The sequence below is a fragment of the Streptomyces sp. NPDC006997 genome (assembly GCF_040635175.1).
Lineage (GTDB): Bacteria > Actinomycetota > Actinomycetes > Streptomycetales > Streptomycetaceae > Streptomyces.
Genome location: NZ_JBEYHH010000045.1, coordinates 1 through 55,878 on the forward strand (window position 1 = coordinate 1; position 55,878 = coordinate 55,878).

The 55,878-nt window shown below is 72.0% G+C and carries 53 protein-coding genes and 3 pseudogenes (1 of these 56 only partly in view); 36 read left to right on the forward strand and 20 right to left on the reverse strand.

Annotated elements, in window-relative coordinates:
* Positions 1 to 198: 198 nt before the first annotated feature.
* A pseudogene (locus ABZ659_RS31385) lies at positions 199 to 894 on the reverse strand (NAD-dependent DNA ligase LigA); the annotation flags it as partial.
* A 69-nt stretch (positions 895 to 963) separates the two neighbouring features.
* Entirely contained in the window at positions 964 to 1,539 is a 576-nt protein-coding gene (locus ABZ659_RS31390) for a TetR family transcriptional regulator (RefSeq protein ID WP_360226755.1), read from the reverse strand.
* A 142-nt stretch (positions 1,540 to 1,681) separates the two neighbouring features.
* Here ABZ659_RS31390 and ABZ659_RS31395 point away from each other — a divergent pair, with 142 nt between their 5' ends.
* The 3 genes from ABZ659_RS31395 to ABZ659_RS31405 all read left to right on the forward strand — a co-directional run bounded on the left by ABZ659_RS31395 (position 1,682) and on the right by ABZ659_RS31405 (position 6,714).
* The gene (locus ABZ659_RS31395; RefSeq protein ID WP_360226758.1) at positions 1,682 to 3,382 is read left to right on the forward strand and encodes a carboxylesterase family protein; all 1,701 of its coding nucleotides are present in this window, start codon (positions 1,682 to 1,684) and stop codon (positions 3,380 to 3,382) included.
* Between the two features lie 252 nt (positions 3,383 to 3,634).
* Positions 3,635 to 5,764 carry a glucose PTS transporter subunit IIA gene (locus ABZ659_RS31400; protein WP_360226761.1) on the forward strand — a complete coding sequence of 710 codons (2,130 nt, stop codon included), beginning with the start codon at positions 3,635 to 3,637 and terminating at the stop codon, positions 5,762 to 5,764.
* Positions 5,765 to 5,862: 98 nt separating this feature from the next.
* A complete protein-coding gene (locus tag ABZ659_RS31405) occupies positions 5,863 to 6,714 on the forward strand; it encodes a PRD domain-containing protein (protein ID WP_360226764.1) in 852 nt (283 codons plus the stop codon).
* A 189-nt stretch (positions 6,715 to 6,903) separates the two neighbouring features.
* On the opposite strand, the gene ABZ659_RS31410 is transcribed toward ABZ659_RS31405, so the two are convergent.
* Positions 6,904 to 7,074 (reverse strand): hydrophobic protein, encoded by a 171-nt coding sequence (locus tag ABZ659_RS31410; protein WP_360226767.1) that lies wholly within the window; start codon positions 7,072 to 7,074, stop codon positions 6,904 to 6,906.
* Between the two features lie 416 nt (positions 7,075 to 7,490).
* Between ABZ659_RS31410 and ABZ659_RS31415 the strand changes: the two genes are divergently transcribed.
* Entirely contained in the window at positions 7,491 to 7,664 is a 174-nt protein-coding gene (locus ABZ659_RS31415; RefSeq protein ID WP_360226770.1) for a hypothetical protein, read from the forward strand.
* 370 nt (positions 7,665 to 8,034) lie between these two features.
* Here the strand turns inward: ABZ659_RS31415 and ABZ659_RS31420 are convergent, their stop codons facing one another.
* Positions 8,035 to 9,141 (reverse strand): transposase domain-containing protein, encoded by a 1,107-nt coding sequence (locus ABZ659_RS31420; RefSeq protein WP_360226773.1) that lies wholly within the window; start codon positions 9,139 to 9,141, stop codon positions 8,035 to 8,037.
* A 232-nt stretch (positions 9,142 to 9,373) separates the two neighbouring features.
* On the opposite strand from ABZ659_RS31420, the gene ABZ659_RS31425 reads away from it, so the two are divergent.
* From ABZ659_RS31425 to ABZ659_RS31445, 5 genes are all read left to right on the forward strand, one after another.
* The gene (locus tag ABZ659_RS31425; RefSeq protein WP_360226776.1) at positions 9,374 to 10,663 is read left to right on the forward strand and encodes a caspase family protein; all 1,290 of its coding nucleotides are present in this window, start codon (positions 9,374 to 9,376) and stop codon (positions 10,661 to 10,663) included.
* Positions 10,660 to 10,989: a hypothetical protein gene (locus ABZ659_RS31430; RefSeq protein ID WP_360226779.1), complete on the forward strand. Its 330-nt coding sequence runs from the start codon at positions 10,660 to 10,662 to the stop codon at positions 10,987 to 10,989. Before ABZ659_RS31425 ends, ABZ659_RS31430 begins: the two co-directional genes overlap by 4 nt.
* A gap of 63 nt (positions 10,990 to 11,052) precedes the next feature.
* The gene (locus ABZ659_RS31435) at positions 11,053 to 11,388 is read left to right on the forward strand and encodes a hypothetical protein (protein ID WP_360226782.1); all 336 of its coding nucleotides are present in this window, start codon (positions 11,053 to 11,055) and stop codon (positions 11,386 to 11,388) included.
* A gap of 48 nt (positions 11,389 to 11,436) precedes the next feature.
* The gene (locus ABZ659_RS31440) at positions 11,437 to 12,393 is read left to right on the forward strand and encodes a serine protease (RefSeq protein WP_360226785.1); all 957 of its coding nucleotides are present in this window, start codon (positions 11,437 to 11,439) and stop codon (positions 12,391 to 12,393) included.
* Positions 12,390 to 13,289 (forward strand): hypothetical protein, encoded by a 900-nt coding sequence (locus ABZ659_RS31445; RefSeq protein ID WP_360226788.1) that lies wholly within the window; start codon positions 12,390 to 12,392, stop codon positions 13,287 to 13,289. Before ABZ659_RS31440 ends, ABZ659_RS31445 begins: the two co-directional genes overlap by 4 nt.
* 336 nt (positions 13,290 to 13,625) lie before the next feature.
* Here ABZ659_RS31445 and ABZ659_RS31450 read toward each other — a convergent pair whose 3' ends face one another.
* Both ABZ659_RS31450 and ABZ659_RS31455 read right to left on the reverse strand, forming a co-directional pair.
* Positions 13,626 to 15,254: an FAD-dependent oxidoreductase gene (locus ABZ659_RS31450; RefSeq protein ID WP_360226791.1), complete on the reverse strand. Its 1,629-nt coding sequence runs from the start codon at positions 15,252 to 15,254 to the stop codon at positions 13,626 to 13,628.
* Between the two features lie 319 nt (positions 15,255 to 15,573).
* The gene (locus tag ABZ659_RS31455) at positions 15,574 to 16,320 is read right to left on the reverse strand and encodes a restriction endonuclease (RefSeq protein ID WP_360226794.1); all 747 of its coding nucleotides are present in this window, start codon (positions 16,318 to 16,320) and stop codon (positions 15,574 to 15,576) included.
* A gap of 196 nt (positions 16,321 to 16,516) precedes the next feature.
* Between ABZ659_RS31455 and ABZ659_RS31460 the strand changes: the two genes are divergently transcribed.
* Both ABZ659_RS31460 and ABZ659_RS31465 read left to right on the forward strand, forming a co-directional pair.
* Positions 16,517 to 17,428, forward strand: a complete 912-nt coding sequence (locus tag ABZ659_RS31460) for an amidohydrolase family protein (protein ID WP_360226797.1) — start codon at positions 16,517 to 16,519, stop codon at positions 17,426 to 17,428.
* Between the two features lie 324 nt (positions 17,429 to 17,752).
* On the forward strand, positions 17,753 to 18,100 hold the full coding sequence (locus ABZ659_RS31465; RefSeq protein WP_360226800.1) for a VOC family protein: 348 nt from the start codon (positions 17,753 to 17,755) through the stop codon (positions 18,098 to 18,100).
* Between the two features lie 267 nt (positions 18,101 to 18,367).
* Here ABZ659_RS31465 and ABZ659_RS31470 read toward each other — a convergent pair.
* Positions 18,368 to 18,511: pseudogene (locus ABZ659_RS31470) on the reverse strand (winged helix-turn-helix transcriptional regulator); the annotation flags it as partial.
* A gap of 93 nt (positions 18,512 to 18,604) precedes the next feature.
* Between ABZ659_RS31470 and ABZ659_RS31475 the strand changes: the two are divergent.
* Positions 18,605 to 19,087, forward strand: a complete 483-nt coding sequence (locus ABZ659_RS31475) for a hypothetical protein (protein WP_360226803.1) — start codon at positions 18,605 to 18,607, stop codon at positions 19,085 to 19,087.
* 107 nt (positions 19,088 to 19,194) lie between these two features.
* On the opposite strand, the gene ABZ659_RS31480 is transcribed toward ABZ659_RS31475, so the two are convergent.
* The 5 genes from ABZ659_RS31480 to ABZ659_RS31500 form a co-directional block, all read right to left on the reverse strand.
* Positions 19,195 to 19,776, reverse strand: coding sequence for a YdeI/OmpD-associated family protein (locus ABZ659_RS31480; protein ID WP_360226806.1), 582 nt, complete (start codon positions 19,774 to 19,776; stop codon positions 19,195 to 19,197).
* 176 nt (positions 19,777 to 19,952) lie between these two features.
* Positions 19,953 to 20,393, reverse strand: a complete 441-nt coding sequence (locus ABZ659_RS31485) for an SRPBCC domain-containing protein (RefSeq protein ID WP_360226809.1) — start codon at positions 20,391 to 20,393, stop codon at positions 19,953 to 19,955.
* A gap of 29 nt (positions 20,394 to 20,422) precedes the next feature.
* Positions 20,423 to 20,803 carry a metalloregulator ArsR/SmtB family transcription factor gene (locus tag ABZ659_RS31490; protein WP_360226812.1) on the reverse strand — a complete coding sequence of 127 codons (381 nt, stop codon included), beginning with the start codon at positions 20,801 to 20,803 and terminating at the stop codon, positions 20,423 to 20,425.
* A complete protein-coding gene (locus tag ABZ659_RS31495; RefSeq protein ID WP_360226815.1) occupies positions 20,800 to 21,270 on the reverse strand; it encodes an SRPBCC domain-containing protein in 471 nt (156 codons plus the stop codon). The genes ABZ659_RS31490 and ABZ659_RS31495 overlap by 4 nt, the downstream gene beginning before the upstream one ends.
* An 82-nt stretch (positions 21,271 to 21,352) precedes the next feature.
* Entirely contained in the window at positions 21,353 to 22,306 is a 954-nt protein-coding gene (locus tag ABZ659_RS31500; protein WP_360226818.1) for a helix-turn-helix domain-containing protein, read from the reverse strand.
* Positions 22,307 to 22,429: 123 nt separating this feature from the next.
* Here ABZ659_RS31500 and ABZ659_RS31505 point away from each other — a divergent pair, with 123 nt between their 5' ends.
* Entirely contained in the window at positions 22,430 to 23,467 is a 1,038-nt protein-coding gene (locus ABZ659_RS31505) for a saccharopine dehydrogenase NADP-binding domain-containing protein (protein ID WP_360226821.1), read from the forward strand.
* Between the two features lie 215 nt (positions 23,468 to 23,682).
* On the opposite strand, the gene ABZ659_RS31510 is transcribed toward ABZ659_RS31505, so the two are convergent.
* Positions 23,683 to 25,176, reverse strand: a complete 1,494-nt coding sequence (locus ABZ659_RS31510; RefSeq protein ID WP_360226824.1) for an FAD-dependent monooxygenase — start codon at positions 25,174 to 25,176, stop codon at positions 23,683 to 23,685.
* Between the two features lie 811 nt (positions 25,177 to 25,987).
* On the opposite strand from ABZ659_RS31510, the gene ABZ659_RS31515 reads away from it, so the two are divergent.
* From ABZ659_RS31515 to ABZ659_RS31575, 13 genes and pseudogenes are all read left to right on the forward strand, one after another.
* Positions 25,988 to 27,055 carry a type III polyketide synthase gene (locus ABZ659_RS31515; RefSeq protein WP_360226827.1) on the forward strand — a complete coding sequence of 356 codons (1,068 nt, stop codon included), beginning with the start codon at positions 25,988 to 25,990 and terminating at the stop codon, positions 27,053 to 27,055.
* A gap of 254 nt (positions 27,056 to 27,309) precedes the next feature.
* Positions 27,310 to 27,456 (forward strand): annotated as a pseudogene (locus ABZ659_RS31520) (DegT/DnrJ/EryC1/StrS family aminotransferase); the annotation flags it as partial.
* Positions 27,457 to 27,584: 128 nt separating this feature from the next.
* Positions 27,585 to 28,580 carry a class I SAM-dependent methyltransferase gene (locus ABZ659_RS31525; RefSeq protein ID WP_360226830.1) on the forward strand — a complete coding sequence of 332 codons (996 nt, stop codon included), beginning with the start codon at positions 27,585 to 27,587 and terminating at the stop codon, positions 28,578 to 28,580.
* Between the two features lie 90 nt (positions 28,581 to 28,670).
* The gene (gene wrbA, locus ABZ659_RS31530; protein ID WP_360226911.1) at positions 28,671 to 29,294 is read left to right on the forward strand and encodes an NAD(P)H:quinone oxidoreductase; all 624 of its coding nucleotides are present in this window, start codon (positions 28,671 to 28,673) and stop codon (positions 29,292 to 29,294) included.
* A gap of 154 nt (positions 29,295 to 29,448) precedes the next feature.
* On the forward strand, positions 29,449 to 29,823 hold the full coding sequence (locus ABZ659_RS31535) for a DoxX family protein (RefSeq protein ID WP_360226833.1): 375 nt from the start codon (positions 29,449 to 29,451) through the stop codon (positions 29,821 to 29,823).
* A gap of 270 nt (positions 29,824 to 30,093) precedes the next feature.
* A complete protein-coding gene (gene metK, locus ABZ659_RS31540; RefSeq protein ID WP_360226836.1) occupies positions 30,094 to 31,317 on the forward strand; it encodes a methionine adenosyltransferase in 1,224 nt (407 codons plus the stop codon).
* Between the two features lie 48 nt (positions 31,318 to 31,365).
* Positions 31,366 to 32,349 (forward strand): carbohydrate kinase family protein, encoded by a 984-nt coding sequence (locus ABZ659_RS31545; protein WP_360226839.1) that lies wholly within the window; start codon positions 31,366 to 31,368, stop codon positions 32,347 to 32,349.
* Positions 32,346 to 32,678 (forward strand): hypothetical protein, encoded by a 333-nt coding sequence (locus tag ABZ659_RS31550; protein WP_360226842.1) that lies wholly within the window; start codon positions 32,346 to 32,348, stop codon positions 32,676 to 32,678. The genes ABZ659_RS31545 and ABZ659_RS31550 overlap by 4 nt, the downstream gene beginning before the upstream one ends.
* On the forward strand, positions 32,675 to 33,676 hold the full coding sequence (gene metF, locus ABZ659_RS31555; RefSeq protein ID WP_360226845.1) for a methylenetetrahydrofolate reductase [NAD(P)H]: 1,002 nt from the start codon (positions 32,675 to 32,677) through the stop codon (positions 33,674 to 33,676). Before ABZ659_RS31550 ends, metF begins: the two co-directional genes overlap by 4 nt.
* Before the next feature lies 1 nt (position 33,677).
* Positions 33,678 to 34,748, forward strand: a complete 1,071-nt coding sequence (locus ABZ659_RS31560; protein WP_360226848.1) for a methyltransferase — start codon at positions 33,678 to 33,680, stop codon at positions 34,746 to 34,748.
* A gap of 181 nt (positions 34,749 to 34,929) precedes the next feature.
* A complete protein-coding gene (locus tag ABZ659_RS31565; RefSeq protein ID WP_360226851.1) occupies positions 34,930 to 35,859 on the forward strand; it encodes an aromatic prenyltransferase in 930 nt (309 codons plus the stop codon).
* Positions 35,860 to 35,894: 35 nt separating this feature from the next.
* Positions 35,895 to 36,359, forward strand: coding sequence for a hypothetical protein (locus ABZ659_RS31570; protein WP_360226854.1), 465 nt, complete (start codon positions 35,895 to 35,897; stop codon positions 36,357 to 36,359).
* A gap of 302 nt (positions 36,360 to 36,661) precedes the next feature.
* On the forward strand, positions 36,662 to 38,185 hold the full coding sequence (locus tag ABZ659_RS31575) for a DHA2 family efflux MFS transporter permease subunit (RefSeq protein ID WP_360226857.1): 1,524 nt from the start codon (positions 36,662 to 36,664) through the stop codon (positions 38,183 to 38,185).
* A gap of 210 nt (positions 38,186 to 38,395) precedes the next feature.
* Here the strand turns inward: ABZ659_RS31575 and ABZ659_RS31580 are convergent, their stop codons facing one another.
* Positions 38,396 to 39,283 (reverse strand): sigma-70 family RNA polymerase sigma factor, encoded by an 888-nt coding sequence (locus tag ABZ659_RS31580; RefSeq protein WP_360226860.1) that lies wholly within the window; start codon positions 39,281 to 39,283, stop codon positions 38,396 to 38,398.
* 540 nt (positions 39,284 to 39,823) lie between these two features.
* Between ABZ659_RS31580 and ABZ659_RS31585 the strand changes: the two genes are divergently transcribed.
* The 5 genes from ABZ659_RS31585 (at position 39,824) to ABZ659_RS31605 (ending at position 46,528) form a co-directional block, all read left to right on the forward strand.
* The gene (locus tag ABZ659_RS31585) at positions 39,824 to 41,056 is read left to right on the forward strand and encodes an acyltransferase (protein WP_360226863.1); all 1,233 of its coding nucleotides are present in this window, start codon (positions 39,824 to 39,826) and stop codon (positions 41,054 to 41,056) included.
* Positions 41,057 to 41,259: 203 nt separating this feature from the next.
* Entirely contained in the window at positions 41,260 to 42,057 is a 798-nt protein-coding gene (locus ABZ659_RS31590; RefSeq protein ID WP_360226866.1) for an SDR family NAD(P)-dependent oxidoreductase, read from the forward strand.
* A 233-nt stretch (positions 42,058 to 42,290) separates the two neighbouring features.
* Positions 42,291 to 43,058 (forward strand): SDR family oxidoreductase, encoded by a 768-nt coding sequence (locus tag ABZ659_RS31595; protein WP_360226869.1) that lies wholly within the window; start codon positions 42,291 to 42,293, stop codon positions 43,056 to 43,058.
* A gap of 331 nt (positions 43,059 to 43,389) precedes the next feature.
* Positions 43,390 to 45,063, forward strand: coding sequence for an FAD-binding oxidoreductase (locus ABZ659_RS31600; RefSeq protein WP_360226872.1), 1,674 nt, complete (start codon positions 43,390 to 43,392; stop codon positions 45,061 to 45,063).
* Between the two features lie 286 nt (positions 45,064 to 45,349).
* A complete protein-coding gene (locus ABZ659_RS31605; RefSeq protein ID WP_360226875.1) occupies positions 45,350 to 46,528 on the forward strand; it encodes an RCC1 repeat domain-containing protein in 1,179 nt (392 codons plus the stop codon).
* Positions 46,529 to 46,538: 10 nt separating this feature from the next.
* Here ABZ659_RS31605 and ABZ659_RS31610 read toward each other — a convergent pair whose 3' ends face one another.
* Together ABZ659_RS31610 and ABZ659_RS31615 are read right to left on the reverse strand one after the other, a co-directional pair.
* Entirely contained in the window at positions 46,539 to 48,206 is a 1,668-nt protein-coding gene (locus tag ABZ659_RS31610) for a serine/threonine-protein kinase (protein WP_360226878.1), read from the reverse strand.
* Positions 48,207 to 48,336: 130 nt separating this feature from the next.
* A complete protein-coding gene (locus tag ABZ659_RS31615; protein WP_360226881.1) occupies positions 48,337 to 48,840 on the reverse strand; it encodes a quercetin 2,3-dioxygenase in 504 nt (167 codons plus the stop codon).
* A gap of 59 nt (positions 48,841 to 48,899) precedes the next feature.
* Between ABZ659_RS31615 and ABZ659_RS31620 the strand changes: the two genes are divergently transcribed.
* Entirely contained in the window at positions 48,900 to 49,568 is a 669-nt protein-coding gene (locus tag ABZ659_RS31620; protein ID WP_360226884.1) for a TetR family transcriptional regulator, read from the forward strand.
* Positions 49,569 to 49,771: 203 nt separating this feature from the next.
* Positions 49,772 to 50,728, forward strand: coding sequence for a helix-turn-helix transcriptional regulator (locus ABZ659_RS31625; RefSeq protein ID WP_360226887.1), 957 nt, complete (start codon positions 49,772 to 49,774; stop codon positions 50,726 to 50,728).
* Between the two features lie 95 nt (positions 50,729 to 50,823).
* On the opposite strand, the gene ABZ659_RS31630 is transcribed toward ABZ659_RS31625, so the two are convergent.
* Complete coding sequence (locus ABZ659_RS31630; protein ID WP_360226890.1) at positions 50,824 to 51,174, reverse strand: ANTAR domain-containing protein; 351 nt, start codon at positions 51,172 to 51,174, stop codon at positions 50,824 to 50,826.
* A gap of 518 nt (positions 51,175 to 51,692) precedes the next feature.
* Here ABZ659_RS31630 and ABZ659_RS31635 point away from each other — a divergent pair.
* Complete coding sequence (locus ABZ659_RS31635) at positions 51,693 to 52,583, forward strand: YihY/virulence factor BrkB family protein (RefSeq protein ID WP_360226893.1); 891 nt, start codon at positions 51,693 to 51,695, stop codon at positions 52,581 to 52,583.
* A gap of 69 nt (positions 52,584 to 52,652) precedes the next feature.
* Here ABZ659_RS31635 and ABZ659_RS31640 read toward each other — a convergent pair whose 3' ends face one another.
* On the reverse strand, positions 52,653 to 52,994 hold the full coding sequence (locus ABZ659_RS31640; protein WP_360226896.1) for a winged helix-turn-helix domain-containing protein: 342 nt from the start codon (positions 52,992 to 52,994) through the stop codon (positions 52,653 to 52,655).
* Positions 52,995 to 53,154: 160 nt separating this feature from the next.
* Between ABZ659_RS31640 and ABZ659_RS31645 the strand changes: the two genes are divergently transcribed.
* Together ABZ659_RS31645 and ABZ659_RS31650 are read left to right on the forward strand one after the other, a co-directional pair.
* Positions 53,155 to 53,310 (forward strand): hypothetical protein, encoded by a 156-nt coding sequence (locus ABZ659_RS31645; RefSeq protein WP_360226899.1) that lies wholly within the window; start codon positions 53,155 to 53,157, stop codon positions 53,308 to 53,310.
* Positions 53,303 to 54,361, forward strand: a complete 1,059-nt coding sequence (locus tag ABZ659_RS31650) for a TerC family protein (protein ID WP_360226902.1) — start codon at positions 53,303 to 53,305, stop codon at positions 54,359 to 54,361. Before ABZ659_RS31645 ends, ABZ659_RS31650 begins: the two co-directional genes overlap by 8 nt.
* Positions 54,362 to 54,484: 123 nt before the next feature.
* On the opposite strand, the gene ABZ659_RS31655 is transcribed toward ABZ659_RS31650, so the two are convergent.
* On the reverse strand, positions 54,485 to 54,856 hold the full coding sequence (locus ABZ659_RS31655) for an STAS domain-containing protein (protein ID WP_360226905.1): 372 nt from the start codon (positions 54,854 to 54,856) through the stop codon (positions 54,485 to 54,487).
* A protein-coding gene (locus ABZ659_RS31660; protein WP_360226914.1) for a cobalamin B12-binding domain-containing protein crosses the window boundary here: on the reverse strand, positions 54,853 to 55,878 show its 3' portion. 54 nt of this gene lie beyond the right edge of the window; 1,026 of the gene's 1,080 nt are visible here — the last part of the coding sequence; the start codon falls outside the window, past its right edge; the stop codon is at positions 54,853 to 54,855. The genes ABZ659_RS31655 and ABZ659_RS31660 overlap by 4 nt, the downstream gene beginning before the upstream one ends.

A 55,878-nucleotide genomic window follows, 5' to 3' on the forward strand; every position in this document is an offset into this window, starting at 1 on the left:
CTCGTGGAGCCGACCAGAAGACCCGCGCCACCCGCCCCCGCCGCAAGGCGGAGGCGGGGCGGGCAGGTGGCGCAACCCCGCCGCACCAGCGGCAGACAGAAACGAGAGACCGTACTCAAGCCGAAGCCCTCACGCTTGGGTGACGAGACGGACCTTCCGGGCCGAAATGCCCGGGATGCTGAGACCTGACTACGGTCTCGGCAACGGCAGCAGGCCGTAGCCGAAGAACGTCATCGGCACCGTGTACGCGCGCTCCCTGGCGCGCAGGGTGCCCGCCGCGGCGCCGCGCGGGTTGGCGAACGGCTGCCCGCCGTGCGCGGTACGCACCTCACTCGCGTGCTCGAACTGGGCGCTGGTCATGAGGACTTCGCCCCGCACCTCCACGGTGACCGGCTCGGCGAGCACCTCGGGCAGGCCGTCGACGGTGCCGATCGTGTGCGAGACGTCCTCCCCGGCCGCCCCGTCCCCGCGCGTGATCAGCTGTCTCAGCCGGCCGTCGGTGTAACGGGCGGCGACCGCGAGCCCGTCCAGCTTCGGCTCCACGCTGAAGCGCTCGTCCTCATGGCCGACACGCCGGGCCAGGGACGCGGTCCAGGCGGTGAACTCCTCCGCCGAGAACACGTTGTCCAGACTCAGCATCGCCACCGTGTGCGGCACATCGCCCTGTACGGCGCCACCGGCGACCTTCCCCGTCGGGGAGCCGGGCAGCACCTGACCGGGATGGTCCGCCTCCCAGGCGGCGATGCCCCGCACCAGCCGGTCGTAGGCGTCGTCGTCCAGCGCCGACGTCCCGCCCCCGTAGTAGGCGGCCGACACCGTCACCGCGTCCTCCACCGCCTGCGCGTAGGCGGTGGCATCCCTGATCACAGCAGCAGGAGTGGTCATGCCCGCCATCCTGCCCGCCACCACTGACAACGCCCCGGGACCGCCGTCCGGCCCGCCCCGCAGCCCAGCCCCAGCCGGTCAGGCCCCGCCCTCCTGCGCGGGCAGATAGGCGGCCAGCGCCCGCAGTCCCGCCAGCACCTCGTCCGCGCTGGGCGCGGACTCCGGATCGGTCAGGTGCTGCATCATCAGACCGCTGACCAGGGCGAGCTGCACCGAGCCCAGGGTGCGGACGGTCGCCTCGGACAGGTCGGCCTCCGCGGCCCCGGTGACCTCGCGCGCCATACCGCTGCGCCCCTGCCGCATCCCGGCGGCCATCTGCTCCCGCAGCTCCGGGTCCCGCTGGGCCCGCAGGACCGTCTCCAGATTGGCGACCCAGAAGGTCTGGTGGGCCGAGAACGCCTCGATCAGCCGCCGCCACAGCGCGCCGAGATCGCCGTCGCCCTCCGACGGCCCGAAGGCCCTGCCCCCGGAGTCGAGCGCCTCGAAGAGCGCCTGGTTGAGCAGCGCCTCCTTCGAACCGAAGTGATAGCCGATCGCCGCCATGCTCACGCCCGCCGCGGAGGCGAGGTCGCGGACCGTCGTGCGCTCATAGCCCTTGTCGAACAGGCACTGACGCGCGGCTTCCAGCAGCTTTTCCCGGTTTCCCATGCCCATGCCCGGACCCTAGCAACAGCCTGCGCACCCGCGCGAGACAACCGCCTAAGGCATACGCGTCAGACGAACGCCTTGCGCATCTGCCCAAATCCTGGCTACGGTTCCGGACACCACCGAAGACCACACCCACCCCGGAGCCCGAATGCCCTCCAAGAAGCCGGAGCCGCACGTCCAGGGGCCGCCCTTCAAGAGGCCGCACGCCCTCGCCCTGGCCGCCGCCTTAGCGGCACTCACCGCCCCGCTGATCACCGCGGGGCCCGCCACCGGACAGACCCCCGCCCCACAGGCCCGCACCGCGCGGGTGATGACAGCCGAAGGTCCCGTCCAGGGCACGGCCACCACCGCGGTACGCACCTACCAGGGCATCCCCTACGCCGCCCCGCCGACCGGCGACCGCAGGTGGCAGGAACCCCGGCCGGTACACCCCTGGACCGCGCCGCTTGACGCCCGCACCCCCCGAAGCGCCTGCGCGCAGCCGACCGACCAGCCCATCTCCATCCCCGGCGGCGGCAGCGAGGACTGCCTCTATCTCAACGTCACCACCGCGGCCCGGCGCACGACGCACCCCCTGCCGGTCATCGTCTGGATCCACGGCGGCAGCTTCACCTACGGCGACGGCGCCACCTACCGCGCCGCCCGGCTGGCCGCCGCACAGCAGGGCGCGATGGTCGTGACGGTCAACTACCGGCTCGGCACGTTCGGCTTCCTCACCGCACCCGGCCTGCACGCCCCGGCCAACCTCGGCCTCCTCGACCAGCAGGCCGCCCTGCGCTGGGTCCAGCGCAACGCCAGCGCCTTCGGCGGCGACCCCCGCAACGTCACGATCATGGGACAGTCGGGCGGCGGCTACAGCGTCTGCGCCCACCTGGTCTCCCCGCACTCCCGCGGCCTGTTCGCCAAGGCCGTCGTGCAGAGCGCGGGCTGCGCCGCAGGGGACGGCTCCTTCACCCCCGCCCAGGCCGAGGCCACCGGCCGCGCCGTCGCCCGGGCCGCGGGCTGCGACGACCCGCGCACCGCCGACTCCTGCCTGCGCCACAAGTCCACCGCCGACCTGATCGAGGCGTCGGCCACCGGACACGACGGCTACCGCCCCGTGGTCGACGGCGAGATCCTGCCCGAGGCCCCGTCCCAGGCGATCGCCGCCGGACGCTTCACCCGCGTACCGGTCCTGCACGGCTCCACCCACGACGAGATGAGCGCCCTGGCCGGACTCGACGAGACCACGACCGGCACCCCCCTGACCGCCGCCGGATACACCCGGCGGATCACCGACCAGTTCGGCCAGGACGCCCCCGCCGTCCTAGCCGAATACCCCGTCACCGACTACCCGGCACCCGCGGCGGCCCTGTCCGCCGTCCTGACCGACTCCGCGTGGTCCACCCCCGCCCTCGACACCCAGCGCGCCCTGGCCCGCCACACCCCCGTCTACGCCTACGACTTCGCCGAAACCGACGCCCCCTACTTCCGGGGCATCCCCCGGCCGACGAGCTTCTCCCTCGGCACCGGCCACATGATCGACCTGGCCTACCTGTTCGACAACGACCTGTTCGAGCCCCTCGACCCCGCCCAGGCCGCACTGGCGGACACGGTGACCGCCTACTGGAGCCGGTTCGCCCGCACCGGCCAGGCCAACGGCCACGGCACCCCGCCCTGGCGGCCGTTCACCCCCCACCACCCCTACGTCCAGCGCCTCGCCTCCGGTCACACCGGACCGACCGACTTCGCCGCCGACCACCACTACACCTTCTGGAAGACACTCACCGCCGAGGACGGAAACGAAGGCCGAGCCGACGACCGAAGGCCGAGCCGAAGACTGAAGGCCGAGCCGACGACTGAAGGCTGAGACGAAGGCCACCTCCCGCCCGTCCCACCGGGTCCCCGGCCCGGTGCTACAGTGACAAACGATCGATCTCGATCGCAGGATTGTGACTCTCCGAGGACGTCACCGTCGTCGCCCCTCGCGACGCCACGGCGGCGGACCGCTTGAGGAGAGGCAAGGCCTGGGAAGCGCCCCGTGCGCGGCCCGGGCCTTTTTTGTTGCCTGAAATCCGGGCGGAAGAGATCGCGGACCTACGCAGGACGGCAGGAACCAGAGATGCAGGGACGCATCAGCAACACCCCCGTACCGGGGCTCGACGCACTGGCGGAGGCCATCCTCCGCGGCGTCGGCGGACCGGAGAACATCGAGAGCCTCACCCACTGCGCGACGCGGCTGCGTTTCCAGCTCCACGACGGCAGCAAGGTCGACCAGGCCGCCCTCGACGCCCTCGACGGCGTCATGGGCACGGTGCCCCAGTCCGGGGACCGCTTCCAGATCGTGATCGGCGGTGCCGTCGCGAACGTCCACTCCAAGATCATCAACCTGCCGTCGATGAGCCGCTCCGGCGCGGCCCGCCCGCAGTCCGACGCGGAGGTCAAGGCCGCGGCCCGCGCCAAGGGCCGGGGCCGCTTCGCCTGGCTCGACAGCTTCTTCGAGTACCTCTCCGACTCCTTCCGCCCCCTGCTGGGCGTCCTGCTCGGCGCCTCGCTGATCATCGCGATCGCCTCCGTCCTGGACGCCCTGGGCGTGGTCGACTTCCGCGCCGAGGACAAGTCGGCCACCTGGGTCTTCGTCGACGCGATGTGGCGCTCGGTGCTGTACTTCCTGCCGATCATGGTCGCCTACAACGCGGCCAGGAAGCTGAAGATCGACCCCTGGGTCGGCGCCACGGTGATGGCTGCGGTGATGACCCCGAACTTCACCGGGATGCTCAACGCGGGCTCCAAGATCCCCGGCGTCACCACCACCACCAACGACACCCTGGGCACCACGGAGTCCGTGGCGCACGTCTTCGGACTGCCGATGCAGCTGAACGACTACGGCGGCCAGGTCTTCGTACCGCTGCTGATGGTCGCCCTGCTCGCCCTGGTCTACAAGGCCCTGCAGCGCCTGTTCCCCGAGAACATCCAGCTGGTCTTCGTGCCGTTCTTCAGCATGTTGATCATGATCCCGGTGACCGCCTTCCTCATCGGCCCGCTGGGCATCTGGGCCGGCAACGGCATCGGCGAGGGCCTGTCCTGGCTGAACAACAACGCCCCGATCGTCTTCGCGATCGTCATCCCGCTGCTGTACCCGTTCCTGGTGCCGCTGGGCCTGCACTGGCCGCTGAACGCCCTGATGCTCCAGAACATCAACACCATCGGCTACGACTTCATCCAGGGCCCGATGGGTGCCTGGAACTTCGCCTGCTTCGGCGCCACCGCCGGTGTGCTGCTGCTGTCCATCCGCCACCGTGAGCCGCTCATGCGCCAGACCGCCACCGGCGCCCTGGCCGCGGGCCTGCTCGGCGGCATCTCCGAGCCGTCGCTGTACGGCATCCACCTGCGCTACAAGCGGATCTACCCGCGGATGCTGGTCGGCTGCCTGGTCGGCGGTGTGATCGTGGGCGTCCTGGGCGGCGTGGACACCGAGGCGTTCGCCTTCACCTCCGTGCTGACCATCCCGGTCTTCTCCCCGGTCGGCGCCTACCTCATCGCGATCACGGCGGCCTTCGTCACCGCGATGGTGCTCGTCTACGTCTCCGACTACCGCACCCCCGAGGAGCGCGCCCAGGCCAACGCCGAACGCGACGCCGCCGAGGCCACCGCCACCGCCACCGAGACCCCCGCTGAGACGGTGACGGCCGACGACCGCGAACTGGTCACCGTAGGCGCCACCACCGCACACACCACCACCAGCACCGCCACCACTACGACCGGTCCCGGCACCGGCGCATCCGGCGCCGCCGCGGGCGGCACCACCCTCGCCGCCCCGGTCGCGGGCCGCGTGCTCGACCTCGACCAGGTCGAGGACCCGGTCTTCTCCTCCCGCGCGCTCGGCGAGGGCGTGGGCATCGAACCGGCCGACGGCCGTGTCGTCGCCCCCGTCGACGGCGAACTGATCACCGTCGCGGACACCGGCCACGCCTTCGGCATCCGCACCGCGGACGGTGTCGAGGTCCTCATCCACATCGGCATCGACACCGTCCAGATGCGGGGCGAGGGCTTCGACGTCCACGTCACCCCCGGCCAGCGGGTCAGCACCGGCGACCTCCTGGCCGAGGCCGACCTCGACGCCATCCGCGCGGCGAACCACCCGACCGTCACCCTGATGACGGTCCTGAACACCGCCGAGCTGGCCGCGGTCGAGCCGCACACCGGCCAGGACGTGACCGCCGGCGCCCAGGTGGTGACCGTACGGCGGTGACGTCGCGCTACCGGTCCGGCGCGCCCACGCCCCTTAGCATGGGGGGCGCGCCGGACCGGGAGACGCAGGTCAGGGCACGGACAGAAGGGGGGACGGCGGTGAAGGTGCTGCGTGTCCTCAACAACAATGTGGTCCTCGCGCGTGACGAGAAGGGCCAGGAGGTCATCCTCACCGGACGCGGCATCGGCTTCAGCTCCGGCCAGGGCAAGCGCGTCGACCCCGCGCTGGTCACGAAGGTCTTCGTCCCGGCCGACGGCCGCGACCCCGACCACCTCGCCGAGGCCCTCGCCCTCATCAGCGAGGAGACCCTCCAGACGGTCATCACCGCGCTCCACGAGGTCGGCATCGAGGACCGCGCCTCCACCCGCCCCACCCTCGCCATCGCCGTCGCCGACCACATCGCCGGCGCACTGGAACGGGCCGCCCGCGGCATCGTCATCGAGTACCCGCTGCGCGCCGAGGTCCAGACCTTGTACGCCACCGAGTACGCCCAGGCCCAACGCCTGCTGCGCGCCATCAACACGCGCGTGAGCCCCCCACTGGACGCCTCCGAGGCGACCGCGCTCGCCCTGCACCTGGTCAACGCGGGCTTCGTCTCCGGCGACCTGTCCTTCACCTACACGATGACCGGCGTCATCCAGCAGATGCTCGCCGTGGTACGCGAGCGCTACGGCCTGGACGTCTCCGACGCCTCCATGAGCGCGGCACGGTTCATCACCCACGTGCGCTACCTCTTCGTACGCATCCAGCAGCACCGCCAGCTCAAGGGTCAGGAGTCCACGATCGGCAAGGGCATCCGCCAGCACTACCCGGAAGCCACCCGCACCGCCCAGCAGCTGGCGACCATCGTCGAACTGCGCCTGGGCCAGCAGCTGAGCGACGACGAGATCTCCTACCTGGCCCTGCACGTGGCCCGTATGACCATGGACGCCCACGGCACCGCCCTGTAGGACCGCGCCACACCGCGCACACCGGCCCGGCGTGACCGCGGCGTGGCGTACGCGGCACCGTCAGGACACCGGATCGCGCACGTCGCCCGCCCTCCTGGCCCGTGCGCGCGCGCAGCCGTCGGGGCAGGTTCACCGAACCTGCCCCGACGGCTGCGGCCGGTGAGGCGCGACCGCGCTCCTGCCGCCGCGCTACCAGCGGTACCAGCGGCCCCTCCGGCCGCCGCTGTCCGCGGAACGGACGACGAAGCCCAGCAGCCAGACCGCCAGAACGATCACCGCGATCCACCACAGTGCCTTCAGCGCGAAGCCCGCGCCGAACAGGATGAGAGCCAGCAGCAGAACGAGAAGCAGGGGAACCATAGTTATCAACCTCCGCCGCTTCACGTGCCCGCCACCGGAGGGAACACACAGTCGATTTCCCTGGTTTTCCCACCCTCCCAGCGGGCACGCGCGCGTCAGGCGTCGGCGAGGAGGGGGTCGTACGGGGTGCCCGTGCGGCGGCCCGCCACGGAAGGAAAGGGAGGTCACCCACGAAGGCGCTGCGGCCCAGGCGCCGACGGTGGTGCTCAGGTTCCTCGGTGCTGACGCGGCCGTCACCGACCGTGTCGAGGGCGCTCCGCAGTTCGCGCCAGTTGTCGGAGAACAGCAGGTGGTCCGCGAAGAGCCACTCGCTCACCTCCTCGGCGGGCGTCCCGCCGTAGATCAGTGACCGCGCGGCCTCGACGATGTCCCGGCGTCCGCCGTGGTCGAAGGCGACGGTCAGCGTCGTCCCACAGTTGCCTGCGGTCAGTGCCGCCACGTCGTGGAAGTCCTCGGCCGGACCGCGAGGGGAGGCACGGGTCGCCGGCCTCCAGGACACGGCGGCGGACGCCGCACGCGAGCAGCAGCGGCGCGTGCTCGCGCACCCCCCGGAGCACCAGACGCATCAGGAAGGCGACCTCGACGCCTGATCCGGCTGGCCGAGTTGGGCTGGCTGCGCAAGCCGGCGTCCGCCCCGAGGTCGCCTCCCCTCAGGCTCATGGCCGGAGGAGGAGTGTGGAGGGCAAACCAGTGACTTAGGGCGGATCATGCCGGAGACGCGGGGGCTGGCACGCGCGTCTGCCGCGTTGTCGTCACTCGCCGACTCTCACACGCTCGGCTGCGCTCGCGCGGGGGGACCTCCCTCGTGTCGACTCCCTCCTCCGCCTTGCAGTTGCACGCTCCCCCAAGTTCTCGGCTCCGCTTGGGCAGGGGCACCCCCATGACCCCGCTCACCTGCACTGACAAGGCGCCGCGTCATTTCTCCGACCTGATCCGCCGGACAGGCCCTGGGCGCCGTGCTCACGGGCCGTCGCCGCACAGCACCGACCGCACTGCGTGATGCACCAGCAGGTAGCCCCACAGCTCCTGCTCCACGCCCTCCGGCCAGCGCGACCGCAGCACTGTCGGTGGGGCCGCCTCGCACACGCGCGTCCTCCACTGCTGAAGACAGTGCTCCGATCCGCACCGTCGGTGGAAGAGCGCTGCCAGGACCGCCGCAGGCGCCGCTTGGTGGTCAAGCACCGTGGTCAGCAGTCGGCCCGGTCCCTCTCCGTCCCTCCCTCCTGCGACGATCACCCGGGCTGTGACCCGCTCCTCGGCCCCGCTCCGGCCGGTCCCCGAGATCTCGGTCAGACACGAACCGTCCGGCAGCGGCTCTCCCGTGACCGGCGCACCGGCCCCGTCCGGGGCGGCCCGCCACACGAGGTTGCCGCCTGTGGGGCACCCCGGCGGCCACGCCTGCGGCCTGGCGCCGCAGTCGTCGACGAGGACCAGGTCGTCCGCTGTGAGCACCCGCGGCAGCCAGCTCGCGGCAGCCGCCGGGAGGCTGCCCGCGGGAGCGAACTCAGCGTGGGTGAGCGTGCCGCTGTGCTGCTCGGCCAGAGTCACCACGCCGACCTGTGGATACGCCCGCCACGCGGGCCCGCTGGGCGAGGGAAAGCCGTACCGCTCCCGGTTCTCGGCGCTGTCGGGGACGCTGAACGTGGCGTGGCTCAGCCTCCGCACTCGCCAGGGCAGCCTGGCCTGTTCGGGCCGCCGGGCAGGCGCCCGCCGGGCAACGTCCGTGAAAAGCGCCTTCAGGGGGTCCGTGCCCAGCCGGTCCCGGGCCCGGGTGATCGCTGCCGTGGTGGGCACACGGGGCGCCGGTTCCTGCCCCGACCACGCCATGCCCTGGGTCAGCAGATGGGCGACCTCGCTGTAGCTGTGGGTCGAGAACAGGCATATGGCCAGGACGAAATACACCACCACGCGTGCGGGCAGCAGTCGGCTGCGCTGTTCCGTCCGGCCGCAGTCCGCCACCGCCCGGTCCACGAGCGCCGGGGGAAAGGCGCTGACCAGCAGTCCGACCGCGATCCGGTCCGGCAGCCTTCCGCACGGCGGTGTTTTTGTCTGGCCGGCCCGCGGCATATCCCGCCTCCCAGCATACGGATTCCTTAAGTCACCGGTACCTGTTCACCTTGAGTTGCCGCTGCCTGATGCCCGCTCAAGCATGAGAGTGAGAACGGTCCGTGGGCATCCTGCCAAATCCACAGGACCAGCAGCGCGGCCATCTCGTAAGACAACCCTGCTTGCCGGTGGTATCGAAATCCGCATGGACGGTCGATGGGGGCCTGGCAGCGTCCTGAAAGGATTTTGGAGAATGACTGATCGTGCCTTGCTGGTCGGCCTCGACGAGTATCCGAACCCGGCCAATCGTCTCAACAGCTGCGTGAACGACACCTACGCATTTCGCGATGTGCTCAGGGAGTACGATTTCACGGACTCCGACATCCGTATCCTGCACGACCGCGATGCCACACTGGACCGGGTCCGGGCGGAACTCGACTGGCTTCTCGACGGGGCGGAGCCCGGCGACCGGCGGGTCTTCTTCGAGTCCTCGCACGGCTACCGCTACCTCAAGGACGGCGTTCTGGTAGAGGTGCTGTGCCTGTACGACGAATTCCTCGAGGACGCGGAATTGAGTTCGCGTACCCAGAACATACCCGACGGTGTGCTCACCGTAGTGCTGGACGCCTGCCATTCCGGCGGAATGGACAAGATCTTCGTGGTCGGAAATGAGAGCCGGCTGCTGCGGATGAAGGTGTTTCAGCCGGGCCCTGAGGAACAGCGGGAAAAGGCATTCGCGGTCAATTCCTACGCAGCCTCGGCGACCCCGGTCAAGTTCTTCGGCCGGGCCGCCTCGGGGAATGCGGCGCAACTGTCGAAGAACTTCGCCACCCGGCTCGTGCCTTGGCCCGCCAAAGGTGTCTCCGCGCCCGACGTCGAACTCAACGCCGTCCTGCTCACCGCCTGCCGGGCGGACGAGACCGCGGCGGCCGGCAGCGAGCTGACGGACGGACTGTCCGCCTTCACGTACGCGCTGAAGGACCAGCTCGACCAGACCGTCACCGTCACCGCCCTGTGCGACCGGACCGTGAGCCGGCTCAAGGGCATCGGCATGGACCAGACCCCCAGCGTTTTCGCGCCCTCGGACCAGCAGTTCCTGCTCTCCGACACCTTCATCTCGGAGCAGCCGGTCACCGAACCCACCGACTGGTGGGCAGGGTTGTTCGGCAACGGCTCCGCGCAGGGCGGCGCGACGAAGTCCGGCGGCTTCGCGACGAGCGCTGGAGCCACCCCCACAAAAACGAAGGAGCACTCTTCCATGACCACCACGCTCACCCCGGACATCCACAGCACCATCGAGTCCGTCCTCGGCTCCATCGCCAAGAGTGCGGGCGCCGCCCCCACGGGTGGTGGCACCGGCACGGGTGCCAGCCAGAAGGATCTGTACATGGCCGACGTGGCGATGTGCGCCGCGAACCTCCTGCCAGCTTTCGTCGCGGCGTCCCAGACCCCGACCGCGTCCAAGCCCCCAAGCCGCCGCGCACCCTCGACGACCCCACGCGTCTGCACGACAAGGGCTTCTGGGACGACGTCTGGGACGTGACGCAGAGCGTGGTGGAGGTCGCAGGCCCGATCGTGTGGGATGCGCTTACCAAGGCGTACACGCCGCAGAAGGCCCCGCAGATGGGCCAGAGCCTCGCCGGCAAGATCGCGCCCGAGCGGCTGCGGGACAAGGACTTCTGGTCCAGCGCGTTCAGCGCCCTCGAGACCATCGTCCCCCACCTCATCGACGTGGCGGCCGGCAAGAAGTCCTTCAGCGACGGCGTCACGCTGGACATCCCGCCCCAGTACGCCCAGCAGAAGGGCTGGTTCGACGACGTCATGAGCGTCGTCCAGGTGGCGGCCCCGATCATCTTGGCGGCACTCTGACGCACCGGCCACGCCAGGGGTGGGCGAACCCCGCCCCTGGCCGTCCGGGCAGGGAGGAACGCGATGGAGGGCGAACTCGACCGGCGCATCTTCGACAAGACCGCCGCCGATCTGGCTGCCATGGCCGAGCCGGACCTGACCGGCTTCGACGACGACGACGTCGTCCGGGCCGTGGCCCGGACCACCGGCCGGGAGCCGGGCCAGCGCTGGTCGGACGAACTACGCCGCCGGGTCGCCCACGAGAGCCTCTACCAGGTTCGGCTTGAGGAGGCGGACCCGGAGGAGTTCCCCTTCCGGATCAAGCAGTTCGGCGCCACCTACCACCGGCTCATCGGTCCGTCCGGGACGCGCCTGGTCGTCATCGGCCCGTTCGCGCGACCGGTCCGCTTCGTGCTGTAGCCACGACGACCGCGTGCCGCACTTCGAGTTCGTCCCCGGGAGGCCGTCATGACAGCCGAGGGCAATGCGCCGACGGCGCAGATCGCGCAACGCTGGGCGAGCAACAAGGAAGACCTGCGCTCCGTGGCGACCGCTCTGCGTCAGGGCGACCTGGGGCTGGTGAACTCCGGCGACGAGGTCACACTGCGCCGGGTGCGGCTGGCCGCGCAGGCCATGGATCTGGAAGCGGTCATCGACGAGGACGACTCGCTGTGGCTCAGCTTCCTCAGCCGCGGGCTGACCGCGGCCCGTGCCGTGTGCCGAGTCGTGACCATGCTGCCGCGTCGGCCTGTCACCCCCGAGGGCACCGGGGTGCTGATCTCACCCCGGCTCCTGCTCACCAACCACCATGTGGTGCCTGAGCCGCAGCGGGCCGTCGGCATGGGCGCTCAGCTGGGCTACGAGCACGACGATGAAGGGCGCGAGCTGCCCTGTGAGGAAAGGCCGTTGGCCCCTGAAACCTTCTTCTTCACGGTTCCGACCTCGGATCTGGACTTCACCGTCGTCGCTCTCGGCGGAAATCCGCCGCGAAGCACCGTCTGCGTGCCGTTGATCGAGCAGGGCGGCAAGGTACTGAAAGGCGAGGCGCTGAATGTCGTCCACCACCCCGGTGGTGAACGCAAACGGGTCAGTATCCGGCAGAACCGGCTGGTCTCCGAGGACGAGTTCTGGCTGCGCTATACGAGCGATACCCGCCGTGGCTCCTCCGGTGCTCCGGTCTTCAACGACCAATGGGAGATGGTCGCCCTTCACCACGGAGGAGTACCGGCGCTGGACGAGGAAGGACACCGCATCACTCGCACGGGTGAACCCTGGAACCGCTCCATGGGCGAGGACGCCGCCCTGTACCGCTGGAACGAAGGCGCACGGGTGAGCCGTATCGTCCGCAGATTCCGTGAGGCCGACTTGCCGGACGGGCAGTGGGCGCTGCTGGCCGAGGCGTTGGACGAAGGAGCGCACGCATGAACGCGACGATGGTGTTCGTCCACGGACGCGGCCAGGAGTTCAAGGACCCCGAGAAGCTGCGTGCCACATGGCTGAAGGCCCTGGCCAGCGGACTGAACCGGACGGCAGCACCCGTCAGCACGCTTCAGGCGTCCCTGACGGTCCTGCCTTTCTACGGCAATGTCCTGTACCGCATCACCTCGGAACTGGCTCGCGACCCCCTGGAGCTGGAGTCGATGCCCGGCGACCCTGACGAACCGGGTCCTCTGCATCCGTATCTGCCCGAGGACGTGGGCGCGATGGAACAACAGCTCATGGCCGACATGGTCGACATGGCCGAGGGGCCGGAGAGTTCGGTGACGGACCTGGAGGGCCTGGGCGTCCTTGGACAAGCGGGCCGCAGCGCGCTGTCCTGGTCCGTCACCCGCCGCAGCCTGATCGCCCTGTCGCGGCACACCCGCCTGGACCAGGAGTTCATCACTGAGTACCTGCGTGACGTCGCCGTGTATCTCGCCCGCGCCCGCGACGAGGTCCTGGCGGTTGTCCGCGCCGCGCTCCCCTCCGGCGGCCCTCTCGTCGTCGTCTCCCACAGCCTTGGCACGGTCGTCGCCTGTGATCTGCTGGCCGACTCCGTCGCACGGGACCGCGTCAGCTTGTGGGTGACCGCCGGCTCTCCGCTGGGCCTGGAGGCCGTCCAGCGCAACCTTCGCCCCCGCGGGCCCCGCCCGATGCACCTGCCCTGGCTGACGGCGTACGACCCGCAGGATGTCGTCAGCCTGGGTCACCCTCTGGGGAAGGCATGGGGTGGAGTGGAGAACGTGCGGGTCGACAACTCCGGCCTCCCGCACGCCATCGACCGCTATCTCGCCCATCCTCCGGTCGCGCAACGCGTCGCGGCGGCCCTGACGGCGTCCTGAGTCAGGCCGACGGCCCAGCGCAGCGTGCCGCGCTCACGCTGTTCCCGCAGCCCCGCGACCGACGGCATCCGTGACCTCCAAGAGCGGTACGGCAGCCCTCAACTCCCCGACAGGCCGAACAGAGACGCATCCCGCACTCCGAGGAATCGCCTGAGGCAACCCACACGGCGGCGGTGTCGGTGCGGGCCGTGCCCTCTGGTGCCCTGCCCGCCTGCCCGGTCCCGTGCCCTCTGCCTTCCTTGGTCACCCGCAGACACGGCCGTGGACAGCGCAGGATCCGCGGTCGCGCTCAGGGGGACGCCACGCTCCAGCCGGGCCACGAGGACGCCCGGGCGGTCAGGGTATGCGGGTGGCGGTGTGCCAGGTGAGGTATCCGCCGTCGAGGTTGGTGACGGTGTGGCCGTACTGGGTGAGGAGGCGCGCCGCGGTGTGGCCGCGGAGTCCGGCGTGGCAGTAGACGACGATCCGCTGGCCGGCGGGGAGTTCGGTGTGGCGGTCGCGGAGGTCGTCGAGGGGGATGTGGCGGGCGCCGGGGATCGCTCCGGCCTGGTGCTCGGCGGCGGTGCGCACGTCCAGCAGGAGGGCCCCGGCTGCGGTGGCGGCGGGCAGTTCGTGCCACTGGAGGGTGCGCACGGTGTCGGTGGTGAGGTTGTCGGCGATGTATCCGGCCATGTTGACGGGGTCTTTGGCGGAGCTGTAGGGCGGTGCGTAGGCGAGTTCGAGGTCGGCGAGTTCAGGTGCGGTCAGACCGGCGGTGATGGCGGTGGCGAGGACGTCGATGCGTTTGTCGACCCCTTCCGCGCCGACGGCCTGGGCGCCGAGGACGGCGTCGGTGGCGGGGTCGATGAGGAGTTTGAGGGCGAGGGGGGCGGCACCGGGGTAGTACCCGGCGTGGTGGGCGGGGTGCAGGTGCAGGACGCGGTGGGGGCGGCTGGCGGCGCGTAGACGTTTTTCGTTCCAGCCGGTGGCGGCGGCGGTGAGGGTGAAGACCTGGACGATGGCGGTGCCGACGGCGGGGCGGCCGCGCACGGAGCGGCCGGTGAGGGCGTCGGCGACGAGGCGGCCGTGCCGGTTGGCCAGGTTGGCCAGCGGGATCAGCGTGGGCTCGCCGGTGAGGTGGTCGGTCTTCTCGGCGGCGTCGCCGACGGCGTGGATGTGGGGGTCGCTGGTGCGCTGGCGTCCGTCGACGGCGATGCCGCCGCATGGGCCGATGGCGAGGCCGGCTTCGCGGGCGAGGCGGGTCTCGGGGCGTACGCCGATCGCGAAGACGACGAGGTCGGCGGGGAGGGTGGTGCCGTCGGCGAGTTCGACGGTGTCGGGCAGGATCTTGGCGGCCGACGTGCCGAGGTGTAGGCCGATGCCGTGGGCGGTGAGTTCGTCGGCGAGGGGGCGGGCCATCTCGGGGTCGAGGGGGGTCAGGACCTGGTCGGCGAGTTCGACGAGGGTGACGGCCAGGCCGCGGCGGCGGAGGTTCTCGGCGACCTCGACCCCGACGAAGCCGCCGCCGATCACGGTGGCGGTCCGCGCGCCGCCGTCCAGGGCGGCCTGGAGGGTGTCGGTATCGGTGACGTCGCGCAGGGTCAGGCCGCGTTCGGCCCCGGGCAGCGGCGGCACGATCGGGTGGGCGCCGGGGCTGAGGACCAGGTGGTCGTAGTGCTCGGTGGTCTCGGCGCCGGTCTCCAGGTCACGGACGGTGACGGTGCGGGCCGCCGGGCTGATGGCGAGGGCCTCGTGGCGGGTGCGGACGTCGATGCGGAAGCGGTCGTGGAGGGACTGCGGGGTGTGCAGGAGGAGGGCGTCGCGCTCGGGGATGACCCCGCCGAGGTGGTAAGGCAGGCCGCAGTTGGCGTAGGAGACGTGGGGTCCACGTTCCAGAACGACGATGTCGGCGTGCTCGTCCAGGCGGCGCAGCCGGGTCGCGGCCGACATTCCGCCCGCGACGCCTCCGATGATGATGACCTTCACAGCAGTGCTCCTCACATCCATTAATACCCCCGAGGGTATTTTCCTGGCGAGGTGGACGCGCAGAGCCGAACGGCCCCACCACCGGGGCCGGGTGTCCTCGGCTCGGGCGGGCTAGGCGGGTGCCGCGGGGCGGTGCCGTAGCGGGCAGGCGCGTCAGCGGGCCGACCGGGCAGAGGCCGGAGGCTGGGCACGCCCGCGGCGAGTGGCACCGGCCCCGCCGAGGAGGTCCACCCCGGGGCGGACGCCAGGGGAGCGCACCTGGCTCCAGGGAGCCCCTGCCCTCCCTGCCCCGCTGGCCCGGGGCGCCGCGTCGGGGCGTTCAGCCAGCGGCGGGTACCTCCTGCCAGGGGGACGGCGCCGTGCCCGCCGCCCAGGCGCGCAGCGCCTCCTCGTCGACGCACACGATGCCGCACTGCTCCGCGTACTCCACCGCGGGCAGGGTGAAGCCGCTGGTCGTGACGACGAGGGCGAGGTCGGCCCCGTGGACGGCGAAGCAGGTACCGCCGAAGCGCTGCAGGTCCTGGGAGCCGACCTTGTTCTCCTCGCCGTACCACTTGCACTGGATCACCAGCCGACGTCCGTCGGGCGCGCGGGCCACCACGTCGGCCCCCAGGTCCCCGGCCCCGCCCACGACGTCGACGTCCGAGCAGCCGTCGCGCTGGCACAGGGCGGCTATCTCCGCCTCGAACTCCACGGCGCCCTCGGCCGGATACGGCTCCTCTTCCTCCACTCCGGCCGGACCGGGCTCCTCAGCGGCACCCGGCCCCGTTCCCTCCCGCGCACCCGGCGCGTCGAGGGCGGCCACGGCCGTCCGCGCCGCCTGCTCCAGCGTCTCGGTGGCATGCCGGGCGAGACGGGCGGCGGAGAGCCTGCGGCGACGGCGCACCCGGCGCAGCAGCACGGCGGCGCCCACACCCGCGAGCGCGAGGACCCACACCGGCCGCTGGTCGAACGCCCTCGCCGCCGCCCGTACGACGGTCGCGGCCAGCACCATCAGGAGGGCGAGCAGGACGAAGAAGGCGGCCGTGACCCGCAGACTGAAACGCCGCTCACGCTGTCGTCCCACAGGGGGTACACCTCCCGGAAAGCCGCCGACACCCGCGACCTCCCGTCTGCCCAAGATCGCGAACTTCAACGCCGTACGGCGAAGCGGCTGTTCACGGGCGCCCCTGCTGCCCCGCCCGTCCCCGGACGGTGAGGGAACCGACCGCGGGCCGCCGGGGACTGGACCCCGCCCCTCCGCAGAGCCGATCATGGGCGCCATGGAGGACCACGGCAGGGCACCCGCCGAGCCCGGTACCGGGGAGGCCGACCAGGTACGCCGCTTCTGGACCCGGCTCGGCCTGCCCGGCCTCATCGACGTGCACACGCACTTCATGCCCGAACGCGTCCTGCGCAAGGTCTGGGACTACTTCGACCGCCTCGGCACGCTCACCGGCGGCCTCGAGTGGCCGATCACCTACCGGGCCGAAGAGGAACAACGGGCGGCCCTGCTCCGGGACTTCGGCGTCCGCGCCTTCACCGCGATGCTCTACCCGCACAAGCCGGGCATGGCCCGGTGGCTCAACGACTGGGCCGTCGACTTCGCCCGCCGCACCCCCGGCACCCTGCACACCGCCACCCTCTTCCCCGACCCGGACGCCCAGGCCTACGTCGGCGAGGCCGTCGAGGCGGGTGCCCGGGTGTTCAAGGCACACGTCCAGGTGGGGGCGTACGACCCGGCCGACGAACGCCTCGACGGCGCCTGGGGCCTGCTGGCCGACGCACAGGTGCCCGTGGTGATCCACTGCGGCTCCGGACCCGCCCCCGGCCAGCACACCGGGCCCGGGCCGGTCGCCCGGGTCCTGGCCCGCCACCCGCGACTGCGGCTGATCATCGCCCACATGGGGATGCCCGAGTACGAGGACTTCCTGGACCTCGCCGAACAGTACGCGCAGGTACGGCTGGACACCACCATGGCGTTCACCGACTTCGCCGAGCGCCTCGCGCCCTTCCCCCGCCGACTGCGGCCCCGGCTCACCCACCTCGCCGACCGCATCCTGCTGGGCTCGGACTTCCCCAACATCCCCTACCCCTACCTCCACCAGCTCCACGCCCTGGAGCGCCTGGACCTGGGGGACGACTGGCTGCGCGGGGTGTGCCACGACAACGGGGCCCGGCTGTTCGGGCTGTGAAGGGCCGGGGGCCGGGGGCAGGCCAGGCCGAGGAGGTACCCGGGAGCACGCCGTAGGGGGACAGGTGGGCGACGCTCCCTCCTCCGCGAAGGCCGTGGCAGGCTCGCGCCCGCCTCACCGACTCGTCGGCTCCCGGACCGTCGGCGCGCGGTGCACCATGCCCCGGACACCGCTCCCGTGCGACCGACAGCGGTCCCGGGGGCCACGGACCGGGTGTTCGCACGCACTCCCGATCCGCGCCCCGGGCCGCGGATCGGGAGTGCGTGCGGCGCGGTACCCCTGAGAGTCTTGACGCCCGGTCTGTTGTCGACCTTGGAGTTACCGATGGCCGTTCGCCGTGTCGTGCCCCATGTCCAGTCGGAGGCTGCGCGAGAGAGCCGGGAGTTCTACGGCCTGCTCGGGTTCGAGGAGGTCATGAACCACGGCTGGATCATGACGCTCGCGTCCCCGTCCAGTCCGACGGCGCAGATCAGCTTCATGGCCGAAGACAGGACCGCACCCGTCATCCCCGACATGAGCGTCGAGGTGGACGACGTGGACGCGGCCTACGCGGCCCTGCGGGACAGCGGCGCGGAGATCGTCCACCCCCTGCGGGACGAGGACTGGGGGGTGCGCCGGTTCTTCGTCCGCGACCCCAACGGCCGGGTGGTCAACGTGCTGAGCCACCGCTGACGGTCCTCGCGGCCAGGGGGGAACGCGAGTCACCCGCCCGCGGCTGACGGCCGCGACGGGCACCGCCGCCTCACAGCGGACGGCGGGTTCCCCGTGGCGGGCCGCCGCCGTCCGGGTCGTCGCGGGACGGCCCGGGGCTCACGCAGGCCGGGCGGCCCGCTCCCGGCCCCGCACCCTCCTCCACAGGACGGGAGACCACGGCCCGGCACGACCAGCCCGAAAACCCGCCGCGGCCCCCGCCCGCCGACCGGCGCCGCCGCGTGCCCGTCACGCCTCGAAACGGCCGCGGGCGCTCTCGACGTGCCCCAGGTGCTGGTGGGTCCACCCGCAGATGACGTCGACCGCGGCGCGCAGGGCCTGGCCCGGCTCGGTGAGGGTGTACTCGACCCGGGGCGGCACGGTGGGGTGCACGCCCAGCCGCCGTAGCTGGTCGCCCTCAGCCACCACGGTTCCGCCGACTCGGCCAGGTTCTCCCGGCGGATCCTGCGCTGGGAGCCGGAGACGGTGGTCCAGCTCCCCGAGGGCGTCGGCTTCCTGGACTTCATGGTCCCCGGCTCCCGGCGGCTCCAGGAGGCTTCGGTCGCCGGGCTGCGGGAGGCCCGTATCGTCATCTGGGCCAAGCACGGCCTGCTGGCCCGCTCCGACGACGGCCCCCTCAAGGCCGTCGACCTCATCGAGTACGCCGAGACCGGCGCGAGGTACGAGGGCCTCAACGCCCAGACCGGTTCCCCGGCCCGGGGCCTGACCGACGGCGAACTACGCGCCGTCATCGAGGCGTTCGGCGTCCGGACCTCCCTGTACCGACCCCGCCGACAGCTCCCTCCCCAAGGCGTCCGCCCCGGCCAGGCCGACAACGGCCGGGCAGGGCATCGGGGCCGGCGACTACGTGCTCGAAGACGTCACGGTCCCGAGCGACCAGCCAACTGTTCACCCCGGCACGGTCGCGCGTCAGGCCGTGGCCGGGAGGGGGAGGCAGCCCCCGGGTAAACACCGCCCTGGCTAGGCGCGGGAGAGCGGCCGATCGTTGAGGACGCGGCAGGGAGACGGCGAGACCGTAGCCCGACCCGCACTCACCTCAGGAGTCAAGCGGTTGGTCACGACGGCCGCTCGGGCCTCGCCATCGCTGCCACCATCCGCTCCAGGCGGGCCAGCCGGGTCTCCTCGGTGCGGGAGGTGGCCAGACGGAGGTACAGGGCGAACCGGTCGGACGTGCGGAGCGTCTCGTAGAACGCCCGTGCGGCCGGGTTCGCGTCGAGCGCCTCGACGAGATCCGGCGGTGCGGTGGCGTTCTTCTGCGAGGCGTATGCCCTCTCCCAGCGGCCGTCCGACCGCGCCGCCTCGACCTCGGCCAGGCCGCGGGGGCGCATCCGGCCTGCCGCGATCAGTGCCTCGGCCTTGCCGACGTTCACCCGCGACCAGGTGGAGCGGGGGCTGCGGGGTGTCGTGCGCTGCAGGAAGTACGTGTCGTCGAAGCCGCGCCGCAGACCGTCGATCCAGCCGAAGCAGAGCACCGTGTCGACCATCTCCTCCCAGGTGAGCGACGGGATGCCGGTGTGCTTCTTTGCGATCTTCACCCAGAGCGCGGTCCGTTCTCCGTGATGCGTGTCGAGCCAGGCCTCAAGCTCGGCCGGGCTCGCGGGGACAAGGATCTCGACACCGTCCTCGTGTTTCTGCATGAACCGCAGACTAGGGTTTCTATAGGACAGGCACTGACCTACTCGGGCGCACCGCCCAGGTGACCTGCTCCAGCCCGCCACACTCCCCACCGCCCCGAGCGCGCGCCCCCGACGCGGGGGACATGCTCTCCCCGGCCCCCTAGGTGTTCTGTCACCAACCTCCGTGGACAGAACACCTAGTGCCAGTTGCTGATCCTGACGTCGTGCGGCGCGGGTTCTCCCTTCCCCGTCTCGACGAGTTGCTTGAGGCTCATCAGGAAGGTCGCCCACTTGGTGGTGCAGTGGTGCATGAACTCCCCGGGCTCCTTCCAGTCCTCGTGCCGGAACAGCACGATCGTGAAGTCGTCCTCCCGCTTCAGCTGGAAGCGGACCCTCGTGCCGAGCCACTCCTCAGGGCCCTCGACGACCTCCCAGACCACCCGCTCGCCCGGCCGCGCCTCCAGGACCTTCATGTCGAACCCGCCGGGCTCGAAGCGGAACCGGAGCACCCCGCCGACGTCCGGGTCACCGTCCGTGTCCTTGGTCCACCAGCCCGCCAGCCCGTCGACCGTGGTCAGGGCGGCGTAGACGGCCTCGGGGGGTGCTATGACTCCGACCCTGTGCAGGATGTCCACCATCTCGGTATCTCCCTCTCGTAGCGGCGTGGTCAGCTGTCGTGCTCGTGCTCGTGCTCGTGTTCGTGCTTGTGCTTGTGCTTGTGCTCGCGCTCGATCGCCTCGGCGATCCGCTTGATGCGCCGCAGCCGGGCGTCCCAGCTGGCCCCGACCGAGGCCAGTTGCGCGGTCGCGCGGGCGAGTTGGGCCTCGTCCACCTCGTACCGGCGCTCACGCCCGGACGCGGTGGCGTGCACCAGTCCGGCCCGCTGGAGCACGCCCAGGTGCTTGGCGACCGCCTGCCGGGTGACCGGCAGCTGCTCGCTCAGCGTGGTCGCGGTGCGGGCGCCGCCCGTCAGGAGCAGGTCGAGCATCCGGCGCCGGGTGGGGTCGCCCACCGCCGACCAGAGGCCGTCGTCGACGGGGGTGCTCATCGCGTCGACGCCAGCCGGGCGGCGTAGGCGAGGAGGCGGGGCAGGAAGTGGTCCCAGCCGCTGACGTGGTCGCGGTACTGCTCCTCGAGCACGGCCGCCTCCCAGCCCTTCTCCCGGAACCCCGTCTCGGTGAAGCGCAGCAGCGTGCCCGTGCCGGAGGGGAGGAGGTCGAAGGTGACCAGGAGGGAGTTGTCCGGCGCCGCGGTCTCGCCCTCGTCGTACACCCAGCGGAAGGAGAACCGCCGCGGCGGGTCGGCTTCCACCACCGTGACGGGTACCTCGGTCACCTCGGGGGAGGCCTTGTCGCCGAAGGTGATGTGCCCGGTGGCGCCGGGTACCGGCTCCAGCTCGGCCTCGTCCGGCCACCATTCCCGCAGGTGCTCGGGCCTGCTGACGACCTCGTAGACTACCTCCGGCGCGGCCTCGACATGGATCTCCCGCTCGATGCTGCCGTACTCCGTGCGCACTCGGCCCACCCGCCCTCTCTCGCAACCTTTGGTTGCGTATTACGGTAGGCCCGTCCTCCCCAATACGCAACCTTTGGTTGCTCTAGGGTCGGGTGGCCGGGTGCGCGCTGAAGGTGCGGCGGTAGGTGTCCGGAGGCACGCCGACCGTGCGGTTGAAGTGGCGGCGCAGGGTCGTGGCGGTGCCCATGCCGGTGGCCGCCGCGATGGCGTCGACGCCCGCGTCGGTGGTCTCCAGCAGCTCCTGGGCCCGGCGGATGCGCTGCGTCAGCAGCCACTGCAGCGGGGTGGTGCCGGTCACGGCCCGGAAGTGACGGCCCAGGTGGCGCGAGCTCATGCCCGCCTGCCGGGCCAGGTCCTCCACCGTCAGTGGCTGGTCGAGGCGTTCCAGCGCCCAGGGGAAGAGCGCGGCGAGCGGGTGGTGGTCCGGGGCGGGCACGGGCGTGGTGACGAACTGGGCCTGCCCGCCGTCCCGGTGCGGCGGTACGACCAGACGGCGGGCGACGGCGTTGGCGACCGCCGAGCCGTGGTCGCGGCGGACCAGGTGCAGGCACAGGTCCATGGCGGCGGCCTTGCCCGCCGAGGTGAGCACACGGCCGTCGTCCACGTAGAGGACGTCCGCGTCCACCGCCACCCGCGGGAAGCGGGCGGCCAGCGCGCGGGTGTGCGCCCAGTGGGTCGTGGCCCGCCGCCCGTCGAGCAGGCCGGCGGCGGCCAGGACGAACGCGCCCGTGCACAGGGAGGCCACCCGCGCGCCCGCCTCATGGGCCGCCCGGACGGCGTCGACGAGGTCGGCGGGCGGCGCCTCGTCGACGTCGGCCCAGCCGGGGACGATCACCGTGCTGCAGCGCGCGAGCCGGTCCAGGCCGTACTCGGGCTCCACCCGGAACCGGCCGACCCGGACCGCCTCCGGCCCGCACAGGGCGAGGTCGTACCAGGGAACCGTCACCCCGTCCGGAGCCGAGCCGAACACCTCGTGGGCGATGGATAGTTCGAAGTGCAGCATCCCGTCGGTGACGGCCAGCGCGACAGTGTTCACGTCCGGAATTGTACGGGTCATGTCGTTCCGGACACTGGCGCGCGAACCGCCCCCTCACCAGGATGAGAGGACTGGATCACCCAGCCACCTACAAGCACGTACCTCCGAACAGGGGAGCAGGCGATGGAACCGAAGCGCGCAGTGGCGGTGTTCGGCGCGTACGGGCACACCGGGCGCTTCGTCGTGGCGGAACTGGTCAAGCGCGGGTTCACCCCCGTCCTGTCCGGCCGTGACGCCGACAAGCTGGAGGAACTGGCGGCGGCCCACCCCCAACTCGCCGTCCGGCCCGCGTCAGTCGACGACCCGGCCGCACTCGACCACGCCCTTGCCGCCGCGGACGCGGTCGTGAACTGCGCCGGACCCTTCGCTGTCACCGCGGCCCCCGTGATCGAGGCCGCCCTGCGCGCGGGGATCCCGTACGTGGACGTGGCGGCCGAGATCGAGGCCAACGCCGACACGTTCGCGCACTTCGCCGACCACGCCCGCGCCGCCGGAACCCTGGTCGTACCCGCGATGGCCTTCTACGGCGGCCTCGGCGACCTGCTGGCCACCGCGGCGCTGGGTGACGACACCGCGGCCGACGAGGCGCACATCGCCTACGGGCTGAGCAGTTGGCACCCGACCGCCGGGACACGTGCCGCGGGCGCCGTCTCCCACCGGCGGCGCGGCGGCCGACGCGTGCGCTACACCCACGGACGGCTGGAGTACCACGGCGACGACCTGACCACCCTCACCTGGCCCTTCCCCGCGCCCCTGGGCCCCCGCCCGGTCGTCGGGGAGTTCACCATGGCCGACGTCGTCACCCTCCCCAGCCACCTCACCATCCCCGAGGTCCGCACCTACATGAGCGTCGAGGCGGCCACGGACCTGTCCGCCCCCGACACCCCGGCACCGGTCGCCGCCGACGGCCACGGGCGCTCCGCTCAGACCTTCCTCGTCGACGTCGTCGTACGCCGCGGCGGCACCGAACGACGCCTCGTGGCGCGGGGCCAGGACATCTACGCCGTCACCGCACCGCTCGTGGTCGAGGCCGTCGACCGCGTCCTCACGGGACGGACCAGGACGGTCGGCGTCGCCTCCGCGGGCGCGGCCTTCCACGCGGCGGAGTTCCTCGGCGCGCTGGAGCCGCACATCACCCTCGACACCCGCCCGGACCGGTAACCGGAAGCGTCGCGGAAGTGAGCCGGAAGCGGTCCCGAAGCGCGTCGGAACCCCTCCGCCGCCGGCAGCGGAAGCGGCCGTTCGGGCCGGACGGGCGGAAGTCAAGGGGCCCCGCACCCCGTCTCACCCGGCCGTGCGGATGCGGGCACGTCCCACCGTGCCCTGGGAAACCAGGAACCAGGAACCGGGAACCGGGAACCAGGACCCGACGGCGGTTATCTCGCGCCGTCGGGGGTGCCGGGGGTGCCGGGGGTGCCGAACCAGCGGTGCAGGGCCTTGTCGAGACCGGACTCGTCGCTGCCCGCCCAGGCGATGTACCCGTCAGGGCGGACCAGGAGCGCGGCGACCTCGTCGAAGGGGGCGGGCAGCGTTCCGACGACGGTGGTGACCCGGCTGTTCCAGCCGGCCGCCGCCGCCCGCACCTCGGGCTCGTCGGCCAGGACGAGCAGGACGCCCTGCGCCCGGTGCAGCAACTCGGGGGTCCGCGTGGGCCCGTCGGCGGTGTCCAGCGTGCGCGGCGGCAGGCGGTAGCCGGCGAGCGGGTGGGCGTCCGGGCCGACGTCGTAGCGGATGTCGATGTGGCTGACCGCGCCCGCCAGATGCCGCTTGACCTCGTCCAGGGCGATCAGCTCCGTGTACAGGTCGCGCAGTGCCTGGGAGTCGTCACCGCCGAAGATGGCCATTCCCTGGGCACGGGTGTTGGACAGCAGCCGGGCGCCCACCGGGTGACGCTCGTCGTGGTAGGTGTCCAGCAGGTCCCCGGGTGCCCATCCCCGGACGGTGGCGGCCAGCTTCCAGCCCAGGTTGACCGCGTCCTGGATGCCGGTGCTCATGCCCTGACCGCCCGCCGGGAGGTGGATGTGCGCGGCGTCACCGGCGAGCAGTACCCGGCCCCTGCGGTACTCGGCGGCCTGGCGGGTGGAGTCGGTGAAGGAACTGACCCACAGGGCCTCGCCGCCCGAGATGTCCTCGCCGGTCACCTGCTGCCACGCAGCGGCGACCTCGGCGAACTCGGGGCTCTCACCGTGGTCCTCGGGCGAGGTGCCGTACACCGAGAGGATGATGCGGGCCACGCCGTCGGGCATCGGGAAGACCTGCACCAGACCGCCCGGCAGCCGCTCGCCCAGGGGACGCAGCCGCACCCCGCTGTTCACGACGTCGGCAAGGTACATGAGCTGGGTCCCGGAGGTGCCGGGGAAGTCGATTCCCGCGGCCTTGCGCACCGCGCTGTGCCCGCCGTCGGCGCCCACCAGGAACCGGCCCCGCACCTGCTCCTGTCTGCCGTCGGGGGTGGCCACGGTGACCGTGACGCCCTTCTCGTCCTCTTCGAAGGCGAGGAACTTGTGGCCCCGGCGGATCTCGGCACCCCGCTCCAGCGCCCATGCCTCCAGGATCGCCTCCGTCTGGGCCTGCGGGATGCCGCGGGCCCCGAAGTGCGCGTCCTTGAGGATGGTGTAGTCGAACGGGACACCCCCGAAGTGACCCATCGGACTGGTCTCCAGGTCGCCGTAGCGTGCGACGAGACCGCGCTGGTCCAGGGATTCCAGGGTGCGGGTGGTGAATCCCAGGGCACGGGACTGGCCGGTGGGCTTTTCTAACTCCTCGGCGACGATGACGCTCGCCCCTCCCAGGCGCAGTTCGCCAGCGAGCATCAGCCCGGTAGGGCCGCCTCCGACAACGATGACATCCGCGTTCACTGTCCTGTTCATGTAGGTACTTTCCTCACTGTACGACGGGCGGTGTTATCCCGTTTCGTCGCGCTGAGGGCGTCGCCCTCGGGCCGCTGGCGCGGGCGAGGGCCATCACGATGTAACGGCGGGCCGGGGCAAGAAGCGCACCTCAGGCTGAATGGACCGTTATTTCCTGTCGACAGTCGACCAGGCACACCTCAACTCGACCTAGCGTCTATCTACAAGACCGCTAAAGATCCTTTTGCCAGCGAAGTGACCTACGTCACTCAGCGTCAAACCTGGCTTGAAGGAGGCGGGTGTGTCACTATTCCCGCACGCCTCCCCTGCCTGAAATCGCCCCCAGGATTGTGGCGAGAGGTCGTACGTGCCGGTGCACCCGGCCGAAATGCAGCTCCTCCCTGTGACGCATCCGGTCCTCAGTCCGTGCTGTGTGGTGCCCGCACCCCGGCGGGCCAGGCTCCGGGCCGCGGTGGACTCCGCCCCCAGCGCGCCCTTCTGCCCGGCGGACCGGCGCGTCTCCTTCGTCCCAAGGCGTCACCGGCAGCCGTCGCCCCCCACGCGCGTCACCGGTGCCAGTCGCCCTCTACACGCGTCACCGGTACCAGTCGCCCTCTACACGCGTCACCGGTGCCAGTCGCCCCCGCCCACCTCAGTGGCAGGCCGAACCGGCGTGCCCGACCCATGACACTCCCGCCCGCTCGGCCACCGACCTCCGGGTCGGCCCCGTCGAGGTCGCCAGTGAGCCCGCCGCCGTCTCCGCCGGGGGACGGCAGGTGATGACGGCCTGCCATCAGCCCACCGTCTCCTCTCGAAGAAGTGGACTCCAGATATGCCGAGGCTTTGCAAACCGGCGATGAGCGCGCCGGAACACGTCATCACGATGGAAGAGACCCTGGCGTTCGCCGAACGGGTCCACGGTGGAAAGCCTCAGCTTCCTCTCGCGCTTCGACTGATTCGGAACACGGGGGTCCGGAAGCGGCATATCGTGCAGCCCATCGAGAAGACGCTTCATCACCCGGGCCTGACGGAACGCAACCGCGTCTACGAGGTGGAGTCCAAGAAGCGGACCCCGCAGGTCATCGAAGAGGCCCTGCGGAACGCCGACATGGCGGCCCGGGACATCGACGCGATCATCTACGTGTCGTGCACCGGGTTCCTGATGCCGTCCCTGACGGCCTGGCTCATCAACAAGCTCGGCTTCCGCTCCGACACCCGGCAGATCCCCATCGCCCAGCTGGGCTGCGCGGCGGGCGGCGCGGCCATCAACCGGGCCCACGACTTCTGCGTGGCCCACCCCGGCAGCAACGTCCTGATCGTCTCCTGCGAGCTGTGCTCGCTGTGCTACCAGCCCGACGCCGACGACATCGGCTCGCTGCTCTCCGACGGCCTGTTCGGCGACGCCGTCGCGGCGGCGGTGGTGCGCGGCGCCGGGGGAGTGGGCATCGAACTGGAGCGCAACGCCTCCTACCTGATCCCCAACACCGAGGACTGGATCTCCTACGACGTCCGCGACACCGGCTTCCACTTCCAGCTGGACCGGCGCGTGCCCGGCACCATGGAGCCGCTCGCGCCGGTGCTGCGGGAACTGGCCAAGGACCACAGCTGGGACGCGGGCAAGCTGGACTTCTACATCGTCCACGCCGGCGGCCCGCGCATCCTGGACGACCTGGCGAAGTTCCTCAACGTCGACCGCAAGGTCTTCCGGCACAGCTGGGCGACGCTGACGGAGTACGGCAACATCGCCAGCGCCGTCGTGCTGGAGGCCGCCCGGCGGCTGTTCGAGGAGGGCGGCCTCGCGCCCGGCGCCACCGGCCTGATCGCGGGCTTCGGCCCCGGCATCACCGCCGAGATGGCACTCGGCACATGGGCGGCCGACGTCCCGCAGACCATTGCCTGAGCGGCGCGCGCACCGAGGAAGCGGCACCCGGGACCGACCTGCTCGCCCCAGCGGACGCGGGGCGAGAACCCGTCATCCCGGCGCCCGGCCCCGACCTCGGAGCCCAGGCCCACGGTCCCGCCCAGGCGTCCCGCGGGGCGAACCGGACCCGCTGGCCCTCCAGGCCGACCGGGCGCAGCGAAGACACCCCGCCCCCCGGCACGCTTCCCCCGGCCCCTGGGTCCCCACCAGGGACGACGGGACTCTCGCACCACGCCCCGGGCGTCAAGCCGGGGGACGAGGTCATCGTCGCCGACCACACCTTCCCCGCCCACACCGTGCGCTACGTCGGCGCCGTCCCCGTCTTCGCCGACGTACGCGCCGCCACCGGCACCATCGATCCGCAGGCGGTCGCGGACCTGTTCGCCCGCGACCTCGCCAGCCCCCTGCACGCGGAGCGCACCGACGACCAGGCCGGACGCGTCGGCACCGTCCTGCGCACCGCGGTCCGCACCCACACGGCTTCCACTCAATCCCCAGGAGGGGCAGCATGACGACCAGCCAGCCGTCCCCGGACAACATCATGCGGCTGATCAACGGCTACTGGGTTACCGGGATCCTCGCCACCGCAGCCAGTTACTCGCTCTTCACCCACTTGGAGAACGGCGCGAGCACCGCCTCCCAACTGGCTGGCCGCGCCCAGATCTCCGAGCGGGGCGCGCAGAGCCTCCTCGACGGGCTCGTCAGCGTGGGCCTGGTCGAGCTGCACGGGAACCAGTACCGCAACACCGCCGAGGCGTCCGCCTACCTGGTCGAGGGAAAGCCCGCCTCGCTCGCCAGCTTCGCCCGGCTCAAGCTGACGCACATGGGCGCCATGGCCGACCTGGCCGAGGTGGTCCGCGTCGGCGGCCCGGTGGCCAATCCCGTGGTGGAGGTCGCCAACAACCCGCACTGGGAGGGGATCGTGACCGCGATCGCCGCGCAGTCGGTTCCCGCCGCGACGCTCGCCGCCGAACTGCTCGGTCTCGCCGAGGCCGGTGAGATCTCCATCTTCGACGTGGGCGGCGGGTCGGGCATCTACTCGGGTATCTGGCTGGAGGCCAACCCCGCCGCCCGCGCGACCCAGCTCGACTGGGAGCCGATCAACGCCGTCGCCCGCCGGCTGCTGGCCGAGCGCGGCGTGGCCGACCGGTTCACCTGCGTCAACGGCGACTTCCACACCACCGACTTCGGCACCGCGCGGTACGACGTCGCGGTGTACTCCCACATCGCCCACCAGGAAGGGCCGGAGAGCAACGTCGAGGTCTTCACCAGACTGCGGCAGGCCCTCAGACCCGGCGGCACCCTCGTCGTCAACGACTACGTCGTCGACGACGACCGCAGCGGCCCGGCCTTCCCGCTGATCTTCGCCTCCGAGATGTTGCTGAAGAGCAAGAAGGGCAGCACCTGGCGGCGCAGCGACTACCACGAGTGGTTGACCAAGGCCGGCTTCGAGGAGGTCCAGTTCCACACCGCACCCCCCGGCACCCTGGTCCTCGCCCGGTAGCCGGGACGCGGGACGGGCCTCCTATCCCCCTGACCGCACGGCAGTCCACGTCTGCGGTCTCGTCAGATGAACAGCTAACGAAGGAAACCGATCATGGCACCCGTGAACGTCTCGATCATCTACTACAGCTCCACCGGCAACGTGCACGCGCTCGCGCAGGCCGCCGCCGAGGGCGCGGAGAAGGCCGGCGCGACCGTGCGCCTGCGCAAGGTCCGCGAGCTGGCCCCGCCGGAGGCCATCCAGTACAACCCGGCCTGGGCCCAGCACATCGAGGCCACCGCCGATGTCGCCGAGGCCACCCTGGATGACCTCAGCTGGGCGGACGCGGTGCTGTTCGGCACCCCCACCCGCTTCGGCAACGTGGCCAGCCAGCTCAAGGCGTTCATCGACACCGCCGGCGGCCTGTGGCAGCAGGGCGGCCTTGCCGACAAGGTCGTCTCGGCGTTCACCGCCAGCGGCACCGCGCACGGCGGCCAGGAGGCCACCATCCTGGCGCTGAGCAACACCTTCTACCACTGGGGCGGCATCATCGTGCCGCCCGGCTACACCGACCCGATCCAGTTCCAGACGGGCAACCCCTACGGCACCTCCCACGTCGCGGGCATCGGCGCCAGCGGCTCCGGCCCCGACGAGGCCACCCTCCAGTCGGCCCGGCACCAGGCCCGGCGCGTCGTGGACACCGCCGCCGCCCTCAAGGCCGGCCGCGCCGCCTGACGGACCGTCACGTCCAAGGCGGACCCTGCCCCCCTTCCCGGGGCAGGGCCGCCTGAGCCACCGCCGCCCGCTGCCGTGCGCCGCGGGCGGCGTCTTTCTCTGCCCGCGGGGGAACGGGGCCGCCGCGGGGTCCGGGCCCTGGAGGAGAACTCTCATGAACATGACTTTGTGGATCGTCGCCTCAGTGCTGGGGGCGGCCTTCCTGGCGGGCGGCGCCATGAAACTGGCCCAGCCCAAGGAGAAGCTGGCCGCGTCCGGCTGGGACTGGGTCGAGGACTTCGACGGCGGCGTCGTCAAGGCCATCGGCGTCCTGGAGGTACTGGCCGGTGTCGGCCTGATCCTGCCCGCCACCCTCGACGTCGCGCCGGTCATGGTGCCCCTGGCCGCCACGGGCCTGGCCGTGCTGATGGCCCTGGCAGCCGCCACCCACATCCGCCGCAAGGAACAACAGGGGGCCGTGGTGGCCGTGGTCCTGCTCGCCGTCGCCGTCTTCGTGGCGTGGGGCCGCTTCGGCCCGCACTCCTTCTGAAACGGGCACCCCGCCCGTCCGCGGTCCGCACACCAGCGTCCCGCCCGAGGCGGGCCGGCACCTGACGGCCCCCCGGCCCGCCACCCGCACCACCGGCCAGCACACCAGCCCGCCGTCACCTCCCGCCAGAAGGCGGTGTGCCCGGCCCCCGGACCCCGACCGCGGGCGCGACCACGCGGTACGCGCCACGGGGGCCGGCCACGGACCGGTCCGCGCCAGCCGACGGCCCTCCTGTCTCCACGTACTCACTCCTTCCTGCCTTGGAGCGCCATGTCACGCCGCCTGTTCACCTCGGAGTCCGTGACCGAGGGCCACCCCGACAAGATCGCCGACCAGATCAGCGACGCCGTCCTCGACGCGCTGCTGCGCCAGGACCCCACCTCCCGCGTCGCGGTCGAGACCCTGATCACCACCGGCCAGGTGCACCTCGCGGGCGAGGTGACGACCTCCGCCTACGCCGACATCGCCACCCTGGTCCGCCAGACGATCCTCGACATCGGCTACGACTCCTCCGCCAAGGGCTTCGACGGCGCCTCCTGCGGCGTGTCGGTGTCGATCGGCGCGCAGTCCCCGGACATCGCGCAGGGCGTCGACACGGCCTACGAGACCCGCGTGGAGGGTGCCTCCCGGGACGAGACCGACGAACTGGACCGCCAGGGCGCCGGCGACCAGGGCCTGATGTTCGGCTACGCGTCCGACGAGACGCCCACCCTGATGCCGCTGCCGATCGAACTGGCCCACCGCCTCGCGCGCCGCCTGACCGAGGTCCGCAAGGACGGCACCGTCCCCTACCTGCGCCCGGACGGCAAGACCCAGGTCACCATCGAGTACCTGGGCAGCCGCCCCGTCCGCCTGGACACCGTCGTCGTCTCCTCGCAGCACGCCAGCGACGTCGACCTCGACGGGCTGCTCACCCCCGACATCCGCCGGCACGTCGTCGAGCCCGTCCTCACCCAGCTCGCCGAGGACGGCATGAAACTGGAGACCGACGGCTACCGCCTGCTGGTCAACCCGACCGGCCGCTTCGAGGTCGGCGGCCCGATGGGCGACGCCGGACTCACCGGCCGCAAGATCATCATCGACACCTACGGCGGCATGGCCCGGCACGGCGGCGGCGCCTTCTCCGGCAAGGACCCCTCCAAGGTGGACCGCTCCGCCGCGTACGCGATGCGCTGGGTCGCCAAGAACGTCGTCGCGGCCGGTCTCGCCGCCCGCTGCGAGGTCCAGGTCGCCTACGCCATCGGCAAGGCCGAGCCGGTCGGCCTGTTCGTCGAGACCTTCGGCACCCACACCGTCCCCGTCGCGAAGATCGAGGACGCCATCACCGCCGTCTTCGACCTGCGCCCGGCCGCCCTCATCCGCGACCTCGACCTGCTGCGCCCGATCTACTCCGCGACCGCCGCGTACGGCCACTTCGGCCGGGAACTGCCCGACTTCACCTGGGAGCACACCAACCGCGCCGACGCCCTGCGCGCGGCGGCACAGGCGGGCTGACCCGGCACCGGCCGCTTCGTCCCACCCCGGAGACAAAGGAGCCCTTCCGTGCGTATCGCCGTGACCGGATCGATAGCGACCGACCACCTGATGGTGTTCCCCGGGCGCTTCACCGAACAGCTGATCAAGGACCAGCTGGAGCGGGTCTCCCTGTCGTTCCTCGCCGACCAGCTCAAGGTGCACCGCGGCGGTGTCGCCGCCAACATCTCCTTCGGCCTCGGCCTGCTGGGCCTCGACCCGGTCCTGGTGGGCGCGGCGGGCATGGACTTCGCCGAGTACGACACCTGGCTGCGGGCCAACGGCGTCGACACCTCCGCGGTACGGGTCAGCGAGACCCTGCACACCGCGCGCTTCGTGTGCACCACCGACCAGGACCAGAACCAGATCGCCACCTTCTACGCCGGCGCCATGGCCGAGGCCCGCCACATCGACCTGGCCGAGACCGCCGCGCACCGCGGACCGCTCGCGCTCGTCCTGGTCGGCGCCGACGACCCCACCGCCATGCTGCGGCACACCGCCGCCGCCCACCGCCTGGGCGTCCCCGTGGCGGCCGACCCCTCCCAGCAACTGGCCCGCGTCGACCGCGAGCAGGCCCGCCACCTGGTCGACGGCGCCACCTGGCTGTTCACCAACGCCTACGAGTCGGCGCTGCTGCGCGAACGCACCGGCTGGAGCGAGGACGACCTCCTCGCCCGGGTCGGCACCTGGATCACCACACGGGGCGCGGACGGGGTGTCACTGGCCCGCGCCGACGGCCCCCGGCTGCACGTCCCGGCCGTACCCGCGGACCGGATCGCCGACCCCACGGGCGCGGGCGACGCCTTCCGCGCCGGGTTCCTCGCCGGTGTGGCCTGGCAGTGGCCGCCCGAGCAGGCCGCCCGGCTCGGCTGCGCGCTGGCCACCACCGTGCTGGAGTCGGTCGGCACCCAGGAGTACAAGCTGCTCGCCACCGACCTGATCGCCCGTATCGGCCGGGCCTACGGCGACGACGCGGCCCGCGCGCTCGAACCCCGTCTGGCCGGTGTGTCGTGAGGACCGGCCGACAGCGGTTGCCCGTCACCGCGGCGCGCGAAGCACCGGCCACGGCCGCCGACGGGGCGCGGGGCACCGCGCTCCGGACACAGCACCCCCCACGGAAGCACGTCGAGCACCCCCGCGGCGGCAACGGGACCCTCGACACCACCGGCCCCGCCACCGTCCGCTCAACCCACCACGCCGCATCCGAGCACGACCCCGCCCGCCGCGCGCACGAACGGCCCGTGACCGGTGAGGGCCCCGCCGCGACGCACCGCGGCGCCCGCTTCCTCCAGCCCCGCCCCGCACCCGAGGCCACCCACTCCACCGCCGGAGGCCGCCCGTGACGACGTTCTCCTTCGAGTTCTTCCCCCCGAAGACGGCCAGGGGGGAGCAGACACTGTGGTCGGCGATCCGGCGCATCGAACCGCTCAGGCCGGACTTCGTGTCCGTCACCTACGGCGCGGGCGGCTCCTCACGGGACCGGACGGTGGCGGTCACCCGGCGCATCGCCGCCGATACGACCCTGCGCCCCGTCGCCCACCTGACCGCGGTCGGCCACTCGGTGGCCGAACTGCGCCACATCATCGGCCGGTACGCGGACGCGGGCATCCGCGACGTCCTGGTGCTGCGCGGCGATCCGCCGGGCGACCCGAAGGGAGCGTGGACGGCGCATCCCCAGGGCTTCAGCTACGCGTACGAACTGGTCGAACTGGTCCGCTCGCTGGGCGACTTCCGCGTCGGGGTGGCCGCCTTCCCCGAGAAGCACCCGCGCTCGCCCGGCTGGGAGTCCGACATCCGGCACTTCGTCGCCAAGTGCCGGGCGGGCGCCGACTACGCGATCACGCAGATGTTCTTCCACGTGGAGGACTACCTGCGGCTGCGGGACCGGGTCGCGGCCGCCGGCTGCGACATCCCGATCATCCCGGAGATCATGCCGGCCACCGACCACCGGCAGATCACCCGCTTCGCCGAACTCTCCGACGCGGCCTTCCCCGAGGCCCTCGCCGCCCGCCTGCACGCGGCGAGGAGCAACCCGCGCGACGGCCACCGCATCGGCGTCGAGTACGCCACCGCCATGGCCGAGCGGCTTCTCGCCGAGGGCGCCCCCGGTCTGCACTACATCACCCTCAACAAGTCCACGGCGGCCCTGGACATCCACCGCAACGTCCTGAGTCCGCCGAGCACCAGGCTCCTCGACACCGGCCCGGCCGGCGTCCACGTGCCGCGCGAGCACCCCGACGCCCCCGGCGTCAAGCTGACCGCCCTCCGCCCGCAGCAGGCCGAGTACACCGGCGTGCGGGGGAGGGCCCGTACCACTACCGCTACTGAGAGAGGCCAGTGACATGACGCCAGAAGCCACGCTGGCTCGGTTCCGTGAGTACATGGTGGGGCCGTCCCGGTTCATGACCCTGCTGTCCTGCTTCGAGCTGGGCCTCGTCGACGCGCTGCGGGACAGCCCCGGCCTGACGGCGGCCGAACTGGGAAAGGTGGCCGGCGCGAAGCCGGACGCCGTGGAACAACTCCTGCTGCTGCTCGTCAAGGAGGGCTTCGTCGCCCACGACGAGGCCGTCGGCACCTACACCCTCGACGCGCTCGCGGGGGTCGCCGAGAAGGACCTCCAGCAGGCGCTCGCCGACCTGGACATGATCAAGGCGGTCATGCTGCGGCAGCTGTTCTACCTCACCGAGAGCGTACGGACCGGCACGACCGTCGGCCTGAAGGAGCTGTACGGCTTCGACGGCGACCTGTACGGCGCCCTGGCCGAACTGCCGGAACTGCGCGAGCCGTGGGCGAAGCTGATGAACACGGTCACCGCCCACGTCGACCCCTGGTTCTTCTCCCAGGTCGACATCCCGGCCGGGTCCCGGGTGCTCGACCTCGCGGGGAACACCGGCCTCGGCGCCGTCAACACCCTCAGGCTGGCGAACTCCTCCGGGCTGCGGGTCACCACCTTCGACCTGCCCGAGAAGGAGGCGGAATGCCTGGAGAACTTCCGCTCCCACGGAGTCGAGGAACACTGCTCGTTCATCGGCGGTGACGTCTTCGAGGAAGTCCCCAAGGGATTCGACGTCGTACTCATCAAGCACTTCCTGCCCATGTTCGACAAGAGTGACGTTTTCCGGATTCTCGAAGGCGTCAACACGTCACTGGAAGTCGGTGGCCAGGTCCACGTCCTGGTACCGGTGTTTCCCGAGAACCTCAAGGAAACCGAGAACTACACCGTCGACTTCTACCCCAGCTTCTTCATCGGCTGCACCATGGGGCAGGGCGGGCCGCAGAAACTCTCGACCTGGCAGAGCTGGCTCGAGCAATGCGGATTCACGGTCACCAAGGCAGTCACCGACGATCCGGACAATCTTCCGCCGCACGCCCTCACCGTCGAGGCCATGCTGTCCGCGACGAAGACTGCCTGACAGGCGGATTCCAGCTGATATCGAGCGGACGTCGAGTGGAACGCGTGATCGAAGTGGCGGACGAATGGTACGGTCGCACAAATCGGCCCCTCCACGGCGTGAGCCATGGTCAATACCTGATGTCTTCCGTCGCTTTCTTTCCTGTTTCCTCGGGAAACCTGTAATGAACCCTGGAGGAAGAATGTCGGAAACGAAGAACGCTGAAGCGGTGTATTCGGCCATCGAGGAATCGGCCGCCCTGCTGGACATACCCTGCTCGCGGGAGAAGGTCATGTCCGTCCTGTCCGCGTTCGGCGACGGGGTGTCGGAGGAGTCCGTGATCGTCCTCGCCATGGCGGGCGGCGAGCGCCACGGCGGGGACATCGACTACAACTTCACGGTGCCCACCGAGGTGGGCGACCCGTACGAGATCGCCGTGGCGAACGGCTGGATCGAGGCGACGGACCACCCGATCGCCAACCTGCTCCCGGAGATCGTGGAGTCGAGCCCCGTCACCTTCTACGGGGTCGAGAGCGGTGTCGTCGGCGGCTTCAAGAAGACGTACGTCTTCTTCCCGCTGGACAACCTGGGGAAGCTGTCGACGCTCGCCGCGCTGCCGTCCATGCCGCGCAGCGTCGCCGAGCACGCCCGCACCTTCGCCGACCTCGGCATGGACAACCGGATCTCGATCATCGGCATCGACTACATACGCCACACCGTCAACGTGTACTTCATGGCGGGCTCCCTCGAGGAGAACTCCGTCCTGTCGCTGCTGGAGGACACCAAGCTGCCGGCGCCCAACCCGCAGCTCCTGGAGTTCGTCCAGAACTCCTTCTCGATCTATCCGACCTTCAGCTACCAGTCCCCGGACATCCACCGGATCTGCTTCTCCTCGGTGAGCCCGGACGACACCGCGTACCCCACCACCCTCCACGAGGAGATCGCCCGGTTCGCCAAGAGCGCCCCCTACGAGTACGGCGGCGCGCGGGTCCTCGTCTACGGCGCCACGATCTCGCGCAGCGAGGAGTACCACAAGCTCGGGGTGTACTTCCGCAGGCCGCCCGCCTTCTGGGACAACCTGCCGCTGGCCGCCACCTTCGAGAAGCTCGCTGCCGCCCACCGCGGCGCATGACAACAGCACCGACCACCGACCCACCAGGAGGAGAAATGTCCGAAGCCATTGGCGCCGACGAGCGCGCCGCCGCCCTGGACTCGCTGGGAGGCGTCCTCGGCGAGGCCGGCGCCGAGGCGATCAACGGGCCGCGCGACCAACTGGCCGAGAGCCTGCTGCGCGCGGCCTTCGAGCTGTGGGAGGACCCCCAGGTGCGGCCGAGGCTCCTCGGCATCCTGCACGCGGCGGTCAACAGCGAGGAAGGCGCGGCGCAGATGCGCCAGTTCCTCGCCAACCAGCTCTTCGCGCAGGCCGGCAAGGCGCTCGGCATCGCCGGCATGGACATCTACCAGGCCGCGGAGACCATCAAGGTCCCGGCGATCCACATCAACGCGGCCGCGGGCCAGGTCTGGGGCGTCGTCCTGCTGCGCTACGTCGTGAAGCTGGAGCCGATCGCGTCGGCGTCGAGCGAGGAGCTGATCCAGCTGCTCACCCCGACGATCCGCCGCTACCTGGGCTGACCACCGGCCAGGCGGCGTTCGCCCCGCCGGCAGGACGACAGTAAGGCTCCCGCCCTGTGGTCCTGCCGGCCACGGTCCCCTTCGAGACGGCCCCCGGCCCCGGAGACGGCACAACGAACGCCGAGGTCAGCGCGTTGTGTCACATCTGCGGAGCTTGATTCGTCGTACTGCTGAGACGGACACCAACCCGCGTACCGGCGGGGCGGGCGACCCGCCGGTGCCCCCCCACGTCGTGGGGCCGGTACGTCGCCCGGGCGGGCGGAACCCCCCGGCCGCGGATCATTCGGAGGAACGAGTTAGATATGAGTAGCGCAGACAAGGAAACGCAAGGCGGGAGCGTCCTCGCCGACGCCGACCCGCGGCGATGGGCAGCGCTCGCCGTGCTGACGGCGATGCAGTTCATGCTCATGATGGACGTCACCGTCGTGAACATCGCCCTGCCCCAGATCGAAGACGACCTGGACTTCTCCCCCGGAGGCCTCGCGTGGGTGGTCAACGCCTACGTGCTGACCGCGGGCGGTTTCCTGCTGCTCGGCGGACGGCTCTCCGACATGTTCGGCCGCCGCAAGATCTTCATCGCCGGTGTGCTGGTCTTCGGCCTCTCGTCGGTCGTGTGCGGTGCCGCGGCCAACTCCGGGATGCTGGTCGGCGGCCGGTTCGTCCAGGGCTTCGGTGAGGCACTGGCCGGCCCGGCGGCGCTGGGCCTGATCCCCGTGCTGTTCCGCGACGCCAAGGAACGCACCAAGGCACTGGGCATCTGGGGCGGCATGGCCGCCGTGGGCAGCGCGGTCGGCTCGGTCGTCGGCGGAGCCCTGACCGACCTGGTGGACTGGCGCTGGATCTTCTTCATCAACATCCCCGTCGCCGTGTTCGCGCTGATCATGGTCCCCCGGGTCATCCCGGAGAGCCGCATGGCCCGCGCCCCCGGCCAGGGCATCGACGCGGTCGGCGCCCTCTCCGTCACCGGCGGTCTCGTCGCGATCGTCTACGGCCTGCTGCAGGCCGCCGACGACCCGTGGGGCTCCACGGACGTGCTGCTCCCGCTGTTCGGCGGAATCGCCCTGCTGATCTTCATGGCCGTGTGGGAGTCCCGCGTCCCGGACCCGATGATCCCCCTGCGGTTCTTCACCAACCGCACCCGGGTCACCTCCAACGGCGTCAGCGTGCTGGCACTCGCGGCCTTCTACACGTACGCCTTCCTGCTGACCCTGTACCTCCAGCAGGTGCTCGACTACTCCCCGATGAAGACCGGCCTGACCTACATCCCGTTCACCGTCGCCATCGGCGTCGGCATGGGCGTCTCGACGGCGCTGATGCCGCGCCTCGGGGTCAAGCCGATCCTGATGATCTCCTTCCTCGGCAGCGCCGGCGGCCTGCTCCTGGCCGCGGGCGGCCTCGCCACCGACGCGTCCTTCCTCACCGGGATCATGCCGGGCCTGCTCGTGTACGGCTTCTTCAACGCCGTCGGCTTCCCCGCCCTGACCAACGGCGCGCTGCACGAGGTCACCGGCCAGGACGCCGGTCTCGCCTCCGGTGTGCAGACCGCCATGCAGCAGGTCGGCGGATCGCTCGGCCTGGCCACCCTGGTCCCCCTCGCCCTGCGCTACGTCAACGACCACGTCGCGGACGGCGACCTTCCGCAGATAGCGCAGACCGAGGGATACGCGCTGGCGCTCCGCGCCGCCGCCGGCATCCTCGTCGTCGCCACCGTGCTCGTCCTGCTGCTGATGGACAAGGTGGACTCCAAGCCGCGCGACGCGGTCGCCGAGGCCACCAGCGGGGCGGCTGCCGCGGAGGGCACCTCCCGCACCCCCGCCGCGTCGTGACCGACGCCTGACCCGAACCACCCCACCGCCCCCGGGCCTTCCCCCCGGGGGCGCTGCGGTGCCAGGGCGGCCGAGCGGCCGGCAGCCACCCCCCAACCGCCGCGAGCCCCCGCACGGCGTGGTCCTCACGGCCCCGTCCGGTCACACAAGCGCCGCCCCGTTCGTCAGACAACCAGGGCCGCACCGTGTGGTCCCCGCACCGCGCGACGGTTACCTTCCCCCGCCCCGTCCGCGGTGCGGCGGCCCCAGCACCGCCAGGTCCATGCCGCGCAGCTGCTCCGGGTCGGTGATGACGTCGATCTCGCGGATCCTCCCGTCGCGGATCTCGAAGGTCATCGCACGCATCCCGCCGTCCTCCTGCTGCGCGAGAATCCCCAGCGAGCCGTCGACCAGCGCGAGCCAGGCGACCTGGAGGAACGGCGCGAACGTCGCCGCCCCCTTGGCCACCGCCACGGACCCCAGGGCCACCGGCAGACCGTTGTTGCGGGCCACGGCGTCGGGATCCAGGACCGCCAGCAGCGCGTCGAAGTCACCGTCGCGCGCGGCGGCGAGGAACGCCTGCACGACCTGCCCCTGCTGGGACGCGGCGGGGTCCGCCGCCGACCGGCCGCCCCGCACCCGGTGCCGCGCACGGCTCGCCAGCTTCCGGGCCGCGGCCGGACTGCGCTCCACGATCACCGCGACCTCGTCGAAGGGCACGCCGAACATGTCGTGCAGCACGAACGCCAGCCGCTCGGCGGGATCCAGCGTCTCAAGGACCACCAGCAGCGCCTGCCCCACCGAGTCCGCCAGCAGCACGTGCTCCTCGGGGCTGTCGTCCTCGTAGAACGTGGCCACCGCCGGAACGAGGTCCTCCAGCGAGTCCTCCCGGCGCGCCCGACGCTGGCGCAGCATGTCCAGGCACACCCGGCCCACCACGGTGGTCAGCCAGCCCCGCAGGTTCGCGATCTCGTCGTCGTAGGACCGGCTCAGCCGCAGCCAGCACTCCTGCACCGCGTCCTCCGCCTCGGTCGGCGAGCCGAGCATCCGGTAGGCGACCGCCCGCAGATGCACCCGGTTCTCCTCGAAACGATCCGCCAGCCACTCAGTCTCGTTCATCGCCGCTCCTTCTGCGCCTCGGCACCCGGCCCGCCCGGTCAGGGACAGCCGACGACGGCCGGGCTCGGAGACACGGGCGGTCACGGTCCCGCCGTCCGCGGGCTGCCCAACTGCAACTGACGAGCGGGACACCGACGTTGTGACCGGCGGCCGGCGCCTCCCCGGCAGGACCACGGCCCGCCGCCCCCCTCGGTCCCGTGCCAGCGAGCCACAAGCCACCAGCATGGCACCACCCCCGCAGCCCCCCTTCGGGCCGCCCCCGACTACCGGGGACGCACACCGGCCGGAACACCCCCGAAGCGGAACACCCCAGGCCGCAACCCTCAAGCCGAGCGCGAGCAGCGCCCGAGGGTCCCCCCACTAGTCTGCGCACCGGTTCGCCGGAGAACAGCGACACGGCCAGCGGGCACCTCCTGGCCCGGCGTCTCCCCCCATACCGAGATCAGCAAGGCAACGGCTGACCGCGCCGCCTGCCCCGTCCGCGCGTCACCGCGCGCCGACCGCCCCGCAGGCCGCGAACCCCATCGAAAGGCAGTGCACATGGCAGACCGAACTGCCGTACCGGCGACCAGCGGTCCACCGCAGCGCCCGGCCACGCTTCCCTCGCTCACCGGTCTCCGCTTCCTGGCGGCCCTGCTCGTCTTCGTCTACCACACCTCCTACCTCGTCGGCCCGCTGCGGCCGGACGCGCCCATCACCTTCTTCGCCGACCTCGACGTCGCCCAGCCGGTGGCCGACTTCTTCCTGCCCGCCGGACGCATCGGGGTGTCCTTCTTCTTCGTGCTCAGCGGCTTCGTCCTGGCGTGGTCCGCGACCCCCGGGGACCGGATCACCGCCTTCTACCGGCGCCGGGTGCTGAAGATCTACCCCAACCACATCGTGACCTGGGCGCTGGCGCTGTGGCTGTTCGCCTCCACCACCCCGGTGGAGGCCTGGCTGTCCAACCTCTTCCTGGTGCACACCTTCAGCAACCGGGCCGACATCGCGATGAGCGTCAACTTCCCGTCCTGGTCACTGTGCGCCGAGGTCCTCTTCTACGCCCTGTTCCCGCTGTTCATCGTCCTGGTACGGCGCATCAGGGAACAGGCGCTGTGGCTGTGGGCCGCCGGGATGGTCGCCGGTGTGGCGGTCATGGCGGCGGTGACGAAGGCGTTCATGGCCGGCGGCGCCCCGAGCCCCTTCGGGGACCTGACGGCCAACCAGGAGTGGTTCGGCTACGCTTTCCCGCCGCCGCGCCTGTTCGAGTTCGTGCTGGGCATGATCCTCGCCCGTATCGTCGCCGCGGGCCGGTGGCCGCGCATCGGCCTGCCGACCTCGACGGCCCTGTTCTGCCTGGGCTACTGGGCCGCGCTCACCGTCCCGGACCCGTACAACTTCAGTCTCACCACGGTCGTCCCGATCGGCATGATCCTGTGCTCCGCGGCCTCCTCCGACCTGCGGGGCGGCAACGGCCCGCTCGGCAGCCGGCCCATGGTGTGGCTCGGCAACGTCTCCTTCGCCTTCTACCTCGTGCAGGGCATCGTGGTCTTCTACGGCCGCCCCGAGGTACTGGGGACGCGCACCTACGACACCCTGCCCGCGATCGGCATGTTGGCGGTGCTGTTCCTGGCCAACCTGCTGGCCGCCTGGCTGCTGTACAGCCTCGTGGAACAGCCGGTGATGCGCCGCTGGAGCCGCGGCAGGAAGCGGCCCGCGCCGGACACGGCACCCGGGACCGCGCAGCAGACCCCCGCCCGGAGCAAGGGCCCCGTACCGAGCGGCGAAGTCGTCTGAACCGTGCGACCGGACGCGGCACACCGGCCACGGCCGAAGCGGTCCCCACGGACCGGCCGGCGCACGGTGTGCCGCGTTTTTAGCACCGGTCAAGAACGTCTATAGCGGCGCCGGGAAAAGTCGCACAGCAAGCCGGAATGAAACCCTCCCCGCCAGGGAGGCGGACATCCGGCGGCCATGCCCCCGGACCCTGGAGTCGTTCCATGCTCAACCTCGACCTGTCCCACCGCACCGCCCTGGTCACCGGATCCACCGCTGGCATAGGCAAGGCCACCGCCGCACAGCTGGCCGCCGCCGGCGCCCAGGTCTACGTCAACGGCCGCACCGAGGAACGCGTACACGCCGCCATCGCGGACATCCGCAAGGCCCACCCCGACGCCGACCTGCGCTCCGCGCCCGGCGACGTCTCCACGGTGGAGGGAGTCCAGCAGATCACCAGCGTCCTCCCGAACGCTGACATCCTTGTCAACAACGCCGGCACCGCCGAACTCGGTCAGTTCACCGAGGTGACCGACGAGAGCTGGCAGCACCTGTGGGACCTGAACGTGATGAGCGGCGTGCGGCTGTCCCGCCACTACGTCACCGGGATGGTCGACCGCGGCTGGGGCCGCGTCATCTTCGTCAACAGCTCCTCCGCCCTCGACATCCCGGCCGCCATGGTGCACTACGGCGTCACCAAGGCCGCCCAACTCGGCGTCGCCCGCGGCCTGGCCGAGACCTACCCCGCCTCCGGCGTCACCGTGAACGCGGTGCTCCCCGGCCCCACCCACTCCGAGCTGAACGACCGCTACTTCGCCTTCCTCCAGCAGCAGCGGCCGGACGTGCCGCTCCAGCAGATCCAGGAGGAGTTCTTCCAGGCCACCCACCCCCACTCGCTGATCGGCCGCTTCGCGGAAGGGCAGGAAGTGGCGAACCTCATCGTCTACGTGGCCTCGGACCTGTCCAGCGCCACCAACGGCGCCGCCCTGCGCGTGGACGGCGGCGTGGTCCGCCACCTCTGACCTGCCGACGCCTTCTTTGGCCTCCCGCGACCGCCACCACCGGCGGCGACCGCGGGAGGCCGAACCCTTTTCCGAAGGGCACCGGAAGCGTTCGAAGCGACACGCGCGATACCCCTCCCCAAGGGTGATCCGCTCCCCGCTGTCTCCTGCTCGCCGTCACGAACGGCCGGGCCCTCTCGTCTCCCGTAGTGACGTCACCCTCCGAGACGAGCACCCCACAGCAAGGAGCTGTCATGAGCGAGCAGACCACCCGCCCCCAGGTCGCGCTGGTCACCGGCGCGACCAGAGGGATCGGCCGTGGGGCTGCCGAGCAACTCGCCGAACTGGGCATGACGGTCCTGATCGGTGCCCGGGACGCCCGGCGTGGCGAGGAGGTGGCCGCGGCGCTGCGGGCGGCGGGCGGCGACGCGCACCCGGTCACCCTGGACGTCACCGACCCGGCCACCGCCCGGACGGCCGCGAAGCGGATCGAGGAGTCCTTCGGCCACCTCGACGTGCTGATCAACAACGCCGGCATCACCGGCTCCGGGCCGGTAGCGCCCATGGACGCCCACGACCAGATCCCCAGCTCCGTCGACCTGGACATGGTCCGGGCGGTGTTCGAGACCAATGTCTTCGGGGTCATCACGGTGACCAACACCATGCTCCCGCTGCTGCGGCGGTCACCGGCGGCACGCGTCGTCAACGTCAGCAGCCACGCCGCCTCGCTGACCGCCACCAGCGACCCGAACGGCCCCATGGCAGCCCTGCTGCCCTCGGCGGCCTACGCGCCGTCCAAGTCCGCCCTGACCGCGCTGACCGTGCAGTACGCCAACGAACTGCGCGAGGACGGCATCCTCGTCAACGCCGCCGCGCCCGGCTTCGTCGCCACGGACAGCAACGCCCACACCGGCTTCCTCACCGTCGCGCAGGGCGCCGCGGTCCTGGTACGCCTGGCCACCCTCGGCACGGACGGACCGACCGCCGGGTTCTTCGGCCAGGACGGCCCGGTGCCCTGGTAGCCGGGGGCCCGCCCCCACACCGCGCGGACGCTCCAGCGGTGCCCGACCGGCGCACTAACCGCGCTTGGCACGCTCCGGTCCACGGACACAGCGGAGTCGTCGCAACGCGCCTCGCGTGCCCGGTTGGCGGAAACTCCTGCCGCACGCGCGCCACCGTGGACGGATCCGCCACCCGCTCCGGAGCCACCCGCGCCCGGGAGCGAACCCAGCAAGGTGACAGGGCCGCGCGGAAAGGGCCGCCAGGCACCAGCGCGATGTCCCTGAAGGCCAGCGGCCCGCACCGGTCCACAGCGCGGCCGCACACGTCCGTCATGACCAGGGGGTTGGAACAATGGCACGACACGACGACGGTATCCACAGGCGGAACTTCCTGGCGGGGGGTGCGGCGGCCGGGGGAGCCGCGTTCCTGACCGGGACGGCCCTGGCCCCACCAGCCGCTGCCGCCGAGGCGACGGCGGAGCCGATCACCCTGGTGACCCCCGGCGACAAGCGGTACCCGGACATGGTGCGGGGCTACAACCAGCGGTGGGCTGCCACACCCGAGGCGGTCTGCCTCGCCGAGACGACGGCGCAGGTCCGGGCGGTCGTGCAAAGAGCCGTACAGCACGGCAAACGCCTGACGGTGCGCAGCGGCGGCCACTGCCACGAGGACTGGGTCTACAACCCCGACGTGGACGTCATCCTCGACATGTCGAAGATGAACAAGGTCTACTACGACGCCGAGAAGAACGCCGTCTGCGTCGAGACCGGCGCCCAACTGCTCAACGTGTACGAGCGCATGTACCGCTCCTGGGGCGTGACCATACCCGCCGGCATCTGCTTCCAGGTCGGTGCCGGCGGCCATGTCAGCGGCGGCGGCTGGGGCCTGCTCTGCCGTCAGCTGGGCCTGGTGATCGACCACCTCCACGGTGTCGAGGTGGTGACGGTCGCCGCGGACGGCACGGCGAAGGTCGTCGTGGCGACCCGCGAGCCCAACGACCCCCACCGGGACCTGTGGTGGGCCCACGCGGGCGGTGGCGGCGGCAACTTCGGTGTGATCACCCGCTTCTGGTTCCGTTCCCCCGGCGCCACCGGCACCGACCCCGCCAAGCTGCTCCCGCAGCCGCCGGCCGAGGTGTTCGTGCACGCCGTCTCCTGGCCCTGGGCCGACATGACCCAGGACCGCTTTCAGCGCCTGGTCCAGAACTGGGGTGACTGGCACGCCAGGCACCTCAAGCCCGGCACCGTCCACGACCACCTCTTCAGCGCGCTGTGGCTGAACCACAAGTCCGGCGGCTACATCGGCATGGTCACCCAGCTCGACGCGACCGTCCCCGACGCCCGGAAGGTACTGGACGACTTCCTGACCACCGTGACCGCCGGGGTGGAGGTCGCCCACGAGCCGATGACCACCCACATGGGCGAGATGGCGGCCATGACGGACCTCGGTGAGCCGCGCCGGATGCCGTGGTTCCAGGCCGCCCGCTACGCCGGGACCACCAACCCGACGCTGAACGACCCCAGCCTCAGGAGCGACAACAAGTCCGCGTACTACCGCACCGCCATACCGACGGCGCAGATCGACGCGATCTACGCCCAGCTGACCCGGGACGACCTGGTCAACCCCACCGCCAACGTGCAGCTCAGCTCCTTCGGCGGCCAGGTCAACGCCGTCGCGCCGGACGCCACCGCCTTCCCGCACCGCGAGGCCGCGTACAAGGCGGCATGGTCGATCTGGTGGACCGACCCGGCCGACGAGGCGATGTCGCTGCGGTGGCTGCGCGAGTTCTACCAGAGCGTCTACGCCGACACCGGCGGCGTCCCGGTCATCAACGACGTCACCGACGGCTGCTACGTCAACTACCCGGACATCGACCTGAGCGACCCGCGGTACAACACCTCCGAGGTGTCCTGGCAGGAGCTGTACTACAAGGGCAACTACGCCAAGCTCCAGCGGATCAAGCAGACGTACGACCCACGCGACGTCTTCCACCACAGCCAGTCCGTCAGGCTTCCCACCGCATGACACGGGGCGCATGACCGCGAGGCGGCACCGGCCCGCCGGCCCCGCACACGGAGGTGGCCCGCCGCGCCCAGCGGGGCAGCGGCCCGCTGGGCGCGGCGGTGGGACGGAGCTCGCGGAGACCGCAAGGCGTTCCCGTACTCAGGTGTCGCGCGTTGCGGTACCCAGGCGGGTGAGACGCCGGGCGCTGCCGGGCCGGGCGCCCGGCGCGGGACGGTGGGGGAGGGGCTCCGGGCCCGCCCCGCCCCGGCACGCGCCGGAGGCGGGCCTCGTGCGAGTGGAGTGTCGTATGGCCGTCAGATCGTGGCTGCGGACGCTGGTGGCGGGCCCCGCCGCCGCCCGCCTGGCCGGATGCGGCGCGGCGGACCGCGCGGTCCTGAACGCCCCCCGCTGCCCGGACGGGCCCGCCGCACGCCCGGCCGGACGGTACGTGCCCGCGGGCCCCGTGTGGGCGTGGTCCCCGCATCTCGACGCGCCGCCCGGCGGGGGAGTGGAGGGGCCGGTACCCGGCTGGAGTGACGTGGTCTCCGTCGCGGACGCGGGCTGCACCACGGTGGCGGTGCGCGCCGACGGGACCGTGTGGTCCTACGGCACCAACGTCGAGGGCTCGCTGGGCCACGGCTACCGCGAGCGCCGCTACGAGGCGCGGCCGCGGCGGGTGGCGGGCATCGACGACGCGCGTGCGGTCTACGCCAGCGGGCCGACGTTCTTCGCCGTCCGGCGCGACGGCACCGTCATGGCCTGGGGAGCGGACCGCTTCCTGGTCGAGGCCGGGAAGCGGCGGGGCCACGGCGGCGTGCCGGTCCCGCGGCGCGTGCCCGGCCTGGAGGACGTCGTCGAGGTGGCGCCGGGCCTGCTCAACTCCTTCGCCCTCAGGACGGACGGGCGGGTGCGCGGCTGGGGCGTCAACGTCACCGAGGTCCTGGGCGACACCCACGGCACCCGCCTGACCACGGTCGGCGGCGTCACACAGGTCGCCTCCGCCGGGGGCGCCGTGGTCGCCCGCAGGGCGGGCGGAAGGGTCTGCGCGTGGGGGAACAACGCGCACGGCCTCCTCGGCGTCGAACCGCGCGGCGGCCAGTCCGCCGCACCCCTCCTCGTCCCCGGGCTGCGGGACGTGGTGCAGGTGGCGGGCGGCGACGACGTGGCGTACGCGCTGGACCGGCACGGCCGCGTGTGGGCGTGGGGCCGCGGCGCGGGCGGGGCGCTGGGGGACGGCGACCGGTCCCAGCACGCCTTGGCCAGGCCGGTCCGGGTGGCCCGGCTGCCCGGGATCCGCCGCGTCGCCGCCTTCGGACGCACGGGCCTGGCCATCGACACCGGCGGCGGCCTGTGGGGCTGGGGTTCGGCCCTGGGGCTCGGCCGCCATGCCGACCGGGAGACCGCCCGGCCGGTGCGCATCCCGCTGCCCGGGCGTGCCGTGGAGGTCTCGGGCCACCACGTGATCCTGGCGGCCCCGCTGCCGTAGCGGCGCGCGCCTACCGGCCGCCCGCAGCGGCGGTGCCGGTGGGAGCCGGGCGTTCCCACACGGTGACGTATCCCCTGTACGTGGGCAGCCCGTCGGTTCCCCGGCCCGGGACGATCTCGGTGATCCTGGCCTCGGCGACGTGGTCGTCGCTGGTGACGGCACACAGGGTGGTGCCGGTCCTCACCAGGCGCCCCAGCCGCAGTTCGGCGGCTGGCAGGGGGTGGGGCAGTACGGCGGTCTGCTGCTCCTCCGTGCAGACGGTCTTCCGTTTCCCGACGACCAGCAGGACGCTGCCCAGCCAGCCGTCGGAGGTGTAGAGCAGCTCGGCCGGTCCGGGCAGGGCGTCCCGTTCGAGGTAGGCGGCCTGCGGGATGTCGAGGTCGAGGTGGTTGGCCTGGTCCTCCCGGAGCGGCGGGGCGAAGGTGAACGGCTTGTCCACGAAGAGCGGGCGGTAGCCCGGCGGCGCGTACGGCGCACCCGTGGCGCCGTCGCCCTTCTCCTCGCGCGCCGGTCCCGGCGACCCGGTCGGCTGGCTCGTCCGGGCGCTTCCCGCCTCGCCGTCCTTGGACCGCCACAGGGCCGGGACGGTGACGGCCGCCGTCGTGACGGCCGCGACGGCGAGGGCGGCGACGAGGGCCTGCCGGCGGCGGCGCGGCCGGTCGGGCCGGGGGGCGGCGGCGGGGGGCGGGGCCATGGGAGGCGGCGGCCCGAACCCGGCGGGCGGCGCGACCACGGTCGCCCGGGGCGCGTGGAGGAACCCGCTCGCCCGCTGCTCGGCGGCGGCCACGGCCGCGGTGACGGGCGCGGGCAGCCAGGCCCCGAAGTCGTTCAGCGGGCGGTGGGCGGCCTGCTCGCACCGGGCCGCGAACTCGGCCGCGGTGGGCCGCTGGGCGGGGTCGGCGGCGAGGGCCGCCCCCAGCAGACCGCGCAGGGCGGCGGGGCAGCCGTCCAGGTCGGGCGGCTGGGTGTCCGTGCCGGCGATCCGCGCCGCGATGCCCAGAGCGCTGCCGTCGCCGTAGGGGTGGCGTCCGGTGGCCGCGACCGCGCTCAGCAGACCGAGCGAGAAGACGTCGCTGGGCGGTCCCGGGTCCTGGCCCCGCGCGTGCTCGGGGGACATGAAGCGGGGGGTGCCGACGATGCCGCCGGTGACGGTGAGGTCGGTGGCGTCGGCCGAGCGGGCGATCCCGAAGTCGATCAGCCAGGGGCCGTCCGCGCCGACGAGGACGTTGCTGGGCTTGACGTCCCGGTGCACGTACCCGGCGGTGTGCACGGCGTGCAGGGCCCGTGCCACGCAGCCCGCGATCTGCAGGACGCTCTCCACCGGGAGCGGCCCGTGCGTGCCGAGGACCGTGTCCAGGGACAGACCGGGCTGGTAGGGGGTGACGATCCAGGGCTGCCCGGCGTCGGTGTCGAAGTCGAGGACGGGCACCAGGTGGTACCCGGCGACCTTCCGGGCCGCCTGGGCCTCGCGGGCGAAGCGGCGGCGGTAGTGCGGCTCCTCGGCGTGCTCCCGGCGTATCACCTTCAGCGCCACCGGCCGGTTCCCCCGGGTGCGGGACAGGTAGACCGTGCCCATGCCGCCCTCGCCGATACGGGCCAGCAGCGGGTAGCCGCTGATCTGCCCGGGATCCTCCGGCCGCAGCGCCCGCACCTCGCCCGCCGCACCCTCCGCCCGCATCCTCCGGCCCCCCGCGCCCCTCGCCGCCTCCGTGGTGGCCGCAGCCTAGCCAGGGGACCGCGGCGCGCACATGAGTACGACGACTCATCCGGCCCCCGGCACGGCACCGCCTGCGGGCCGACTGCTGCCCTCAGCGGCCGGGGCGGGTCTCCGGCGCCGGGGGCGGGCCGAGGATCTCGATGCGGTGGCGGGCCGCGGCATGGCCGAGGGCCGCGGGATCCAGCGGCCCCGGACCGGGGAGGCGACGCTCCACGGCCGGAACGCCGACGTCCGAGGCGAAGTCCTCGAAGCCGGACGGCGTGGTGATCTGCAGACAGCGCAGCGGCTCCTGGGAGCCGACGACGAACGTGTGCGGCAGACCGGCCGGCAGCAGCACGAAGTCCCCCGCGCGAGCGACGAGTTCCTCCCGGTCGCACAGGAAGCGGGCCGTGCCCGACAGGACGTAGAACATCTCGTCCTCCTCCAGGTGCCGGTGCAGCGGCGGCGCGAAACCGGCCGGGTTGAGGAACTCCGCCACGGTGAGCCGGCCCCGGGTCTGCGCTCCCGCGGCCTTGACGGTGACGAGGCTGCCGAGGAACCACAGCGCCTCCCCCTCGGCACTGCCCAGGACGTAGGGACGGACGGTGGGCGACATGGCCACACCCCCAATTAGTGAGACACTGTCTAGTGAATAAAACGCTAGTATGCCCAGTCATGGGCGTCAACAGCAGTGCGGCCGGCCGCGGACGGCGCCGCTACGACTCGCCGCTGCGCGACGAGCAGGCCCGCCGGACCCGGCAGGCGATCGTCACCGCGGCGGCCCGCCTCTTCGTCGCCCGCGGCTACGCCGCCACCTCCCTCGCCGACATCGCCACGGACGCCGAAGTGGCACGGCCGACGGTCTTCGCCGCCTTCGGCTCCAAGGCCGCCCTCCTGCGCGAGGTGGTGGACCGGGCCCTGGCCGGCGACGACGAACCCGTCCCCGTAGCCGAACGCCCCTGGTTCCGCCCCGTATGGCAAGGACAGACCCCCCAGGCGGTCCTGCGCGCCTACGCCGAGGTCTGCCGCCTCATCGGCAAACGCGCCGCGGAGATCTTCGAGATGGTCCGCCGGGCCGCGGACGAGGGCCCCGAACTGTCCGACCTGTGGGAGACCATGCAGCACAACCGGCGCGCCGGAGCCGCCATGGTGGTCGACCACCTCCGGACACTCACCCCCGCACCCCACCTCCCCGACCACGAGCGCGCCGTCGACGTCGTATGGCTGTTCAACGACCCCGCCCACTACCGCTCCCTGGTCCGGACACGGGGCTGGAGCGAGCGCGCGTACACCGCCTGGATCGCCGACCAGATGCACCACGGCCTGGGCCTCGACGCCTCGTAGGGCGCCGGTGCGTTCGGGGCGCCGTTCCCGGCAGCGCGGGCCCCGGCGGGCTGGCCCAGCCACCCGGGAGGGCGCGGCATGAATATTCCCTCACCGGGTGGGCAGGCGAGCCGGGGCACCGGGAGGAAGGTGCGGTCGTCCCTGTCGGCCCGGCGGGCGTCTGGCGGGACCACGCGGCCGAGTCCGGCCAGAGGGAAGGGGTCATGGGCGCGCTGTTGTTCGAAAGTGCCGACCTGGACGCCACGGAGGACTTCCTCAGCCGCGCCTACGCGCGGATGCGGATCGGCAGCAGCACCCCCGAGGCCAGCAGGGCCCGCATCCGCCGCGACGTCATGGCGTCCGTCAGCGTCGACGAGATCGACCTCGACTTCGACATGAGCTACGCGGTGACACCGCTGGGGAAGATCTGCCTGTGCATGATCCACGAGGGCACCATCGAGGACCACGTCTTCCACGGCGTGCGGGACGCCTTCGGCCCCGGCGACATGGTGATGTTCGCACCGCCGGAACTGTCCTACGCCGGCCGTGTCCACGCCGCCCGCTACAACATCACCATGCTGGACCCCGCCCTCCTGGACCAGGTCGCCGCCACCGACGCCGGACCGCACAGCCAGCCGGTACGGCTGACCGGGCACCGGCCGCACTCACCGGCCGCCGCCCGCCACCTGAAGCACACCATCCTCCACCTGCGCGACCACGTCCTGAGCGACCCGGCCGTCTACGAACAGCCCCTGGTCGCCTCGACCAGCAGCCAGCTCCTGGCCGCCAGCGTGCTGGCCGCCTTCCCGCACACCGCCGCCACCGACCCCCGCGCCCGGGACCGCACCGACGCCCGCCCCGCCACCGTGCGCCGCGCCGTCGCCCACATCGACGACCACGCCGACCAGCCCCTGACCGTCGCCGAGATCGCCGCCGCGGCCCATGTCACCGTCCGCGCCCTGCAGTACGCCTTCCGCCGTCACCTGGGGACCACCCCGCTGGCCTACCTGCGCCGCGCCCGCCTCGCCCACGCCCACCGCGAGCTGCAGGACGCCGACCCGCTGGGCGGCGTCACCGTCGCCGAGATCGCCGCCCGCTGGGGCTTCGCCCACGCCGGCCGCTTCGCCGCGCTCTACCGCGACGCCTACGGCACCAGCCCCTCCCACACCCTGCGCGGCTGAGCCCGCGCTCCCGCCGGCCAGCCGCACCGGCCCAAGGCGGGCACCCGGCGGCCGGGAACCGGGTGCCGCGCCGGGCGGCAGGACGAGCCGTTCGCCTATCTCTCCCGGTCCTCGCGGACGGGCCCCCGCACGCCACCGTCGTCCCGGCCGGCAGCGGGCGTCCGGCGCTCCAGCGCGGCGTCCAGACACCGGCGTATCCCGGCCGGCAGCCATCCGCAGTGCGGCCACTGCACGAGGTGCTCGGCGACCTCGCGCAGCTTGGTGTTGGTGTGCTGGGAGATCTCCCTGAGAACGTCCCAGCCATGGTCGGGGTGCACACCGCCGTAGGCGACCACCACACCGATCGCCTGGTCGACGACGGCGTGTGAGACGACGGCGTGCCGCAGCTGCGCGATCTCCTCCTGGAGCGCGGCGATCTCGTCGATCCGGTTGTCCTGCTCTGGCATACACGTGGTTTTCGCAGTTGAGAGGCGGTATCCCATCACCTCACAATGCCCCGGCCGGATCACCGCAGTAGTCCGGAAAACGAAGAGCTCGCCCCACCGCGATCCGGAAGACGAAAGCGCACCACCCCGCCGGCCGTCCGCTGACCACGACCTGCGGACCGCGCGAGGAACACACCGGGACACCTCCACCGGTCCGGCACGTCCGGCTTCCGCGGTGTCCGCCCCCACCGGCCGGGTACGGCTTCCAGCGCTGGCGCGGTGACATCCTCCAGGCGTGGAAACGACCGGACGGCCCGGACCCCTGACGCGCCGGCCACGCGAGGAACGGAACGCGTCCCCCTCGCGCACATGCACGCCGGCACCCGGGGCAGACTGATGGCCGGGCCCCAACCGGCCCTGCCCTGGCCCGCGTTCCGTTTCCCTCTTCGTCTGCCGCCTGCCCTTCGTCTCCTGACCGTTCCTCCGCGCGCCCCGTGCCGGCCACGGGCCCGCGCGCTGTTTCTCCGACGGGACACCGTGTGACCACTGACCAGCCGACGGCTCCCACGGCACCGCACCCGGCCCTGTCCCCGCGGCCGGGCCGACGCCAGTGGTGGGCGGCGTTGCGCAGAACGCTGGCGGCGCTGTGGCGGGCCGACGTGACGGACTGGGCCGCCGCGCTGACCTACTACGCGGTGCTGACCGTGTTCCCCGCCTTCCTGGTGGCGCTGGCGCTGTTCGGGGTCGCCGAACTCCCCGACGACGGCCACCTCGTCGACCAGGTGGCCGCCGGAGTCCCGGTGCGGGCACGGCCCGCGGTGCGCGGCGCGCTGGAGAGCATGGCGGGCCAGGAGACCCCGGCACGCCTGCTGGCCCTGTTCGGTACGGCGGGCGCCCTGTGGTCGGCCTCCAGCTACCTGAGCGTCTTCCGGCGCGCCGTGCACGCGATGAACGGCGTCCCGGACCGGCGCCCGCTGTGGAAGAAGGCCCCCCTCACCCTGATCACCGCGCTGGTGCTGCTGGCCCTGCTGGTCTCCAGCGTCGTCGTGCTGGTCCTCACCGGCGACGCGGCCGGCGCCGCGGGCCGGGCCCTGGGCGTGGACCACGCCGCGGTCACGGCCTGGCACATCCTGAAGTGGCCGCTGCTGGCGTTCCTGGCCACCGTGCTGGTCCTGGTGCTGTTCCGCTCGGGCCAGGTTCTGCCCTACGGCCTGCGCCACCGGGCCGTCGGCGGCGTACTCGCCGTCGCGCTGTGGCTGACGGCGTCCGCCGTCTTCACCGTCTACACGACCTACGCGGCCACCTTCGACCGGTTGTACGGCTCCCTGGCGGGCATCGTCGTCTTCCTGGTGTGGCTGTGGATATCCAACCTCGCCCTCCTCACCGGCGCCCAGTTCAACGCCGAACTGGCCCTGCTGCGCCGCCCCTGAACCCGCGCCGCGGGACGGCTGCCGGGAGCGGGGCCGCCCGCCGGGCGCGGCTGCCCGGTGGGCGGTGGTTCACGGGGCGGCGGGTGCGCGGTCGGTGTCGGCGGGGGTGTCCTCGCGGTGCAGGAAGGTGGCCAGGAGGTCGCCGACGGGGTGGCCGGCCTCGCTGGGGTGCCGGAGGGCGACCGTGGGGTCGATGGTGTAGCGGTTGCGGCGTCCGACGCGGGTGCGGGTGAGGTATCCGGCCGCTTCGAGGTCGGCGACGATCAGTTGGACGGCGCGTTCGGTGATGCCGATGGCGCCGGCCACGTCCCGTCCGCGTGCTTCGGAGTCGCGGGCGAGGGCGATCAGGACGCGGGCGTGGTTGGTCAGGAAGGTCCACTGGCCGCCGCGTGGGCTGGATGGCTGGCTCATGACCCTCATCATACGAAGTCGACTTCGTCTAACCAATACACATTCGGGAAAAAGATTTGGCGAATAAGTTTTCGCGTAACGGTTGACTGGGATCGGTCGGCCGGGTGACGCTGGACACACCCCCACCATCCGACGCGACTCCGCCGAAAGGGGGGTCACGATGTCTCCCCAGACATCCGCCCCGCTCCTGCTGGCCGCCGCCCCCGCCGATGCCCGCGGTGCCGGCGTGCTCCACTCCCGCGTCCTGCCCGGCGGCGTGCCGTCCCGCGCACCAGCCCTGCGGCCCAGCCCGAGGAAGCCGATCCACCATGAATGAACTGTCGTTCGCCGTCCCGCTGTGGGTGTGGGCCGCGGTCACGCTCGGCATCGGCGTCATGCTCGCCGTCGACCTGATCGCCCACCGGGACAACCACGTGATCGGCTTCCGCGAGGCCGCCCTGTGGAGCGGGCTGTGGATCGCCGTCGGCCTGGGCTTCGGCCTCATCCTGTGGGCCTGGCAGGGCGGCGAGGCGTCCTCCACCTACTACGCGGGCTACCTGATCGAGAAAGCCCTGTCGATCGACAACGTCTTCGTGTTCGCGCTCGTCTTCTCGTTCTTCGCCGTCCCCGACGCCTACCAGCACAAGGTGCTGTTCTGGGGGGTCATCGGCGCACTCGCCGCCCGCCTGGTGTTCATCTTCGTCGGCGCCGAACTGCTGCGGGTGTTCTTCTGGACCGCCTACCTGTTCGGCGCCTTCCTGATCTGGACCGGCTACAAGATGGCCGTGTCCAAGGACGAGGAGGTCCACCCCGACCGCAACCCCGTCGTCCGCCTCGTCAGGAAGGTCGTCCCCACCGATCCCCGCTTCCACGGCGACAGGTTCCTCATCCGCGTGCACGGCAAGCGCGTCGCCACGCTGCTGTTCGTGGTGCTGGTCGCCGTCGAGGCCACCGACCTCGTCTTCGCCGTCGACTCCGTCGCCGCCGTCCTGGCCATCACCACCAACACCTTCCTCGTCTGGACCGCCAACGCCTTCGCCGTCCTGGGGCTGCGCAGCCTGTACTTCTGCCTGGCGGGCCTCCTGCGCCGCTTCACGTACCTGCACTACGGGCTCGCGGTCCTGCTCGCCTTCGCCGGCGTCAAACTCGTCCTCTCGGAGACCCCGGTCGGCAAACTGCCCATCCCCCTCACCCTCGGCGTCATCGTCGTCACCATCACCGTCTCCATCGCCTGGTCCCTGATCGCCACCCGCGGCGAGGACGGCGACACCGGTGAGGCGACGCGCGAGACGGACGGCGTCGACGGTGCCGGGCCCGAGCCGGCCACCGGCACCCCCGCCTCGACGTCTTCCGCCAAGCCGCACCCTCCGGCAGGACGGTCGTCATGACCGTCCCCGCCCGGCCCGCACCGGAGGCGGACCGTGGACTCATCGACCCCGCGGCTCCCCCGCGGGCGGGCCGGAGCGCGGAACGCGGCCGACCGCCAGGGCGTGCCAGCGGCGGCACATGCCCTAACGCTCCTGGGTGCCGCGCCGGGCGTCCTCCCGCGTACCGGTGAGGTGGGCCAGCGTCCCGGTCACTTCCAGGAGGCGTTCGAGATGCTCGGGCCGGTGGTCCAGGTGCAGACGGTGGTCGGTGGCGACCGCGTACCGCTGGATCAGGAGGAGTGCGGCCAGGCCGGCGGAGTCGCAGGCCGCCAGGTCCGTGAAGTCCAGCCGCAGCACGCGCGAGGGAACGCCGGTCTCCAGGTGTTCCCGCGCCACCCTGGTCAGTTCGTCCGCGGTGTCCCAGTCGAGGTCGCCGATGACGCGGATGCACACGTCACCGGTCTGGGCCGGGAGCACTGTCCTGAGGCGGAAGCCGTCGGGCGGTTGAAGGGTCATGGGTGCGCACCGGGTCTCGTGGGCGGGGCGCCGCGTCCGCGCAGGACACCGCTCCCCTGGGTGAGCAGGGCGACAGCGCGGGGGAAGTCCTTGAGTTCCTCCCGCAGCAGGGCGAGGGCCGGGTCGAGGACGCTGGCGGGCACCCCGCGCGCCTCCAGGATGTCCCCGGTCCAGGCCAGGAAACCGGTGAACAGGTCGGCGTCGTCGGTGTAGAGGGCCGCGGAGAGGAAGTCGACGACGTGGGCGACGTCCTCGGCGGTGCGCTCGTGTTGCTCCTCGGTGTAGGAGCGCAGGGCGGGCAGCCTCGCCTCCAGGCCGGCGAGGGTGTTCTTCACCAGCTGCCACTTGCTCCGGGAGACCATGGTGTACTCCTGGTCGCCCAGATGGGGCAGGTCGTCGATCGCCTGCCGGGTGCCGCCGGGCCCGGGCCGGGGTATGCCGTCGGCGAGCAGGTCCGCCGCCGCGCGGGCGTCGGGAGCCCAGGCGTCGGCGCCCAGCACCCGGGCCCGGTGCCCGTCCGCGCCGAACGCGGCACCGCCCACGAGCACGGGGATGCCGATCGCCTGGATCGCCGTGATCGCGGTGTGCGCCGCGGGCAGCCGGGTGGGCAGGGTGCAGGACAGCGCCACCGTGTCCGGCGCCGTCTGGTGCAGGTGGGCGATCAGGTGCGGCGTGGGCACCTGGGCCCCGAGGAAGTCGATCCGGTGGCCGCGCAGCCGCAGCACCTCGGCGAGGATGCGGGCGGGCAGGGCGTGCCACTCACCGTCCACGCAGGCGACGGTCACCGTCCTCGCCGCTTCCGGCCCCGCGTTCCCCGTGGGCGGGCCGTGGACCGTCGCCGCGATCACCCGCTCGTGTATCGCGGTGGCCGCGTGTTCCTGAGCCACCGTCATGCGGCCCGCCGCCCAGGCGGCGCCGACCCTGCCCTGCACCCGGGCGATGACCTCCAGCAGGACGTCCTCACCGGCCGCCCCGGCCGCCAGGGCGGCGTCGACGACCCGGCCCGCCGCGTACTCGTCGCG

Coding starts and splice junctions, on each gene's coding strand:
- ABZ659_RS31605 (WP_360226875.1), top strand. CDS start 45,350: ATGGCCGTCAGATCGTGGCTGCGGACGCTGGTGGCGGGCCCCGCCGCC.
- ABZ659_RS31400 (WP_360226761.1), top strand. CDS start 3,635: ATGCAGGGACGCATCAGCAACACCCCCGTACCGGGGCTCGACGCACTG.
- ABZ659_RS31515 (WP_360226827.1), top strand. CDS start 25,988: ATGCCGAGGCTTTGCAAACCGGCGATGAGCGCGCCGGAACACGTCATC.
- ABZ659_RS31460 (WP_360226797.1), top strand. CDS start 16,517: ATGGAGGACCACGGCAGGGCACCCGCCGAGCCCGGTACCGGGGAGGCC.
- ABZ659_RS31630 (WP_360226890.1), bottom strand. CDS start 51,174: ATGCCAGAGCAGGACAACCGGATCGACGAGATCGCCGCGCTCCAGGAG.
- ABZ659_RS31645 (WP_360226899.1), top strand. CDS start 53,155: ATGTCTCCCCAGACATCCGCCCCGCTCCTGCTGGCCGCCGCCCCCGCC.
- ABZ659_RS31640 (WP_360226896.1), bottom strand. CDS start 52,994: ATGAGCCAGCCATCCAGCCCACGCGGCGGCCAGTGGACCTTCCTGACC.
- ABZ659_RS31590 (WP_360226866.1), top strand. CDS start 41,260: ATGCTCAACCTCGACCTGTCCCACCGCACCGCCCTGGTCACCGGATCC.
- ABZ659_RS31480 (WP_360226806.1), bottom strand. CDS start 19,776: ATGCAGAAACACGAGGACGGTGTCGAGATCCTTGTCCCCGCGAGCCCG.
- ABZ659_RS31425 (WP_360226776.1), top strand. CDS start 9,374: ATGACTGATCGTGCCTTGCTGGTCGGCCTCGACGAGTATCCGAACCCG.
- ABZ659_RS31620 (WP_360226884.1), top strand. CDS start 48,900: ATGGGCGTCAACAGCAGTGCGGCCGGCCGCGGACGGCGCCGCTACGAC.
- ABZ659_RS31490 (WP_360226812.1), bottom strand. CDS start 20,803: ATGAGCACCCCCGTCGACGACGGCCTCTGGTCGGCGGTGGGCGACCCC.
- ABZ659_RS31445 (WP_360226788.1), top strand. CDS start 12,390: ATGAACGCGACGATGGTGTTCGTCCACGGACGCGGCCAGGAGTTCAAG.
- ABZ659_RS31410 (WP_360226767.1), bottom strand. CDS start 7,074: ATGGTTCCCCTGCTTCTCGTTCTGCTGCTGGCTCTCATCCTGTTCGGC.
- ABZ659_RS31625 (WP_360226887.1), top strand. CDS start 49,772: ATGGGCGCGCTGTTGTTCGAAAGTGCCGACCTGGACGCCACGGAGGAC.
- ABZ659_RS31575 (WP_360226857.1), top strand. CDS start 36,662: ATGAGTAGCGCAGACAAGGAAACGCAAGGCGGGAGCGTCCTCGCCGAC.
- ABZ659_RS31390 (WP_360226755.1), bottom strand. CDS start 1,539: ATGGGCATGGGAAACCGGGAAAAGCTGCTGGAAGCCGCGCGTCAGTGC.
- ABZ659_RS31615 (WP_360226881.1), bottom strand. CDS start 48,840: ATGTCGCCCACCGTCCGTCCCTACGTCCTGGGCAGTGCCGAGGGGGAG.
- ABZ659_RS31595 (WP_360226869.1), top strand. CDS start 42,291: ATGAGCGAGCAGACCACCCGCCCCCAGGTCGCGCTGGTCACCGGCGCG.
- ABZ659_RS31650 (WP_360226902.1), top strand. CDS start 53,303: ATGAATGAACTGTCGTTCGCCGTCCCGCTGTGGGTGTGGGCCGCGGTC.
- ABZ659_RS31485 (WP_360226809.1), bottom strand. CDS start 20,393: ATGGTGGACATCCTGCACAGGGTCGGAGTCATAGCACCCCCCGAGGCC.
- ABZ659_RS31535 (WP_360226833.1), top strand. CDS start 29,449: ATGAACATGACTTTGTGGATCGTCGCCTCAGTGCTGGGGGCGGCCTTC.
- ABZ659_RS31565 (WP_360226851.1), top strand. CDS start 34,930: ATGTCGGAAACGAAGAACGCTGAAGCGGTGTATTCGGCCATCGAGGAA.
- ABZ659_RS31525 (WP_360226830.1), top strand. CDS start 27,585: ATGACGACCAGCCAGCCGTCCCCGGACAACATCATGCGGCTGATCAAC.
- metK (WP_360226836.1), top strand. CDS start 30,094: ATGTCACGCCGCCTGTTCACCTCGGAGTCCGTGACCGAGGGCCACCCC.
- ABZ659_RS31610 (WP_360226878.1), bottom strand. CDS start 48,206: ATGCGGGCGGAGGGTGCGGCGGGCGAGGTGCGGGCGCTGCGGCCGGAG.
- ABZ659_RS31510 (WP_360226824.1), bottom strand. CDS start 25,176: ATGAACAGGACAGTGAACGCGGATGTCATCGTTGTCGGAGGCGGCCCT.
- ABZ659_RS31420 (WP_360226773.1), bottom strand. CDS start 9,141: ATGCCGCGGGCCGGCCAGACAAAAACACCGCCGTGCGGAAGGCTGCCG.
- ABZ659_RS31655 (WP_360226905.1), bottom strand. CDS start 54,856: ATGACCCTTCAACCGCCCGACGGCTTCCGCCTCAGGACAGTGCTCCCG.
- ABZ659_RS31585 (WP_360226863.1), top strand. CDS start 39,824: ATGGCAGACCGAACTGCCGTACCGGCGACCAGCGGTCCACCGCAGCGC.
- ABZ659_RS31600 (WP_360226872.1), top strand. CDS start 43,390: ATGGCACGACACGACGACGGTATCCACAGGCGGAACTTCCTGGCGGGG.
- ABZ659_RS31465 (WP_360226800.1), top strand. CDS start 17,753: ATGGCCGTTCGCCGTGTCGTGCCCCATGTCCAGTCGGAGGCTGCGCGA.
- ABZ659_RS31570 (WP_360226854.1), top strand. CDS start 35,895: ATGTCCGAAGCCATTGGCGCCGACGAGCGCGCCGCCGCCCTGGACTCG.
- ABZ659_RS31435 (WP_360226782.1), top strand. CDS start 11,053: ATGGAGGGCGAACTCGACCGGCGCATCTTCGACAAGACCGCCGCCGAT.
- ABZ659_RS31580 (WP_360226860.1), bottom strand. CDS start 39,283: ATGAACGAGACTGAGTGGCTGGCGGATCGTTTCGAGGAGAACCGGGTG.
- ABZ659_RS31440 (WP_360226785.1), top strand. CDS start 11,437: ATGACAGCCGAGGGCAATGCGCCGACGGCGCAGATCGCGCAACGCTGG.
- ABZ659_RS31505 (WP_360226821.1), top strand. CDS start 22,430: ATGGAACCGAAGCGCGCAGTGGCGGTGTTCGGCGCGTACGGGCACACC.
- ABZ659_RS31560 (WP_360226848.1), top strand. CDS start 33,678: ATGACGCCAGAAGCCACGCTGGCTCGGTTCCGTGAGTACATGGTGGGG.
- ABZ659_RS31395 (WP_360226758.1), top strand. CDS start 1,682: ATGCCCTCCAAGAAGCCGGAGCCGCACGTCCAGGGGCCGCCCTTCAAG.